The following is a 57,671-nucleotide window of genomic DNA, read 5'->3' as shown; positions in this document are numbered from 1 at the left end:
GCCGCTTTTGTACTGGCTGCTTGCGAGACCGAAAGTCACCAGGGTGCTCTTCGCTCGTCTCTTCACGACGCGTGGCATCAAAGGTGCTTCTTTGAGGCAGAGCGACCGGAGTGATGTCAACGATCCACTTCGAACAGTGGTCGTGCCCGGGCTCGTGGAGGCTGGAGTGTGGAGTCGGAGCTTCGTCGTTCAAGGCGTCGAGTCAGCCTTGAGAAGTGATCTGCCCGCCTACCAGCGCCGCTGGTTCGTTCAGCTCGGTGCAGACCTGGGTCTGCCGGCGGCGGGGACGACCGCACTCGCTCGCTCACCCGGTTCAGGGGTTGTTCTGTAACGTAACGTGGTGGAGTTCAGATTCAACGTTTAGTTCAAGTGGATCCAGGGCTTGAAGCGGTGATGGGCGCCCGTGCCGGTCACCGCGCTTTCTCTAGCGAATCGTTGCTTCATTTGGCCAAAGTGGCGCGGAAGCCTCGACGTACGTCATGATGCGAGCGCTAATTCCAAAAGTCCGCGATTCGGCGATTTCGCGATGTGACGAACTCGATCGTTAGTCTCCGATAATCCTGATAGGCAGCCATCGTCCTCGGAAATGCGGGCGGGCGGAAGTCATCGAACGGCATCAAGAACCTGACTGCAGTGGAGTCTTCATTTACAAGATCTTGCAGGAGGAAAAATTTCACGTAGCCTTCGAAGCTTTCGAACAGAGCGAAGAAATCGGGATACCGGGCAAGCGTCTCACCGAGGGGGCTGCCCATGCCGAGGTAGTGCCGTCGTACACATTCGAGGGTGAGATCGAGCCGATCGGCGATCTTCTGATTGAACCCGCGGGCACCGTTGATGGTCTGTTTACCGTCCACCTTATTGCCGGGGAAAAGCATCATCCCGCCGATCGTGTACCCGATATCGTGGAACGACTTCCGTTCCACTTCCGGTATCTCGTCGATAATGTGCGCCATCCTGAACCAGCTGTCGAACGTGGGTATGACGGAATCACTCGCAAGGTAGAACTCGCCCAAGGCAGACTTGTGGTGCAGATACGCGTCCGGCGTGTGGTCGTCCAAGTCGAACAGAACGCCGTTGGGCAAGGGTTTGCTCCAGAGCTGCATGTGATATTTGCGAAGTGTTCGACTGTGCGTGTCAGGATCTTTTCCGCGAGCGTCGGTCCGCACGTCAAACGTCGTATCGATAGCCAAGTTTCGCCCCATGAACCCGAATCTTACTAAGCCTCGATCCACCGGTCCGCCTTGAGTGAACGGGGTCGCTGACTGCTGGGCGGTGTTTTGGTGGTGGGCGCGGCGAAGTTGTCGGCCTTGCTGCCGATGGTGTTCCGTGAGCTTCGGTGCCGTGTGGCGGATGGTCAGGTGGTGACGGTTTGCAGCGGGCCGCAGGCCGCCGCGAACGCGGCTGTCCGAGTTGCGACTCGGCATCGATAGCTTCGGCGGTCTGGCATCACTGCCGTGATGGATGCCATGCTCCAAACATGAGCAATTGGCGGCGCAGGACTCTCGGCATTGGGGTCGTTCTTTCAGTGAGTGTCGGTCTCGTCGCGTGCTCGGCGACGTCGGCGACCTCGGTTCAGGAATCCCCGAACGGCCGGTTGATTGCCGTCTCCGGGCAGACGAGTGACGTTCAAGAGCAGGCGCTCGCGGAGGGAACAGTCGCGTGGGGGCGTGGCGATTGCATGGTGGTCGAAGCAGAGGAGACCTACCTCATCGTGTTCCCACGGGGCACGACTATTGGCGGCAGCGATGAGGTGATTCTTCCCGACGGCTATGTCATCAGCGCTGGCGACGAGGTAGGACTCGGGGGCGGCTTCCACCCGGTTTCCACAGCGAGTGAGCTCTCGGCGACGCTGGGGGCGTGCCTGACCGAAGAGGTGTTCTGGGCAAGCGGCGAGGTGGCTGAGTAATCTCGACCACCGGATAGCGCCCTCACCCACATGCGCGAGAGGGCCGCCCATCCCAGATCTAACCTCTCGACGTGACTGCGTGGAATTTAAATTCAGTGTCTCGTTCTGAGTGTGCACGCCCCTATCGGGCTCGAATGCCCCATGGGACTTCTTATGCCGATTCCAGAGTTCGAACCAATCCGTGGAGCCGGTCAGCTCGATTCCGTCGTCGAGATAGGACGACCATCGGCGCGTCTGATCGTTGGCGTCGATCAGCGGGAGGAACAATCGCAGCATGGGAAAACTGGCATATCGATCCGGGACGAGATCGCGCGCTGGCGTGATGTCGCTCATTCTCGTTCCGCCTCCCGAGGGCCCCAAGATGAATCGACGCAATTCACGGGCCGTGGCTGACGAATACCGTGCCGCTGAGGTCGTACTGCGCGCTGGTGAACCGACTCCTGTCGTAACGTTGCTTAGTGACGGAACGTGGTGGAGTTCCGCTTCAACGTTTGAGCTCGTACTGGGCCGGCGTATACAATTTGACTCCCTGCGAGGAGTGACATGCGCAGATAGCTGATCGTCGTCCCGTGCCTGCGTGACCGCGACGCGAACGCCGGTCGCGAGAGGAGAACAAGGCCATGGTTTCTGGATCGGGACAGTCCATCATGCGTGATGCGCAGAGGGAATGGATGCAGTCGCTGCGAGCCAGAATTGCCCATATAGAACTGGTCTTTAACAACGGTGACGACGGTCACCCGCTGGTCGCGCAACTGGCGCACCTGGAATCGACGAGAACTGTCGGTGTTAAGCCTGGGAACGGCTACGCGCGACAGCGCCTCACCGCGGTGAAGCGTAGGTTCGCCTACGACCGCGAAATCATTCAGGCGCTCGACGGTCTGGGAGGCATCTTCCCTGATGTTGCGAGCACGGAGCCCTGGACCGAGCTGGGTGATGTTGATGTGGTGTTCCTCGACAAGCACGGCGAGGTGCTCGGAGCGACAGTGACGCATGAAGGAATGGTCATCACACCGGACGATGACGAGCGCCTCGATCGCCAGGCGTGAAGTTGCTTTGTCACGGAATCCGGTGGAGTTCAGGTTTAACGTATAGCGTTATTGACGCGATGCGTTATAGACTGATCGTGTGATCAGGTCTTTCGGTATCAAGGACACTGGAAAGATCTGGCATGAGCAGTACGTCAAGGGTGTCGACCGCGCGGTGCAGCGAGCGACCCTGCGGAAACTCGAGTTGGTCAATGCGGCCAAGGATCTTGAGGACCTTCGGATCCCTCCGGGCAATCGTTTGGAACAGCTGGTCGGGGACCGTCGAGGTCAGTACAACATCCGGGTGAACGTCCAGTGGCGCATCTGCTTCGTCTGGAGAGAAGGAGGAGCAGACCATGTCGAACTCGTCGACTACCACTGAGAACGACTCGATCGAGCCGATCCATCCGGGAGAGATCCTGATGGAGGACTTCATCGATGGATTCGGGATCACGCAGAACAAGCTCGCGGTCAGCATTGGGGTGCCGCCGCGCCGGATCAATGAGATCGTGCACGGCAAGCGGGGCATTACGGCCGACACGGCGATCCGCCTGGCGCGGTACTTCGGAACATCGGAAGAGTTCTGGATGAACCTGCAGTCCAACTATGAGCTGCGTCGCGAGCGCCGGGCGCTGCGGGACAAGGTTGCATCGATCACACCGCTGAAGGTCGCGTGACAGATTCTTCGATCAAGGTAGTTGCGCACAATGCGTTGGGGGCGCGAGACTTCGCCCAACTGGGGCGGCTGTTCGAAAGACGGGCCCCGTACCCGTGCGACGTCGGACTAGTCATCGCGTCAATGCATCCCTGAATGCGCGTGCCGCAGTCTCCGGACTTCATGCAGGCAGCCGTTGGAACGTGCTGGATTTCAGGTTCAACGCTTAGGCTCAAGTTTCTTGCGATATTCGTCACGAGAGCATCAATCGAAGGAGACCATCGTGCCTGTCATCGCCATCATCGGAGCCGGACCGGGACTCGGCGCAGCGGTTGCGCGCCGGTTCGGGCGCGAGGGCTTCTCGCTTGCCCTGATATCCAGGAACCAGTCGAAGCTGGACGCTATGGCAGCCGAGCTGACCGATGCCGGCTTCACCGCGAGTGGTTACGCTGCGGATGTCCGCACGCCCGCGTCGCTCGAAGCTGCCCTTGCACGTGCCGCGGCAGAGCTCGGTCCCATTACTGCGCTGCAGTACAGTCCTCTCCCGTCGCGCGACTACCTGAAGTCGGTGCTGGAGATGACTCCTGAGCTGGCGCTGGAGGCATTGCAGTTCTCGGCCCTCGGACTCATCCACGCCGTGCGCACGGTGCTGCCGGGAATGCGTCTGGCAGGAAGCGGCAGCATCATCCTGATTAACGGCGGGACCTCGGTGCAGGCGCGCGCCGGCTTCGCCGGCACGTCGATCGCCTTCCCCGCCGAGAGCGCCTACGGCGAGATGCTGCACGATGCCCTAGAGGGTGACGGTATCCGGGTTAACCAACTGGTGATCCCCGGCGGCATCCCCCAGCTTCAGCTTGCCAACGGCATCGATGGCGTCGCTGATCGCATCTGGGACCTCCACGCCGTTGCCGGTCCGTTCCGCACCATGCTCATCCCGCTCGAGGACGGCCGGGAGTAGCGAACTCGTTGCCCCGTCGCACGATAGTCCGCCCGACTGCACGACGAAGTGAGGCTCGGCGCGGTCTGCGCGTGGACGCAGTGCCCCCAAAAGAAGTCCACCGCCACCCGAGCGGCCGCTCGTCCGATGGAATTGCGTCGGTTGACTGCGTCGAGTGTTAGCGTTCTGGCATGACTGAGACGGCCAAGCAGAGATCCCGTACCTCCCGCACCGGGTCGATCCCACGCACGGCGGCACGGATCGCGCTCGGACTGGTCCTGGCCGGTGCCGGAGCCACCCACCTCACGGTCGCGCGTGACGATTTCCAGGCACAGGTGCCGGAGTGGGTACCGCTGAACGACGACCTCGTCGTGCTCGGCTCCGGGGTGGTGGAGATCACCCTCGGCGTGGCCCTCCTCGTCGCCGCGAAGCAGCGTGTGCTGGTCGGATTCGTGGTAGCGGCCTTCTTCATCGCCATCTTCCCCGGAAACATCTCGCAGTACCTGACGAAGACCGACGCGTTCGGCCTCGACACCGACCAAAGCCGCTTCATCCGACTGTTGTTCCAGCCGCTTCTCGTGCTGTGGGCACTGTGGGCGACCGGGGCGAGCACAGTACTCCGTCGGGCGCTGCGTGGGCGCCGATAGCCCCGTCCGTCGTGAACCGGGCCGTACCGGGTCGGCTGCACAGGGTGGCGGTGGCAGACTGATTCCCATGACGACGCTGCACATCACCGGCGATGACACCGCCGACGCCCTCCTCAGTGAGAATCCGTTCGCGCTGCTCATCGGAATGCTGCTCGACCAGCAGGTTGCGATGGAAACGGCTTTTGCCGGTCCGGCCAAGATTCGCGAACGGATCGGCACCCTTGATCCGAAAGTGATCGCCGACTTCGACACGGATGCCTTCGCCGAGATGTTCCGCGCGTCACCGGCCGTGCACCGCTACCCGGGTTCGATGGCGGCGCGTACCCAATCGGTGGCCGGGGCCATCATGAGCAACTGGAACGGCTGCACCGCCTCGATCTGGACGGAGGGCGATCCCGACGGCAAGGAAATATTCCGTCGGCTGAAGTCACTGCCCGGGTTTGGCGAACAGAAAGCGAGGATTTTTCTCGCACTCCTCGGTAAACGACTCGGAGTCGACGCGGCCGGCTGGCGCGAAGCATCCGCTCCCTATGGGGAGGAAGGGTCATACCGATCGGTGGCCGACATTGTCGACCCCGAATCGCTCACTCGCGTGCGCGAGACCAAGCGCGCCGCTAAGGCAGCCGCGAAGGCGTAGTCTCGCGTGGTGGGCCCTCACTTCAACGAACGGACATTCGACTTTCTCGACGAACTCGAGCATCGCAACGAACGCGATTGGTTCCAGGAGCACAAAGCGATTTACGAGCACGAGTTGAAAGACCGGATGCTTGCGGTCATCGAGCGAATCAACCTTGCGTTGGGCGACTTCGCGGCCGAGTGTGTGCGCCCGCCGAACAAGGCCATGATGCGCATCTATCGTGACGTTCGATTCTCGAACGACAAGTCGCCGTATAAGACTCATCTCGCTGCCCACTGGCCACCCCGTGGACTGGAGAAGGCTGGGGGAGCGGGATACTTTCTGCAGGTGGGTGTGCGCAGCGTCATGGTGGCCGGCGGTGCCTACAGCCCGCCGCCACCGCAGCTACGGGCCATCCGCGACTACGTGCTCGACCACCACGGAGAGCTGCGCTCTCTGCTCGCCACGCCCGCGCTCACACAACTGGCGCAACCGTTCGGCGGCAACAAGCTCATCCGCCCGCCGCGCGGCTTCCCGGTCGGCCATCCGGCGGCTGACCTTTTGCTCAATCGCAGCTGGGCGCTGGTCGGCCACCTGCCCGGCGACGTCGCGCTCGACGAGAATTTCACCGACCTCGTCATTGAACGGTTTCGGGCGTTTCAACCGGTAGTCGACTTTCTCAACGTTCCACTGGCCGCGGCCACCCCGCTCGAGCAGGAAGCAGCCGTAGGCCGCCGTCGCTCTGCCTGACCACAGCCAGCCGGGACCCGCGCCGCATCAGGCCAGGGCCCCGCTAAGTGCCGGTCACACTTTGTCCCTGTGGTGGTGCACAATCTGGGCGCCGTTTCTCACAGCAAAATTCTGACCTGGGGTGTCTATCCGATCGCGTACCTGCTTCCGGCCATCGGTGTGAGCGGTGGAGACGCCTGGGTCGGTAAGCAACTCGGATACTCGATAGCCGACATTCTGGCGAAGGCGCTCTATGGGCTCATTATCTTCCAGATTGCGCGGATGAAATCCTTTGCCGACGACCCGGCATTCGCGCTGGAGGAACTGTCCGTCGAGGACGCCGGGGAATTGTCTCGGTCGATCAAGCCCGCGGACGTCGTGAAATAGGGCGAACGTCATCGGGGCCCGGCCGAGCGAACGTCTGCTCGGCCGGGCCCCCTGTACACCCTGGGCCTATGACATCGAGGTGACAACGGATGTCTGATGCCTCACCCGACAAAGGCGCCGCCTAGTCCAGCGCCGTAATACGGCTCAGCACCTGCTCGGGAACCGCCTGGCGCGGCACCTCGCCCACCAGAAAATCGCCGTCGGGCAGCAGCGTGCCGGAGTCGGACGACCAGAACTCCGCGCTGATCACCGCTCCGCTCAGCTGGCTGCCGTGCAGCTCGACGTGGTCGTCGTGTCGCTGGCCGAGCGCCCACCGGTAGTGGTCGGTCACGTTGGCGACTGGAGAATAGGTCGACAAAGGTACCCCGCCAACAGCCGGGCCGCGGTCGTCGAGCAGCACGGCGATCAGCGGCAGCGCGGCGAACCCGCGCAGCCAGTCGGCAACATACATTGACGCGTTTTCGGCGTTGTCGGGGTCGAGCCCGGACACATCGTTCGACCCCGAAAACGGATGCGTGAGTGCCAGCCACTGCATCGGCGACGGAATCTGCAGCACGACCGGTACCCGCTGGGTCTGGCTAAAGAGGGTGGCCAGTTCAATCACGTACGCCGTCGTCTCGGCATTACCGAGCAGGGTACGCAGGGCATAGCCGGTGCGGGTTTTGGCGCCCATCGCTGCCTGAAGCGCAGGGTCGGCGGCGACCCGCTGGGCGTAGAACCGGTCGAGGCTGAGCAGGGCCAGGTCGGACTTCAGCACGCCCTGCACCTGGCCGAAGAAGTTCGCGAAGGCCATCGGCTCCTGCCACGGCACCGGCTTGCCCTGCAGAAAAACGGATTGGGCATAGTCGTGGCTGTCCAGCACGACCGCGCGACGGCGGCCCGACGTTGGCTCGGCCAGCAGTTCATTCAATGAAACGGTCACGGTGTCTCCCATCGATCAATCAAGAAAATCGACCCGGGCTGCGGGACCGTAAGGAGACGGTCCCGCAGCCCGGGTCAGCTGGTGAAAATTAGGACTTGTGCACGGCCACTTCGCCGTACTTCTGCTCAAGTTCGCGCACGCGCGCCTCGAGCTTGCTGATTTTCAGAACTCGGCGGTCGGGCACCATGATGAGGGGTAAATCTCCGATCTTGCCCTTGACCCGCTCGGGCTCAATTTTGCCCCAGTGCGTCGCCAGCAATTCCTCGTTGTTGTCCTGGCCCCACGAGCCGTAGTAAAGCAGGTCCTTAGGCGGCTCTTCTTGAACGAACTCCGCAACAAACTCCTTGTACGGCTTGCCGCGACTGATGCGATCTTGGCGCATCTGGGCCCGCAATTCAATCGTTGCCTGCTCATACACCACGAAAGTGTCAGCTTCCCAGACGACGCCGTAAACGTTCGTGGCGACCTGGGCCGAGATTCTGTCCAGCTCAAGGTCGGTCACGACGAGTTCGGGGTCGCGCTCTAGCACGTCGCCGTAGCCACCGCCGGCGCCCTGGGCGATCATGTAGAGTTCGCCCTCCTTGGCCACGTCGAACTGCAGCCCCATGTGTCCGGTCTGGTAATCGCCGCCCTCGAAGGGCTGCTCGTTCATGACGCGTTCCATCGAAAGGTTGAACTGCGACGGGTCCTTCTTGATGATGTCGTAGATGTTGATGTCCTTGACCATGGCCAGGGGATAGACCGGGCAGCCGTACCCTCCGAACATTCCGGGAACCGAGGAGAACTTCGATCCGGAGGTGACGGTCATGAAACCCCAGCTGGGTGTACCGCGAGAGGCCACCATCATCTCGTAACCCATGCCGCCGCGATACTTGCCGAAGCCCTGATTGTCGCGCACCAGCCGCTTGCTGACCAGTTGCAAGAACGGTACCTCTTCTTCCATGACTTCCTGCTCGCCGAGGTCGGCCATGGCGCAGAACAACGGCGCCACGGCGTCTTCACCGTCGCGGAACGCCTTCGCCCCGCCGCCCATGCCGTTGAGGTCGGCACACAGATTACCGACCTGCTCACCGTTCTGTGTGGTGCCGCCCCAGAGAAAATCGTTGATCTGGTTGAACCAGGGCGCCACGACGTTCGAGTATTTCTGTGGCGATGAGAACTGCATCTTGGCGAAGGCCGACTGTAGGGCGGAGAAGCCGCGGAAGGATGCCTGCAGCGACTGGCCGACGGGCGCGTCGTAGCCGGCATCCGCCCAGGTATGTTCCTCCGTGATAATTTCGATGGGCGACAACGCTCCGGTGCTGCGAGGCAGGTCAGGCCACCAGTACGAGAGAACTGCCTGGGACATGAAAGATTTCGTTGACGCGAGCGGCGAGTTGAGGGCCCGATTGAGAATCTCGGGGCCGGTACCGGTGAGATCGATAATCATTCGTTCGCCCTTCACAGTGATCTTGCAGGCGAACTTGATCAGAATGTTCTCCTTAAGCGTGGAGTCCACGAACTGATTGAAGGTGACGGTGCCGTCTGGCAGCTCGCCAATACGGCGGCGTACCTCAGTCTCGACGTCCTCGACGGTGACGCGAAGTGACGCGACGAAGGTCTCCTGCCCAACCTCGTCGATGAGCCGGTCGACGGTGTCCATGATGCGCCGGGTGGCGCCCATCTTCACCTTGATGTCGGCGAGCATGAGCTTCGGGTCGCGCGTGGAGTGTTGCAAGAACGTCAGCAGGTCGCGCCGCAGGTGCCCCTTCTCCACAATCTTGATCGGCGAGGCACGCAGACCGTCATCGAATGGTGACTCCGAACCCGACGGCATACCACCTGGTTCGCACGCTCCGTTCTCGCCTTCGTGGATGGTCGCACCCACCCAGGCGATGATGATTCCGTCGCGCATGACCGGTACGAGCATCGACTGATCGGTGTTGTGCACCATGCCGAAGCGGGAGTCGTTGTGGAAGAAGCCGTCACCCGGGTTGATGCCGACGGTGGGCTCATCCTTCCAGTTCTTCATGATGTAGCGGATGGGATGGTGCAGCACCGCGGAGAAGGCGATCACGCCGCGGTTGGAGAGATACGTGACATCGCCCTCGGCGGTGTAGACCGCGCAGGAGAGGTCGGCCCACTTCGCTCCGGGCGCCGCGCCCATGCTCTCGCACATCTCGAAGGCCTCGTCAAGTGCACCGGCCAGGCGTTTGCGAATCCGGTCGACCTCGAGCGGGTCAATGCCCTTCGCGATGCACTCCTCCTCATAGGCGGTGCGCGGCATGATCTCGTGAGTACGCATGATGGCCGGGTCTGGCCCGAGGAAGAGGGTAGTCTCGTCCATGAATTTGTCGACCCACTGCTGTTCTTGGTCGGTCAGTAGCTGGGATGCGTCGTCGTCTCCGCTGGTGGGCACGAACTGGTCAGTTGTCAGTGTCATGGTGTTCAAGCTCCTTTGCTTGCGTTCGCTGAAGAAAAAGTGGGAAGGTCGGTCAGTCGCTCAGTAGCCATACCGCCCCCTGCACTGTCGGTTCCAGGCGCCAGCCTGGTTCCACCAGATAGGTGGTGTTTTCGGTCGTGACGATCGCCGGTCCGTGGATCACGTATTCGTGTTTGAGCGCGTCGGCGTCGTAGACAGGGGTGTCGACCGCGCCGGCGATGCTCGTGAAGTGCACCGAACGCCGCGAGACCGGTGCCGGCTTAATCTTCTCGCCGCCGGTTTTGATCGACTCGAATTGAATGACTTCGCCCTCGATATAGGACGCTACGCGAATGGTCTGCGCCCGGACGCCCGCCTCTGGCGCCTGGGTTCCCTCGCCGTATCGTTCGCCAAAGATCTCGGAGAACGTCTTGATCAGGTGCAGCACGTCGGCGACCCCGTTGACCCGGTTGATGTTGAAGGCGACGGCAGTGGTGACGAGCTGGTTGCCGTAGCGCATGTCCATTTCGAGTCGGTAGCGCACGTCGGCGCGGTCGTAGCCCTGGCGCACGAGGTCTTCGGCGCCCTTCGCTTCCAGCTCCTCGATGTACCCGTTGAGCGCTTCGTACTGAGCGTAGAGGCTGCGCTTGATCGGTTCGTAGAGCACGACGTAGGCGCTGCGTTCGTGAATGTGCAGCGGTCGCATATTGCCGGCGCCGAGCGCCGAGAACACCGACGCGAAGGGTGGAAACAGGATGCGGCTGATGCCGGCGCTCGCCGCGATGCCGCAGGCATGCAGCGGACCGTTACCGCCGTAGGCGAGCATCGTGTAGTCCTCGATCAGCCCGCCGCGCGAGCGCAGCTCCTTTTCGATGCCAATCGCCATCTGTTCGTCGACTGTCTTCTTGATAACCTTGGCAACCTCGACCGCGTCGAGGTCGAGCTCGTCGCTGAGCGTCTCATCGATGACATAGATCGAACGCTTCTTGTTGAGATTGATGTGCCCGTTGGCGTAATTGTCCGGGTCGAGGTAGCCGAGTACCAAGTCGGCGTCGGTGACCGTGGGGCGCAGGCCGCCACGGTCGTAGCAGGCCGGGCCCGGGTCGCTTCCGGCTGATTCCGGTCCGATTTGGATGGCGTGGTGAATGCGGTTGTAGGCGGCGATAGATCCGCCGCCGGCGCCGAGCGTGTTGAGGTGGATCATCGGCGCGGAGACCATCCAACGACCAATGGTGGGCTGGAAATCGTAGTGCCGCACACCGCCCTCTGGCACCAGACCGATATCGAACGAGGTGCCACCCATGTCCATTGACACGACGTCGCCGAGGCCGGTCGACTCCGACAGGTGCTGGGCCGCGCCGACGCCGGCGATCGGTCCGGAGTGAATCGTTTGCAGGGCATCCGTTGAATTGGGCTGCGCCATGCCGCCCGAATTGTGAATGACGAGCATCGGCTTCTCATAACCGGAGTCACGCAGGTTGTTGGAGAGCTGATTGAGGGCATGAAACATTGTCTGGTGCAGAAAAGCGTCGACGACGGTGGCCATTGCTCGCACGTATTCGCCCTTGCGGCCGGAGACCTGGCTGCTCAGCAGCACCGGAATCGACCCGAGCTCGTGCGTGGGGTACTCGTCGAGAATGATCTCGAGAATGCGATCCTCGTGCACCGAGTTCTCGGTCGCGTTGGTCAACGCGATAACGATGGCCTCTGCGCCGTTGTCGACGAGTTCGCGCACCTGGGTGCGCACGTCGTCGTACATCAGGGGCACCAGTACCTCGCCGACCGAGTCGATCCGTTCTTTAACCGAGCGGATGAGGCGGCGCGGCACAAGCGGGTCTGGTCGCTGGGCATCGGGCATATCGCCCTGCTTGACCCCGTCGAGTCCTTCGCCGTAGCCGCGGCCACGAGAGAGCGGGATGGTGTCCTCGAAGCCGTGGGTGACGATCGCCGCGACCCGCGGCCCCTTACCCTCGATCAGGGCGTTGGTGCCGAGGGTGGTGGCGTAGCGCACCGAGTCGACCTCCTTGAGCGCGGTTTCGCGGCTGATGCCGGCGCGCTCGCAGGCCCGGTCGAGGGCTTCGTTGAAACCGAGGGCGAGGTTGTGGTGGGTGGTGAGCGCCTTGGATTCGATGTACACGTCGTCCCAGACGAAGAAGCAGTCGCTGAATGTGCCGCCGATGTCTACGGATATGCGTTTCACGGTCAGTGCCCTTCGGAGTTGTCGGCGTGCGAGTGGGAGTGGGAATGTGCGGACACGGAATCAAACCGGGCGCTGAGGTCGGTCTCGGCGTTCTCGCCGGGGCCGTAGTTGACGACCTCCTCGGGGTTGCCGCCGTGGGCTTCCCACTTTTCGCGCAGGGAATCGATGTCCCAGAGCATGTCGACGGTCGGCGGATGCCCCGGCGGCAGGTATTCGGCCTCGATCTGGGTGCCGCAGGTGGGGCAGTAGAACTCCAGGATGCGGCAGAAGGTCGGGTCCGGGGAGAACGTGAACTCGTACTTTTCCGGGTCGATCACCGGGGGGTGAATCTCCTGCGGGTCCCGGTCGTAGACCAGAGTTCCTTCCTTGTAGTTGCCGCGGGCGTCGCCGAAGTCATGGGCGCAGACGCGGCAGATCCACCGCTCCGTATCGAGGTCGATGAGCAGGTATTCGGTCATGGGAACGCGCATTGTGTTTGTACCTTCCTGGGGAAACAAAAAAGTGGGCTAAAGCGTGTCGGCGAGCTGCAGGTCGCCGGCCGTGGAGACCGTCAGGGTCCAGCCGAGCGGCACGCGCGCGGTGAAGAACGGTCCCTCGACGATGGCCGGTCCGGCCGCCGCGGCGCCGGGCTTCTGGTCGTCGAGTTGGTAGACCGAGACGCTGTCGATCTGGGTGGGAGTGGAGCGCACCTGCCGGGTTCCGGCGGCCACGGCGGCGCTCGCCGCAGCGGGTACCCCGCTGGCGATGGTCGGGTGCGGCAGCCGGAAGGTGGCCTTGAGCGAGAGAATCTCTTCGCCGTCTTCGACAATGGTCGACCAGTCGAGTTCGCACTCGCTCAGGTCGTGCCCTTCCTGGAACATGTCCTTGCCGGCATCCGCTTGCATCGACGTGCGCACCGCGGTGATCTCGGCCTCCGAGAACCCGGTGACACTCGTTTCGTAGGACTGGGCGATGTCGGAGAAGCTGATTCCGTAGGCCGAGAACACCGCGGCGAGCCGCGGCACGAGTACGTTGTGCACGCCGGCAATGCGTGCGGCGGCGCAGGCGTTCATCGGTCCGCCGCCACCGAACGCGGCGACCGTCGTGTCGCCCGTCGCGCTCACGAGGTCGGCGAAGGCCCGCGCCAGGTGGCTGGAATAGCTGGCTTCCATGCGAATCAGGGCCTCGTCGAGGCTGATTCCGAGTGGGTCGGCGACGGTCTTGGTGATGACAGCGCGCGACCGTTCGGCGTCGAGGGCCATCTCGCCGTTCAGATAGGTGGCGGGGTCGAGCACGCCGAGCAGCAGGTTGACGTCGGTGATCGTGGCCTGCGTGCCACCGAAACCGAAGCAGGCCGGTCCGGGGGCTGCCCCGACGCTTTCCGGCCCGACGGTGATCTCGCCGTCGTGCACGGCAATGATCGAGCTGCCGCCGACTCCGGTCGAGCGCACATCGCTCATCTCGTAGGAGATGTCGACGCCCTGGATCGATCCGCGCCGGTCGACGGCGATCGTGGAATTGGCGACGGCGCCGACATCCGTTGTGGTGCCGCCGACATCGATCATGAGCACGTTGTCGAGCCCGTACGCCTCGGCGAGAGCACGGGTGCCCTCGAGGCCGCCGCGCGGTCCGGAGGAGTAGGTCTTGAGCGCGACCGACTTGGCCACGCGGGAGGAAGCGCCGTCGTTGCGGTAGATCAGCAGCGGGTTCTTCACCTTGTAGGCGCGCAGCCGGTGTTCGGCGCTGTACAGAAAACGCTCGACCGTGGGGTGCAGAAAGGAGTTGAGGATGCCGGACCAAACCTGACGCTGGCGGGAAGTATCAGAGGCGAACTCGCGGGAGAACAGAATCGGCACCGAACCGAGCAGGTGTCGGGGAAAGTTCTTGAGCATGGTGCGCTTGAACAGGTGTTCGCGTTCGGCGCTCAGGCCGGCGACGACGAGACGCTCCGCTCCGGCGGTGGTCAGTCGGTTGATCTCGGCGACGAGCTGGCGGGAGAGTTCCTCGGGACTGCCGTCGGCCGTGATGATGCCGATCCGGGCACCGATCAGGTCGGTGAACAACGCGGCGGTGTCGTCCGAGTGGCCGAGCGAGTCCGGCAGGGTGGGATCGTCGGTGATGAGCCCGATCTTGGGCCCCTTGCGCTGCACCAGCGCGTTGGTGCCCTGGGTCGATGAATAGCGGATGTGCTGGGTTGAATGCAGCAGGTCGGCTAGATTCGCTTCGCCGAACAGTAGAGCGGATGCCTTTGTCATCGCGTCGAAGAGACACTGGGACAGGTCGACCGGAGTGGTGAGGGTCTTGGTAAACGTGAAATCCGTGCCACTGGCGACAACAATGTCGGTGAGGGTTCCACCATTGTCGATGTTGATCAATCGTTCCATGAGCGCTCCTTTGCGGTTTGTGGTGAGTGATCGAGGCTCTCGGGGAGCCACGTCACCAAGAATGACCCCGCGTCCGAGGTACAGCGTGTCCCAGATTGGGACACCGCACGACTAGCGCTCGCGGGGTCGCAGCGGGCATGCTTGCAGAGTCCACAAGGGAGTCGATATGCATAGAGTCGCCGATCGGCGAATCAAGATAGCGGCGGCGCGCGCCGATTTTCTGCGATTCGGACACGCTGAAACCCAATCGGTTCCTGGCGTGGTGGCCGCCTCCTGGCAGCGTTCCTTCTCAGCGGGAGTGGATGCATCCACTTCTCAGGCAGTGTTTCACAACGACCTCGATCTGACCGGCCGCCTGATGCGCTGCTCGGAACCGGTCATCGCCCGGCTGAGCGGTGAGATGGCTGAAATGCCGCTGTCGATCGTACTCACCGACTACAAGGCACGAATTCTGAGTCGTTCCGAAACCGACAAGACCATCGGAACCCTGCTCGATGACGTGTCACTGGCGCCCGGCTTCAACTACGCCGAGGCGAGCGTCGGAACCAACGGAATCGGCACCGTGCTCGAGTCGGGTCAACCGTTGTACATCGTGGGGCCCGAGCATTTTCTCGAGCACCTGCAGCCGTTCGCCTGCGCCGGGAGTCCCATTCGGGACCCGATCACCGGGCGGGTGGAGGGGGTGCTGGATATCAGCTGCCTCATCGAAGATGCCAGCCCGCTCATGCATTCCCTGGTGCGGTCGGCCGCCCATGAGATTGAGCGCAACCTGCTCGTCGATCGCAGTCAGCGACAGCAGGCACTGTTTGAGGAGTATGTGCGGGTGGATTCCCGCAACCGGGGCGCCGTCATGGCCATCGGCGGCACCGTGGTGATGGGCAACGCGGTCGCGCAAAGTTCGTTTTCTCCCGATGAACAGTGGACCATTCAAGAGCACGCTCGCTATCTGATGATTTCTCCTGGTCAGCCGGTCGACCAGATCGAGCTGTCCTCGGGCAAGGTCGTGCATGTTCGGGGCAAACGTGTCGTGGTGGGCCCGGACGTCGCCGGCATCGTTGTGGTGGTCGAAATCGTCTCCGAGCCCGCACCGGTACCGGTGCCCGCATCGAGACTGACCCTGCCGCCGCTGCGGAGGCACCGGTTGAAGAAACCCATTCCTGCTGACTCTTCGGCGATTCTGCACGATGCGGAATCCTTGCTCGGCAAACGCGCCTCGAGCGGAGTGGTCACCGCGCTCACCGCCGGCGCGCCCCTGCTCGTGCTGGGGGAGGCCGGCGGCGGCAAGGTGTCGCTGCTCGCCGAACTATATCGCCAGATTGTTCCGCTGGGTCGAAGCGTCGTGTTCGGTGCCGAGCAGCTCAATCAGCACGGCGTGCACTCGGCCATTAATAACGACCTGATCAGCGCCCTGGCCCGGCCAACGCTGTACATCTTTCGCAATATCGATCGGTTCACCGAGGCAGCGACCGCCGAACTCGAGGCGTTTCTGGTGACCCGCGAAGCCGGTGCTGGCGGCCTGGCCGTCACCGTGTCGCAACCCGATCTTCAGGCTGACCTGGCCGCTGCCCGCCCGTACACGGCCCTACTGCAGCACTTCACAACCTCGGTCACGGTTGCGCCGCTGCGGCACCGCCAGGGAGACCTGCCCGACATCGTCACCCGGGTGCTCGCGCGACGGGCCGGTTTACGTCCGGCCACTGTGAGCGCCGGAGCGATGCGGGTGATCTCCCGCTATCCGTGGCCGGGCAATATTCGTCAGCTCGAAGAAGCGCTCGACACCGCCCTGCTCACGCGACCGGTCGGCGCCATCCAGGCCGAAGACCTGCCCGCCTACTGCCACGGCGGTGCACCGCGCCTGTTGTCGGCGATCGAAGCGGGGGAGCGTGACCTCATCGTCGGTGCCCTGCACAAAGCCGACGGCAATCGGATGCGCGCGGCCGAGTCCCTGGGAATAGCTCGGTCCTCCCTCTACCGCAAGCTAAAAACCTTCGGTATCACCGTCACCGACTCGTAGCCGGGCTGCGGCATCCGCTTACTGGCGGTGTGTGGCACGCAGGCGAATCACAGACCAGACGACCACGACGGCGACGAGTGCCATGGCGGACAGTCCGAGTCCGGAGTAGCCGGCCAGCGCCAGAATCGGCCCGGCGATCGCGCCGCCGAGAGCGCCAGCCGCGTTCATCGAGAGGTCGGAGAACCCCTGCAGCGAGGATCGATCCTCGATCTCGACGGCCTCGGCGACGAGCGCAGAGCCGGCGACAACGGATGCCGACCAGCCCAGGCCCAACAGCACCAGACTTACCGTCATCGTGCCCTGCGACCCGTCACTGAGCCAGGCCGCTCCCAGCGCCCCGAGCAGCAGGGCCTGCCCGCCGAGGATCACCCGAAGCCGGCCGAACCGGTCGGCGAGCGCCCCGAACGCCGGGGAGAGGGCGTACATGCCGGCCACGTGCAGGCTTATCGTCAGCCCGACGATGGTCAGGGTCGCGCCGTGGTCCCGCAGGTGCACCGGCGCCATCGACATCAGGGCCACCATGGTCGCGTGGCTGAGCGCGATCACGACAACGGCGTACCGGGCCGCCGTGTTGCCGCGCAGAATAGCCAGACCACCACTGGCCCGACGGATGCCCACGCTCGTCGTGCGCGCCGCCAGCGCGGTCAGCAGGGGGTCGGGTCGCAGCCCGAGCGCGTAGACGAAGGCGGCGGCGACCGTGGCGCCGAGCGAAAAGGCGAACGCCCCGGTCATCGCCGGAAGCCCGAGGGTGGCACCGAGCGCCTCGCCCGGTCCGAACAGGTTCGGGCCGAGCACGGCGCCAATGGTGGTGGACCAGACCACGATGGACAGGTCCCGTGCTCGAAAGCGCTGGCTGGCCAGGTCGGTCGCTGCAAAGCGGGCCTGGAGGTTCGTTGCTGAGCCGGCGCCGAGCAGCATCAGGGCCAGCAGTAGCAGGGGGAAGTTGTCGACGGACACCGACATGATCGCGAGCACCGCACCCGCGCCGGCCATAAGCGAACCGGTCGCGAGCGACACGCGACGCCCGCGCGCCTGCGCCAGGCGGGCGAGCGGAACGGCCACGATCGCGGCCCCGAGGGTGCTCATGGTGGCGGCCATGCCCGACCAGGCGCTGGACCCCGACAGCTCGGCGGCGAGTAGCGCGCCCAGCGACAGGGTTGCTCCCATGCCGATACCGCCCAGAATCTGCCCGGCGATGAGCACTCGCACGACGCGCTGCTGTAGGTTCGGTGCGGGTGACGAGGTCGTCGCGCGTGTGCTGGCGTGCTTCACAGTCTGTTCCCCCAGTTGGTCGCACCGTCGGGCGTGCGACTCGAGTGCTCGCGAGGCTCACTCTACCGAGCGGCCGACCGGTCTGATCGACGCCGGCCGCGAAAGTTGCGCCGTGCCGCCCCACCGGGCATCGTGGGATCATGACGAATCCCGGCGAGCACACCGCCGCACTGCACGACGAGCCTTCACAGGATCCCGCAACCTTCTGGGAAAACCGCTATCGCGAGAGCGATCGTGCCTGGAGCGGGCGCGCGAACGCGGCGCTCGAACGCGAGGCCGCCGGCCTCGCGCCGGGCACGGCGCTCGACCTCGGCAGCGGGGAGGGTGGCGACGCCCTCTGGCTTGCCCAAAACGGATGGTCCGTCACCGCCGTCGACATCTCCCCGACCGCGCTCGCCCGCGGCCAGGCCGCCGCCGAAGGGGCTGGCCTCGCTGAACGCATCCGCTGGATCGCCGCCGACCTGGCCACCTGGCAGCCGGACGGCCCGTTCGACCTCGTCACGGCACACTTTTTGCAATCACCGGTCGAGCTGCCCCGCGAGGTCATCCTGCGCCGCGCCGCCGCAACGGTCGCCCCCGGCGGCGTGCTGCTCGTCGTGGGCCACGCCCAGTTTCCGCCGTGGTCGAAGCACAAGCCAGACGGCGTTCCGTTGCCGACCGCCGACGACGTGCTCGCCTCGCTCGAGCTGCTCGCCGAGCACTGGGAGATCGTCACCAAAGCTGCTGTTGAGCGGGAAGCCATCGGCCCGGACGGCCACGTCGCCACCCTCGTGGACAGCGTGCTGACCCTCCGTCGCACCCACTCGATCTGAGCCGGTCGCCCTACGCCTGCGGCAATGAGAACATTGGGTAATGACCGGAACACTCGTGGCCAAGGGCCTGGCCGGCGGCTACGCGCACCGCACCCTCTTTGAATCGCTCGACCTGACCGTCGCCCCCGGTGATGTGATCGGCGTGGTCGGCGCCAACGGCGCGGGCAAATCCACCCTGTTGAACCTGCTGGCGGGGCTTACCGAGCCGCAAGCCGGCACCATCGCGCTCAGCCCAGCGGATGCCTTCGTCGGCGCGCTCCCGCAGGAACACGAACGGGTGCCCGGGGAAACCATCGCCGGCTACATCGGCCGGCGCACAGGCTGCGCCGAGGCGACCCGCGAAATGGATGCCGCGGCATCCGCTCTCGGAGCCGCTCAGTCGCGCGCCGGAGGGATCGACCCGGCCGACGCCTATTCGAGCGCGCTCGAGCGTTGGCTGGCCAGCGGTGCGGCCGACCTCGACGAGCGGCTGCCGATCGTGCTCGCCGACCTCGGCCTCACCCTCGGCAGCACACTCACCGCCGATAGCCTGATGACCGCGCTTTCCGGCGGCCAGGCTGCCCGGGTTGGCCTGGCCGCCCTGCTGCTCTCTCGCTTTGACATCGTGCTGCTCGATGAGCCGACGAATGATCTCGACCTCGACGGGCTCGAACGCCTCGAAACCTTCGTCACCGGGCTGCGCGGCGGCGTCGTGCTGGTCAGCCACGACCGCGAATTCCTCGCCCGCTGCGTCACCCGGGTGCTCGAACTCGACCTCGCGCAGGGCGCAAACCGGGTGTTCGGCGGCGGCTACGACGCCTACCTCGAGGAACGCGAAACCGCGCGCCGGCACAACCGTGAGAACTACGACGAGTTCGCCGCCAAGAAAGCCGACCTTGTCGGGCGGGCCAGAACTCAGCGCGAATGGTCGAGCCAGGGCGTGCGCAATGCCATGAAGAAGGCACCGGACAACGACAAGATCCGCCGCAAGGCTTCGGTCGAATCGAGCGAGAAGCAGGGCCAGAAGGTGCGGCAGATGGAGAGCCGTATTGCGCGCCTGGAAGAAGTCGAGGAACCCCGCAAGGAATGGCAGCTCGAGTTCACCATCGGCGCCGCCCCGCGCTCGAGCGCCGTCGTGGCCACCCTCAATAACGCCGAATTCCGGCAGGGCGACTTCGTGCTCGGCCCGGTCTCCCTGCAGATCAACGGCGGAGAACGCATCGGCATCACCGGCCCGAACGGCGCCGGCAAGTCCACCCTGCTGCGCGCTCTGCTGGGACGTCAGAAAGCGGATGCCGGCAGCGCTCACCTCGGCGCCAGCGTTGCGATCGGCGAAATCGACCAGGCCCGGGCGCTCCTGGCCGGCGCCCGGCCCCTGGCCGCGAGTTTCGAGCTACTCGTACCCGATCTATCCCCGGCCGAAGTGCGCACCCTGCTGGCTAAGTTCGGCCTGAAAGCCGACCATGTGAACCGCCCGGTCGACGATCTGTCGCCAGGGGAGCGCACCCGGGCCGGGCTAGCGCTGCTGCAGGCGCGCGGTGTGAACCTGCTCGTGCTCGACGAGCCGACCAACCACCTTGACCTCGCGGCGATTGAGCAACTGGAACAGGCGCTCGACAGTTATGAAGGCACGCTGCTTCTGGTCACCCACGACCGGCGCATGCTGGCCAACGTGCGCACCGACCGGCACTGGAAAGTCGAAGCGGGCCAGGTTCTCGAGGGCTGACGGTCACGTCCGAACAGCTCACCCGGGCAGGGCCATCAACTTCTTTTGGTGCCGCTTTTCGTGGGTGACCACGATCATGTGCGGCACGGTGAGGCCGGCCAGGCCGATGAACAGCACTTGCAGTATCTGCTCCGGCATATCGCCGCTGGGGCCGATGACGAACAGCAAAGCACCGGCCGCGAGGATCGGCACCACGGTATACACGACCACGATCAGGGGCGGTAGTCGCCCTCCGCCACGTTCTTCGGCAAACCCCGCCCTCAAATGCCGAAAGCTGTGCAGCGCACAGAAATACACCAAAAAGAAGACCAGCGGCTCGCAGGCCAATGCGAGCACCGACGTGAGCACGATTTCCACGCTCTCATGCGGCCGATGCCGCATGGCGGCGACGGCCGCCACCAGCAGCCCGGCCAGAGCGAGCGGTGCCAGTCCTGCCTGCACGTCCGACACCATCGCGCCGTCGGCACCGGCAAGCACCACGTAGGCAGCGCCCACCTGATCCGGATGTGAGAAGGCCGGTACGCTCAGCAGCCCGAATCCGGCGAGAAAGCGCAGCCACAACCCACGATCAGCGTTCCAATCAGACCCGAAATGCAGCGCCGACACGATCAGGAACGCAACCAAGCTCAGCACCGGGGCGACTAGCCAGAGCAGCACGACACCGACCACAATCACGAGGTATACCGTGTTGAACGCAGCAAAACCCAGCGGGGTTCGCCAGACGCCGGCGCGACGCGCGATCAATGGATCGAGGGCACCGTGAGGCAGACCCAGCACGGCGACGAGCACGCCGAGAAGTACGACCTGAAACGTAGGTGAGAGCATCGGCAGGCCGAACTCGAGCATGGCCAGCGTGGTCAGTGCCAGACCGGAGAACACCACCGTTTCGATGGGGACGTGGCGGATTCGGGCGGTTGCGCGGGCGGTACCGATTCGGGGCGCGGCGACCTGCTCCATCATTGTGTCTCGCCCGAGCACACGGTCCCAGTGGGCGTGACGACGAGTAAGGCCTGTGCAGCCGATGCAGAGGTGAAGGCTGTGGGTGCGGCTACCTGGGCGATAAACGGGCTCCATGGCAGGCTGAATATGATTTTGGCATAGTCTGCGGCCCGGGCGCCGTCACTGAGGAAACGCACCAGGGTGGCCGGCGGCACACCGCGGGCCAGAGCGAGAAAATACTCTGCAGTACGTTCCGGATGCGCGCGAACGGCCTGGAGAAATATGCGGTCGAAGGTGCGACGCAGCCACGGTTCTTCGGGATGCCCCACCGCTTCCCGCCCCGCCAGGAGGCGATCCGTGCACACTTGCGCCCACCGTTGAATGCGCAAGAATCCATAGCCTGAGGCGGCTCGCAAAGCGCCGCCCGCATTTCCGGCAAGCACCACCCCGGGTATCTCCGGCGCGGTCTGACGGCCCCGTCCCATGGCCAGCACCCCACCCTCGGTGCGCACCCGACGAACGTCATCCAGACCCAGGCCCGTTAAAACGTGGTCCAACTCACCGGCCAGAAGTTCCCGTTTGATCGGCGTTGTGCCGAAGCGGGTCCACTCCACGATGGCCCGGTTCGGACCCAATGGCAGCGCGTAAACGAAGCTCAGGCCTTCCTCATTGGCGGCAAGCGACCCCATCAATGTCACCTCGGTCGGGTCGAACGGATGCGGCCCGTCACACTCGAATTCAACGCCCACAAAACTTTGATAGAGCATCGCGGCAGCGGGCCGTGGTCGCGTATCGATCACCTGACGGGCCAGCAGTGTGCCGCCGCTGGTTTCGACCCGCACACCGTGCGGCACCGCGCTCACCATTTCGGCGCGTACGCCGAGACGCAGGTCTACACGCGGCGACTGAGCGATGTCGGTCTGCGCGCTGGAATAGAAGTCGATGCCACGAATGTACTGGTATGACAAAGCCGGAACCTCGTGCCGAACCGCGCTACCTGCGGCATCAGTAAAGGTCCACGTCGGCCAGCGTTGGGAAACCAAGTGCGAGAGTTCGTGATGTTCTTGCTGCCAAAAGCACCAGCTGCGGTCGTCCTGGTACGCGGTGCGCGGTTCGACGACGACAACGCGCGGCCCGGCTGGCGCGCGCGCCAGCCGGGCCGCCAGGCTAAGCCCGGCCAGTCCCGCACCAAGCACCACAACGTCAGCGTCTTCGACAGAGTTCATTTGTGCTCTATTTCTCTTAACCACATGCTGAGGTGTGGTGATTCTGTGGACCGATCGAGTCGGCTACAACAGCTGAAGAAATCTACGGATGAATCACTACTACCTCTGAACGTCGATTTGGAGTAGGTTTCCTAATATACCTAGCCAGGTTACCTAGGTACGTGCTTTATCTCCCGTACCGTCAGCGATTCTCGAGCATCAGAGGCTATTTTGATACCTGATTCACTAACCCAAGTGCAGTACGACACCATCTACAATATTTTCTCCCTCGTCATTGCCTCGCAGCTTTTCACCTCTATCTTTCTGGTCATCAGCCTTCCGCGCGTATTGCCGCGATATCGTCAGGCATTGACTGTCGCGGCGATCGTTTGTGGCATCGCGGCGTACCATTATTTCCGCATCTTTAACTCGTTCACGGAAGCTTTCGTGACCGAGGCGGTCGGCGGCCGCGGTGATTATGTTCAGGTCGCGGGAGCGTCGTTCAATGAGGGATACCGCTACGTTGACTGGCTGCTGACGGTTCCGCTGCTTCTCCTTGAACTCGTGGCAGTTCTGGCGCTGGCCCGGAAGGTGCAGAGCAGCCTGCTCACCCGGCTCATTCCTGCTGCTGCCCTGATGATTGCCTTGGGCTACCCCGGCGAAATGGCGTCGGACAATCTCACCCGTGGCATCTTCGGTCTGCTCTCTTCTCTTCCCTTCGCTTATATCCTCTACGTGCTCTTCGTTGAACTGACCAAGTCGCTCGACCGCCAACCCGCGACGGTGCGTAAGACCATCAGCCTGCTGCGACTGCTCCTGCTGGCAACGTGGGGCGTCTACCCGATTGCCTACCTGCTGCCCGGACTGGGTATCGACGGGTCCGACGCATGGGTCGGACTCCAGATCGGCTACTCCGTAGCAGATATCCTGGCCAAATGTCTGTACGGCCTGATCATCTTCCGGATCGCGCGGATGAAGTCCTTCTCAGATGACCAGGCCTTTGCCGAGGTCGAACTGACTCTGGAGGAGGCGACGAGCCTCAAGCAGCCTCTCGTTCAGAATCGGCGGAAGTAGTCGACGAAGCCGTCGATATGAACGGGACCTGCCAGACCGGTAATCGGTCCTGCGGGTCCCGTTTTGGCCGCCACGTGCATTGCCAAAAAAGCGTCGCGAATCAGCGCGACTGGCGCTTCTTCCCTAGCTTCGGCTGGCCCTTCACCGCGGGGGCACGGCCCTTGCCCTTGTTGGCTTTGGCCTTACCGCCGCCGCCTGAACCGCCTGACCGGCGCGAACCGCCGGAACCGCCGCCGGCCTGCGCGCCGCGCGCGGCGGCCTCAGTCAACTCGAGGCGGGCGTCGTCCAGGAAGGCAGCCCCGATCTCAGTGAGCGTAGTGCTCTCGGCGGCACGATCGAACAATGCATAGCCGAGTTCGGCTTCGACTCGCTTTACCGAGGCGCTGAGGGTGTCGCGGGAGACGCCGAGTGTCTGCGCGGCGCGGGCGAAATCGGGTGCCTCAGCGGCGGCCACGAAATGTGCCAGCAGGGTGATGTCCACGTAAAGCCTCTCGTTCGCTGCGCGGGAGGCGAGCAGCCCTTCTAGGCTACGCGCCGAAACCGACCGAACCCACCGCTGCACGCACGGATGTTCCACCGCTGCACCCAACGAGTGTTCACCGCGAACACGTGCCTGGGGCTAGGCGCGGCGGCGTCAACGTGGTTCGCTGGGTGTATGACGACCTTGCCGATGTTCCCTCTGGGATCCGTGCTGTTCCCCTACATGCCGCTGCAACTGCGCGTGTTCGAGGAACGCTACCTCGTGATGCTGGCCCGGGTGCTCGATGCCGAGCCGGCCGAATTCGGCATCGTGCTGATCGAACGCGGCCAGGAAGTGGGCGGCGGCGAACGTCGGTTCAGCGTCGGCACCGTCGCCCGGGTTACTCAGCTCGAAGCCCCGGAGGGTTATCTCGGGCTGGTGGTGCAGGGTGAGCGCAGAATCGAGGTGACCGAGTGGATGCCGGAGGACCCGCATCCGCTCGCGACGGTTCGTGCACTACCCGACCTGGAATGGGACGATGCGCTGCTGCCGCGCCGCGAACAGGCCGAGCAACTTGTGCGCCGCACCCTGTCACTCGCGAGCGAGTTCAGCGACCAGGAGTGGTCGCCCGATGTCGCGCTCTCGCACGACCCGACCGCCGCCGCCTGGCAGCTCGCCGCGATCGCCCCGGTCGGACCGCTCGATCAGATCGTGCTGCTGCGCTCGCCCACCATGGAAGCACTGCTCGACAACATCATCGAGCTGACCCAGGCCGCGGCCGCGACCTGGGCTTAGTGACTCACACGCCGATGTCGCGTTGGCGCAGGGCGATGGCTGCCGTCGCCGCCAGTAGGAGCGAGACGGCGTAGAACACGACGATCGTCGTCACGTTCGCCCCGGTGCTCAGCGGGCTGTCACCGAACGCCCAGAAGTACGGACTCAGGGTGTGCAGCCACTCCAGGCTCGCACTCTGATTACCGAGCGCATTGAAGACGTCTCCTGGGCTCTGGCTGCGACTTTAGTCCTCTTGCTCACCTCGGCCGCCGCCTGTGGCGAGCGGTGTTCTAATGGACTGGATGACAGAAATCCCACCAGCCTCCGGCGCCATCGTCGGTCCCGACGGCCTCGCCCGACCCCGGTGGGCTGCGGTCGACCCGATGCTCCGCGACTACTACGACACCGAGTGGGGTATTCCGGTGCGCTTTGAACACGCCCTGTTCGAGCGCATCAGCCTCGAGGCGTTCCAATCCGGGCTGTCCTGGGCGATCATTCTGCGCAAGCGCCCCGGTTTTCGTGCGGCATTCGCCGACTTCGACCCCGACCGGGTCGCTGCCTTCGACGAGGACGACGTCGAACGCCTGCTGAGCGACGCGGCGATCGTACGCAACCGCCTCAAGATTCGCGCGACGATCACCAACGCCCAGGCCACCGTCGCGCTGCGCGAGCAGGGCGGACTGGTCGACTTCGTCTGGGGGTTCCAGCCGAACGAAACCCCGCAGCCGCGAACGCAGGCCGACGTGCCGACCAGCTCCGAGGCATCCGTTTCGCTCGCGAAAGCCCTCAAGAAGGTCGGCTTCGTCTTCGTCGGACCGACCACGATGTTCGCCCTGATGGAGGCGATCGGCATGATCGATACCCACCTGCTGGACAGCCATCGACGCGGAAGCAGCGGAGTGTGGGGCTAGGCTGAGCGCTACCACAACTGAATATCGGGCTATATGGACGGTGCGGGAGAGTTCGGCGCGACAGCGTGCGAACACCGAAGGAGCAATCCTCCCCGACAATCTCTCAGGTACTCGTACCGCATCGAACTGGCCACTCTGAAAAGTAGATTGTGCGTGCCTGACAATCTCGCCCACGGTGAAAGTCAGCGCCCGCGCGCTGGTGAAGCTCTCAGGCACGAGCGACAGAGGGGGAGTTCCCACGCGGCTCAAACGAGCCGTGCACACCATCCTGTGACCCGGAGAACTCATGACCACGGCCGATTCCAGCACCCCCGACTCCACCGATTCACGAAATACCGAACGCTTCTCCCCTCTGCACCAGGCGCACGTCGATGCCGATGCCAGCTTCACCGACTTCGCTGGCTGGCAGATGCCGGTGCGCTACTCCAGCGATCTCGCCGAGCACCACGCCGTGCGCAACGCGGCCGGCCTGTTTGACCTGTCCCACATGGCCGAAATTCTGGTCGAAGGCACGGATGCCGCCGCCTACCTCGACTACGCGCTGGCCGGCGAGCTCTCGGGTATCGAACTCTGGCAGGCCAAGTACAGCCTGCTGCTGGCCGAGAACGGCGGCATCATCGACGATCTCGTCGTCTACCGCCTCGATGAAACCAAGTTTCTGGTTGTGGCCAACGCCGGCAACAGATTCGCCGCGTTCGACGCGTTGCTCGCCCGTGCCGAAGGCTTCGACGTGAGCGTCGTTGACCAGAGCGACGACTACGCGCTGATCGCCGTGCAGGGTCCGAACGCCCTCGCCATTCTGCGCGCCACCGGCGGCGTCACCGACGTCGGCACCGACCTGCTGTTCATGAAGTATTACCGAATCACGGATGCCTTCTTCCGTGGCCAGCCGCTGCTGGTCGCCCGCACCGGGTACACCGGTGAAGACGGTTTCGAGCTCTACCTCGCGGCCGACCAGGCCCGTGAGCTCTGGGACGCACTCGTGGTCGCCGGCGCCGACCGCGGCCTGGTGCCGGCTGGGCTGGCCAGCCGCGATACCCTCCGCCTCGAGGCTGGCATGCCACTCTACGGTCACGAATTGACCCTCAACACCTTCCCGGTCCAGGCCGGACTCGGCCGCGTCGTCAACCTGAAGAAGGAGAACGACTTCGTCGGCCGAGCGGCCAGCGTTGCGGGGCCGGAGGCTGGCGCATCCGTTTTGGTCGGTCTGATTGCCGCTGGCAAGCGTGCCGGACGCGCGGACTACGAGATCTTCCGCAGCGTCGATGCGGAAAACGCCGACGGCGTCATCACCAGCGGCGCCCTGTCGCCGACCCTCGGTTACCCGATCGCCATGGCCTACGTCAGCCCCGACCTCGCCCGTCTCGGCACCGAGGTCTACGTCGACGTACGGGGTACCCGCATTCCGGCGACCGTCACCTCGCTCCCCTTCTATAAGCGCGTCAAGTAGACCCTCACCCTGCGAAAGGCAATCCCATGACAAACACATCTTCGCTTCAGCCGTCCGAACTTCAATACACCGCCGAGCACGAATGGGTTTTAGTCGACGGCAGCGTCGCGACCGTCGGCATCACCGCGTATGCCGCCGAAAAGCTCGGTGACGTCGTTTTCGTCGAACTGCCGGGCGTCGGCAGCACCGTCGCCAGCGGCACGGTCGTCGGCGAAATTGAATCGACCAAGTCGGTCGGTGAACTGTTCGCTCCGGTCAACGGCACCGTCACAGAAACCAACGACGCCGTCGTGGACAGCCCCGAACTGGTCAACAGCGACCCCTTCGGCGCGGGCTGGCTGATCAAGGTCGAATTCGAGACTCTCCCCACGCTGCTCAGCTTTGCCGAGTATTCCGCCCTGATCGGGGAGTAGACGCACTATGAGCCAGGCTTTCACTCAGCGTCACATCGGAACGGATGTCGACGCCCAGTCCCACATGCTCGCCACGCTCGGCTACGACTCGGTGGAACACCTCGTCTCCGCCGCCATGCCGGCATCGATCCACGCCGACCTGTTTCGGCAGGACGGCGACAGTGCCCTGCCGCCCGCCGCAACCGAGAGCGAAGCCGTCGCGGAGTTGCGCGCCCTCGCCGGCCGCAACACGGTCAAACGCTCGATGATCGGCCAGGGCTACTACGATACGTTCACGCCCGCCGTGATCAAGCGCAACGTGTTCGAAAACCCCAGCTGGTACACCGCCTACACGCCGTACCAGCCGGAAATCTCGCAGGGCCGGCTCGAGGCCCTGATCAATTTTCAGACCATGATCGCCGACCTCACCGGGCTGACCACGGCCAACGCGTCGATGCTCGACGAGTCAACGGCCGTCGTCGAGGGCATGCTGCTCGCCCTGCGCGCGTCCAAGTCGGGCTCGCGCCGCTTCATCGTTGACACGGATGCCTTCCCCCAGACGCACGCGCTGCTCGCCAATCGCGCCGCCGTACTCGGCATCGAACTCGCCCAGGTTGACCTGAGCGAGCAGACCACGGCCGAGGATCTCGGCGACTATTTCGGTGTCTTCGTGCAGTACCCGTCCGGCTCCGGTCGCATCTGGAACCCGCAGACCGTCATCGACCTGGCGCACGAACACAAGGCGCTCGCCGTTGTGGCCGCTGACCTGCTCGCCCTCACCCTGCTGAAGTCGCCCGGCGACCTCGGCGCCGACGTCGCCGTCGGCACCAGCCAGCGCTTCGGTGTGCCGATGGGCTTCGGCGGACCGCACGCCGGCTACATGGCCGTGCGCAAGGGACTCGAACGCCAGTTGCCCGGCCGCCTGGTGGGAGTGAGCGTGGACGCCACCGGCCACCCCGCCTACCGCCTCGCCCTGCAGGTACGCGAACAGCACATTCGCCGCGACAAAGCCACCTCGAACATCTGCACCGCCCAGGTGCTGCTCGCCGTCATGGCCGGCATGTATGCCGTCTATCACGGGCCCGAGGGCCTGAAAACGATCGCCACCCGGGTGCACGAGCGGGCCGGTGCCCTCGTCGCCGCCCTGCGCGCGATCGACGTCGACGTGCTCACCGACGCGTTCTTTGACACGTTCCAGATCAACGTGCCGGCGGGCGCCGCCGAGGTCGTCGCGAAGGCAGCCGCGAGCGGCTACAACCTGCACCAGGTCGATGAGAACATCATCAGCGTGTCGGTGGATGAGACCACCACGCTTGCCGACCTCTCTTATATCGTCGGAGCGTTCGGCGGCCGCTCGGCATTCGGCCACGTCGACTTCGACGCCGTGCAGCACGGGCTGCCGACCGATCTCGATCGCACCAGCGATTTTCTCACCCACCCGGTGTTCAACACGCACCGCTCCGAGACCAGCATGATGCGTTACCTCAAGCGCCTCGCCGACTACGATTATGCGCTCGACCGCGGCATGATCCCGCTCGGCTCCTGCACCATGAAGCTCAACGCGGCGAGCGAGATGGAGGCCGTCAGCTGGCCCGAATTCGCCGGAATCCACCCATTCGCACCGCGCGCCGACGTCGAGGGCTACCTGCACCTGGTGCGCCAGCTCGAAACCTGGCTCACGGATGTCACCGGTTACGATTCTGTGTCGCTCCAGCCGAACGCCGGCAGCCAGGGCGAACTGGCCGGGCTGCTCGCCATTCGTGGCTACCACCAGTCCAATGGGGAGAGTGCCCGCACGGTCTGCCTGATCCCGTCGAGTGCGCACGGCACCAATGCGGCATCCGCTGCCCTGGCCGGCATGCGTGTCGTGGTCGTGGCCTGCGACGAGCTCGGCAACGTTGACCTCGCCGATCTGCACGCCAAGATCGCCGAGCACGCGGCCGATCTGGCCGCGCTCATGATCACCTACCCGTCCACCCACGGCGTGTATGAGCACGAGGTCGCCACCATTTGTGCGGCCGTGCACGCGGCCGGTGGCCAGGTTTACGTCGACGGCGCCAACCTCAACGCGCTGCTCGGATTCGCCCGGTACGGCGATTTCGGCGGCGACGTCTCGCACCTGAACCTGCACAAGACCTTCTGCATCCCGCACGGCGGCGGCGGTCCGGGTGTCGGTCCGGTTGCGGCCAAGGCGCACCTCGCGGCGTTCCTGCCGGGGCATCCGCTTGCCCAGAGTGACGAGCATTACCTGCTCGGCAGCGGGGGAGCCTCGGCCACCGTCGTGCACGCCGGCGGACCGGTCTCGGCTGCGCCCTACGGCAGCCCGAGCATCCTGCCCATCTCCTGGGCGTATGTGCGCATGATGGGCATCGATGGCCTCAAGCAGGCCACCGGTGCCGCAGTGCTCGCCGCCAATTACGTCGCCAAGCGCCTGGAGAACAGCTACCCGCTTCTCTATTCCGGCGAAAACGGCCTGGTCGCGCACGAGTGCATCCTCGACCTGCGTCCGCTCACCGCGGCCACGGGGATCAGCGTGGACGACGTGGCCAAACGCCTCGTCGACTACGGCTTCCACTCGCCGACGATGAGTTTTCCGGTCGCCGGCACGCTCATGGTCGAGCCCACCGAGAGTGAAGACCTCGGCGAAATCGACCGCTTCTGCGACGCCATGATCGCGATCAAGGCTGAAGCGGATGCCGTCGCCGCCGGCCGCTGGCCCGCCGACGACAACCCCCTGCACAACGCTCCGCACACCGCGCAGTCCGTGATCGAGGGGGAGTGGGAGCATCCCTACGACCGGGCAACGGCGGTGTATCCGCTGGCGTCGCTCGTGCGCAACAAATACTGGCCGCCGGTGCGCCGCATCGACAACGCCTACGGCGACCGCAACCTGGTCTGCGCCTGCCCGCCGCCCGAAGCCTTCGAGTAGGGGACGGGGCTAGCTGGCCGGGGCGAGCAGTCCCGGCCACCAGGCCAGCGCGAGCGGGTACCCGACGAACGAGAGAATGTCGAGCAGCCAGTGCGTCACCACGAGCGGCATGGTGCGCCCCCAGCGGGTGTAGCACCAGCCGAACACGACTCCCATGGCCACGTTGCCGAAGAACGGTCCGACGCCCTGGTACAGGTGGTAGCTGCCACGCAGCACGGCTGAGCTCAGAATGATCGTCCAGGTCGACCAGCCGAGCTCACGCAGCCGGGTGAACAGGTAGCCGACCACGATGATCTCCTCGACCAGCGCCGCCTTCAGTGCGGCGAACACGAGAATGGGGATGGTCCACCAGAACGTGTCGAGCGGTGAGGGCACGACGGCCACGGTAAAGCCGAAGGCGCGCCCGGCCAGGTAGAGCGCGAGCCCCGGAATACCGATCACGAGCAGCAGCCCGAACCCGCCGAGTACGTCCTTACCTGGCCGGGTCAGGTCGAAGCCGAGCCGGGTGAACGGGTTCTGCCCGGGCTTCCAGAGCAGAAACAGCACCAGCGCTACCGCTGCGAGACCGAACGCGATGCCGAGAAACTGGTAGGTGAAGTCGAGCCACTCCCGCGGCGACTGCGAGCCGTTGATCGTCGCTGACTGGTCGGCGAGCGGTGTTACATCGGTGAGCCGGGCCACGATCGACACGATCGAGTAAACGGCCGACGCCCCGAGCGACAGCGCGAGCACTATGCCGATCTCCCAATACAACGGTGAATTTCCGAGCCGGGAACGGTGCGGGGCGGATGCTGGCGGCATGGCCCTATCCTGCCACCCCGGCATCCGCAGACGCTCGCGTCGCGATCGCGGGGGAAGCATCCGTTCGAAACCCGCCCCGCAACATATGTGCAAAATGACAGTGTGTGACGCTCAATAGTTGTCAGATAGATTGCGCGTCTGTAAAATTTTTCATCGTATTGCCCAATCTGGATTAGTAACAAACTAGGGTCGTAACAACCCCCCAATATTGAGCCGGTTCTTTCGCGGTCAAAATTGGGTTGACTCTATTGGCGCGTGCCACGGTCAAGAGCTGTGTCAGGCGCCCTTTTGTGCATAGGAGCAAAAATTGAAAATCAGGAGAATGGGCATTGTTGCCATCGCTCTCGCCTCGACCGGAGCCCTCGTGCTCTCGGGTTGCGCTGGAGAATCAACGACATCGGCTGACGGCACCGCGATCATCACGACGAACGGCAGCGAACCGCAGATGTCGCTGATCCCGACCAACACCACCGAGGTGGGCGGCGGAAAGATCATCACGTCCATCTTCGCCGGTCTGGTCTCGTACTCGGCGGACGGCGAGATTCAGAACGAGGTCGCCGAGTCGATCGAGTCCGACGACGCCACGACCTGGACCGTCACGCTGAACGACGGCTGGACTTTCACCAACGACGAGCCCGTCACGGCATCGTCCTTCGTTGATGCCTGGAACTATGGCGCGCTGTCCACCAACGCCCAGGGTTCCTCCTACTTCTTCGACAACATCGTCGGCTACTCCGACGTCTCCAACATGATCGACGACCCGACCGGCGCGACCGACGAGGACGGCAACGTTCTTCGCGTTGCCTCGCCGCTCGCCGAGACCATGTCTGGCCTGACGGTCGTCGACGACACCACGTTCACCGTGGAGCTCGCCGGAACCGAGGCCGACTGGCCGCTCCGCCTCGGCTACACGGCCTACTCGCCGCTGCCCGAGGTTGCTTTCGAAGACATGGATGCCTTTGGTCAGAACCCGATCGGCAACGGCCCGTACGAGCTCGCGAGCGAGAACGCCTGGGAGCACGAGGTGCAGATCGAACTCGTCACCAACCCCGACTACGCGGGTGTGCGCACCCCCGCCAATGATGGATTAACCATCATCTTCTATGCCTCCTTCGATGCCGCTTACGCGGCCGTGCAGGGCGGCGACCTCGACGTGCTCGATGCCATCCCCGAATCCGCCCTCGCGAGCTACGAGTCGGACTTCCCGGATACCTTCATCAACGAGCCCGCCGCGGTATTCCAGGCCTTCAACATGCCGTACTACCTCGAGCACTGGTCCGGCGATGAGGGCAAGCTGCGTCGCGCCGCCGTCTCCATGGCCATTGACCGCGCCGAGATCACCGACGTCGTCTTCCAGAACACCCGCACCCCCGCCACCGACTTCACCTCCCCGGTTATCGATGGCTACTCCGATTCCCTCGCGGGTTCCGAAGTGCTCGAATTCAACCCCGAAGAGGCCGTCGCACTCTGGGCCGAAGCCGATGCCATCTCGCCGTACACCGGCACCTTTGACATCGCGTACAACGCCGACGGACCCCACCAGGTCTGGGTCGACGCCGTCGTCAACAGCGTCAAGAACACCCTCGGCATCGACGCAGTCGGCAAGCCGTACCCGACCTTCGGCGCTGCACTTGAAGACCGTGACGCTCAGGCACTGACCGGTGCTACTCGCGCCGGATGGCAGGCCGACTACCCGTCGCTGTACAACTTCCTTGCGCCGCTGTACCAGACCGGTGCCGGTTCGAACTACGAGGGCTACAGCAGCGAGGCATTCGACACGCTCCTGAAGGAAGGCGCCGCGGCATCCAGCGTTGAAGAAGCCACCGCCAAGTACGTCGAGGCTCAGGAAGTCCTGCTGCAGGACCTCCCGACCATCCCTCTGTGGTACCAGAACACCTCCGGTGTCTGGTCCGACACGGTGAGCAACGTTGAGTTCGGCTGGGATTCCGTGCCGCTCTACCACGCAATCACCAAGAACTAATAGTTCGTTCCTAGTTCCTCGTTCGTCGTTACGAGAGGCCCGGGGGTCATTCCCCGGGCCTCTCGAGTTCCCCTTAATGATTGCGAATCTTTCATGCACTCGACTTCACCCGTGCCAATCAGCACCGTGTCAACTGCGCCGACGGGTAGCTGATGCTCTGGTATACCGGCAAACGTCTGCTCCAGATGATCCCCGTGTTCTTCGGCGCCACGTTTCTCATCTACTTCATGGTGTTCTCCTTGCCCGGAGATCCCATCGCTGCCCTCTACGGCGAACGTCCCCCGTCGGACGCCGTTATTGCCCAAATTCGCGCCGAGTACAACCTCGACAAGCCGTTTTTTGTGCAATACCTGCTCTACATTGGAAACTTCTTCCAAGGTGACCTCGGAACGACCTATTCCGGTCGCTCCGTCTCCGATGTAATGGCCTCCGCGTTCCCGATCACGGCCCGACTGGCCATGCTCGCTCTCGCCTTCGAAGCCTTCTTCGGCATCCTCGTCGGCCTCATTGCCGGGCTCCGCAAGGGCAAGCTTTTCGATGCCAGCGCCCTCGTCGTGAGCCTGCTGCTGATCAGCGTGCCGACCTTCGTGATCGGCTTCGTGCTGCAGTTCGTCTTCGGCGTGCAACTGGGCTGGGCCCGCACCACGGTCAGTGGAGCAGCACCGCTTGACGAACTGATTTTGCCAGCGCTGGTGCTGGCATCCGTTTCGTTTGCCTATATTGTGCGCCTCACCCGGGCCAGCGTGTCCGACAACCTCAACGCCGACTTTGTGCGCACCGCCACAGCGAAGGGGCTGTCCCGCCCCCGCGTTGTGACCGTGCACGTGCTGCGCAACTCGCTCGTACCAGTGATCACCTTTCTCGGTGTCGACATCGGCTCGCTCATGGTCGGTGCCATCGTCACCGAGGGAATCTTCAATATCAACGGGGTCGGTGGAACCGTCTTCAAGGCCATTCGCCTCGGCGAAGGACCGACCGTGGTGTCGTTCATCGCCGTCATGGTGGTGATCTTCGTGCTCGCCAACCTGCTCGTCGATCTGCTGTACGCAGCTCTGGACCCAAGGATCCGTTATGCCAAGTAAGAACCAGGGCGCGCAGCCGCACTTTGTTGCAGCGCTCGAAGACACCCCGCTCGTGGCCATCGACCACCTCGACGAGACCGCGAAAGCGCGCAGCACCTGGGCGGATGCCTGGGACGCGATGCGTCGTCGGCCCGCCTTCTGGATTTCCTCCGGACTCATCCTGCTCATCGTCTTGGTGGCGCTGGTTCCCGGATGGTTCTCGTCGGTGTCGCCGACCCAGTGCCAGCTGTCGGACAGCAACGGGGGGCCGCAGTCGGGGCATCCGCTCGGCTTCACCTTCCAGGGCTGCGACGTCTATGCCCGAATCATCTTCGGCACCAGCGCCTCGGTAACCGTCGGCATGTTGGCTGCGGCGATCGTGACTCTGTTCGGCCTCATCGTCGGTGCCCTCGCCGGCTACTACGGCGGTTTCCTCGACGCCATCGTCTCTCGCATCGGCGACATCTTCTTCGCCGTTCCGACCGTGCTCGGCGCCATCGTGCTGCTCTCGGTGCTGCCCGACCGTACCCCGGTGGTCATCGCGCTCGTCATCTCGATCTTCGCCTGGCCGCAGGTCGCCCGCATCATGCGCGGCGCCGTGCTGACCGCGCGAAACTCGGACTACGTGGTGGCGTCGGTCGCACTCGGCGTGTCCAAGTTCAAGATTCTGGTGCGCCACGTGGTTCCCAACGCCATCGCCCCCGTGATCGTCATCGCGACGGTCTCACTCGGCACGTTCATCGTTGCCGAAGCCACGCTCTCGTTCCTCGGTATCGGCCTCGGGCCGGGCACAATGTCGTGGGGACGCGATATCGGCGAAGCGCAGACATCCATTCGTACGAGCCCGCAGGTGCTGCTGTATCCCTCGATCGCGCTCTCCCTGACCGTGCTGGCGTTCCTCATGCTCGGTGACGTGCTCCGCGACGCGCTCGACCCCCAGGCGAGGGCACGCCGATGACCCAGTTAGTGACCGAAACCGTGAACCAGACTCCTTCCGCCGACTCCGAACCGCTCTTGGAGATCCGCGATCTCGAGGTCGGCTTCCGCACCCAGCGCGGCATCGTGCCCGCCGTGCGCGGCGTCAGCTTCACGCTCTACCCCGGCCAGACCCTCGCAATCGTGGGGGAGTCCGGTTCGGGCAAGACCACGACGGCCCAAGCGATCATTAAACTGTTGGCCGGCACCGGCCAGGTGACCGGCGGGCAGATCCTGTTCGAGGGTCGCGACCTGACCATTCTGAACGCCACCGACATGCAGGCCGTGCGCGGCCGCGAGATCGGCTACGTTCCGCAGGACCCGATGAGCAACCTCAACCCGGTGTGGAACATCGGTTTTCAGGTGTCCGAAGCCATCAAGGCCAACAGCGGACTTCGCGGCAAGCCCCTGAGGGCGCGCACCATTGAAGTGCTGCAAGAGGCGGGTCTGGCGGATGCCGCTGACCGGCTCAAGCAATACCCGCACCAATTCTCCGGCGGCATGCGTCAGCGTGTGCTCATCGGTATCGGACTGTCGGCCCGGCCGAAACTGCTCATCGCCGACGAGCCGACCAGTGCGCTCGACGTCACCGTGCAGCGCCAGATTCTCGACCACCTGGCCACCCTCACCCGGGATTACGGCACCAGCGTCCTGTTTATTACTCACGACCTCGGTCTCGCCGCGGAGCGGGCCGAGCAGCTCGTCGTGATGTACAAGGGCAAGATCGTCGAATCGGGCCCGTCGCAGGAGATCCTCGCCAACCCGCAGCACCCGTACACCCAGCGTCTGGTGGCGGCCGCGCCGAGCCTCGCCTCGCGTCGCATTCAGGCCAAGAAGAACGAGGATGGCCCGGCGACCGAAATCTTCTCGGCTGGAGGCACGGACACCGCGCTGATTCAGCGTGCTACAGACCGTGAACTTGCAGCCTCGGGCAAGGACCTCATCTCGGTCGAGGGCATCACCAAGATGTATCGCATTCGTAAGTCCGGATTGCGTTTCGACGAGCTTCTCGCTGTGAACGACGTATCGTTCGGGGTGAAGAAGGGCACCACCACGGCGATCGTGGGGGAGTCCGGTTCCGGCAAGTCCACCGTGGCCAAGCTCATTCTGCAGCTAGAGGGCCTCACCAGCGGGCGGATTGAATTCGAGGGGCGCGACGTCGCTGGCTTGAAGGGGCGCGAGCTGCTGAACTTCCGCCGCCGCGTGCAGCCCGTGTTCCAAGACCCGTACGGTTCGCTCGACCCGCAGTACAACGTGGGAAACACCATCGCCGAGCCGCTGCTCGCGCACAAGGTTGGCACCAAGCGGGAGCGGCAGAAGCGTGTGCTGCAGCTGCTCGATCAGGTGTCCCTGCCCGCATCGACCCAGTTTAGATACCCGAGCGAACTCTCCGGTGGCCAGCGTCAGCGCATCGCGATCGCGCGAGCTTTGGCATTGAAGCCCGACGTGCTCGTGCTCGACGAAGCCGTCTCCGCACTCGATGTGCTTGTGCAGGGTCAGATCCTGAACCTGCTTACCGAGTTGCAGACGGACCTGGGTCTGACGTATCTGTTCATCACGCACGACCTCGCTGTCGTGCGCCTGGTCGCCGACAATGTCTGCGTCATGCAGAAGGGACGAATCGTCGAAGCCTCGTCGACCGACGACGTGTTTGACAACCCGCGGGAGATCTACACGCAGGAACTGCTGGCGGCAATCCCCGGAGCGAACTTTGAGTTCGGGCGATAGCCGAACGCTTACTGCAATCCAGGCCCGACCGGTAATTATTCCGGCCGGGCATTTCGCCGACCGACTGCCGCGTATGGCATCTTGTGGTTGGGTGTCCCCAAACGAACGAAACGCTTCGTTCTCACGGAGCAGACGCGGGATTTGTGCAGAATGCGCGACTGGAACGATAAAAAATGGTGCAATTTCATAACGGTTCGGGTATTTCTTTGGCAAAAATGATAGATCTTCTTTCTGGCCCTAGCTAATCGCGCTTGACCTGCGGCCGCAGCACGGCGAACCTTTCACAGTGGATGACATGATTTCTGCCTGGGCGAGCGGATCCGGATACTATGACAGCGCGACGACAGGCCCGGACACCGTGCGTGTGACCACCGGCACCCAATACTTTGAGATCGGCGACAGCACCTCAGGCCTCGACACGACCCCGTTGTTCCCAGAGGCTAGGCAAGAAATATCGCCAGAACGGATGCCGCAGCGCCCGCCACCAGCACGCCGCAGCGCCCCCATGCCCAGACGACCGCAACGGGGGTCTGGGCTGCGAGGCCGTTGTCTACCTGGCCGCTACGCTGCAACGCGTCCCAGCGCGAGCGCACCAGTTGCGCCGCCTGGCCGGACTCACTTCCAAGCAGGTCGCCGAGCCGCGGCGGGCCGCTGACGTAGGGTACCGGGTCAATGGTCTGATGACGTCCGGCGCTGGTCTGGCTCCGGCCGGGCGCCGGGGCGCAGTAGACCGCGAACTTGTGCCCCGGCGTGTAAAGGGTGAGTGCGAACTTGGTGTCGACGTGCACGAGCGCCTCCCACGGCACCACGATGGTGCGCAGCGGATTGCGAATAATCACGACATCGTCGCTCACTTGCAAGTCGGGGCGCCAAAGCACCTCCCAGACGAACAGCATGACGAACAGGGCCGGAACGGCGAGCCAGCGGTTCGATGTGGTGGGCAGCAGGAACAGACTGAGCGCGCTGAGCGCGGCAACCGTGGCAAAGATGGTGGCGATGATGCGGTTGAACCGCGAGTAGAAAACATTCGGGTCGGAAGCGACAGGCATGCAGCCATGCTGCCAGATTTTGATTGCACCCACCGCACGAGCAGCTTCGATGAAGGCAGGATTTCATGGCCGACGAGGCGACGACCACGTTGTCTCGCCGTGTGCTGCAGGTCACCGACCTCACCGTGCACTTCGGCGTCGATAACGTTTGGGTGCCGGCCGCGCTCAGCCTGAACTATTCGATCGAGCGGGGCAACGTGTTCGCCATCGTTGGCAGGTCAGACTCGGGAAAGAGCGCCAGCTAGACGAGTATTCTCGACCTGCTCCCCGAAAACAACCGCATCTTTGGCAGCGTCAAGCTCAACAGCCGTGAGCTCATGGAACTGAAGCCCGTTCAGATACACACGGTGCACGGCGGCCAGATAGCGATGATCTTTCAGGAACCGATGACGGCGCTCAACTCGGTCGACACGATCGGGTTTCAGATCATCGAGACCCTGCGTGCCCACTTCGGCATATCCCCCTCGCAGTCCAAGACGCGCGCATGAGCTGCTCGACATGGTCGAACAGCTTAATCTGCTGATGGCGTTCAACTCCTACCCCCACCGATTGAGCGGTGGACAACGTCAGCGTGCCATGATCGCTTAATCCGTCTCCTATGGACCCGCAGTTGCTCATCGCCGACGAACCCACGACCGCCCTCGACGTGTCAGTGCATGCTCACGTGTTCCAACTCATACAGTCGCTGCAGAAGCCGGTGGACTTCGCCTGCCTGTTCATTACCCACGACCTCGCGGTCATCGACGTGCTCGCCGATCGAATTGCCGTAATGCACCACGGCCGCATCGTGAAAACCGGCACTCGAGACGAGAATCTGCGCTACCCGAAACACCCGTACACCCAGCGGCTGCTCGCGACCGCTCCCCGATCCGACCGAACAGCGCGCCCGCCGGGAGCTGCGTCGCGAGTTGCTGGCTGCGGGGATCGACGAGTAGTCAAGCCTGGAGCGTGTTCTAGCTTCTGCGACGAAATCGGTTTTCGTCGCAGAGTGTGCAGAAAGTGCGAACTGTTCGTAAGCCTCGCCGACTGCAACGCTAAACCGGCCTGTATTATATCTCAGCGCGCCCGCAAAACGGGAGCGCTTGTGAGCAATATACAGATATTTTGTCTTCTTTATGAGAATAATTCATAGAAAGCGTGTTTTTGAGTTACCAGTGTGTAACGTTTCGTACCTTGCTCGTTTGGCGTACTACAGCCGCCCTAGGGTCGAAGCACCACCAGGGCGGCGGCGCGACAAAAAAAATGCGCGGCCGTCATTTGCACACACACTGCACAGGAGGAAAATTTGTTCATTTCAACACCACACGTAAAGCGCCTGGCCATGGCCGGCGCAATAGCGGGTGTCGCTTCGCTTTTCTTGGCGGGTTGCACCACTACTGATGACCTCGAAACGCCCGCGGAGTCCGGCGGAACCGTGCGCATTGCCGAGGTCAACGAGCTCAGCTCGTTCAACACCGGGACGGCAGACGGAAACGTCGACATCAACAACCAGCTTGACTACTTCACCCAGGGGGACTTCTTTCACCTCGACGACACCGCTTCGTTGGTGTATGACGAGGGGTTCGGCACGGTCGAGCTCCTTTCTGAAGACCCGCTGTCGGTCAAGTACACAGTCAATGACGACGTTGTCTGGTCCGACGGGGAATCCATCGACGCCGATGACATGCTCCTTGGCTGGGCCGCGCAGTCCGGCTACTTCGATGACGCCGATGCTGAAGCCACCGTCGGCACGACCTACTTCAGCCCGGCCGGCAGCACGACCGGCCTCGACCAGATGGCTTTCCCCGAGGTTGGAGATGACGGCAAGTCGATCACCGTCACCTACTCCGGTCCCTATGCCGATTGGACGTTGTTCTCACCGATGAGCGTTCCGGCGCACGTGCTGGCCGAGCAGGCCGGCTTCGAGCCGGATGGCATGATCGCTATTCTGGAAGCCGCAACCGAGGGCAACGTCGACGCTCCGGTCGAGACCAACGCAGACCTGCGGGCCGTCGCTGATTTCTGGAACAATGGTTACGCGACTTCGTCGCTCCCAAGTGATTCTTCGTTGTACCTGTCGTCCGGCCCGTTCGTGGTCTCATCGTGGGACCCGGCACAGTCGGTCACTCTTTCCGTCAACGACACCTACACCGGCGACCTGTCGCCTGTTGGCATCGACCAGATCGTCGTGCGGTTCATCGGCGACGCGAACGCTCAGGTACAGGCGCTGCAGAACGGTGAGGTTGACATCATCAACCCACAGGCATCGGCGGATACGCTGTCGTCGCTTGAGGCTCTCACCGGCGTCAAGGTGCTGACCGGCGATACCGGCAGCTACGACCACGTCGACCTGAACTTTGCGGCCGGTGGAGTTTTCGCTGACGCCAACGTGCGTGAGGCTTTCCTGAAGACCATCCCGCGCGAACAGATTCTCGACGCGATCATTCGCCCGCTCGACCCAGAAGCCGAACTGCTCAACTCTCAGATCTTCTTCCCGGGCGTGAATGGCTACGACGAGGCCACCTCGACCAACGGCTCAGACGCCTACGACACGGTTGACATTTCCGGTGCTACCGCGTTGCTCGCCGGTGCCACACCGACAGTTCGGCTGGCCTACAGCAACGCCAACACCAACAGGGTCGACGCGTTCCTGGCCATTCAGGCTTCGGCTGCTGAAGCCGGTTTCATCGTCGTTGATGGTGGCCTTCCGGCCGACCAGTGGGGCGACGCCCTTGCACTTCCCGAGACCTGGGATGCCTTTATCTTCGGCTGGAGCACCGTCGGTGCTGGAGTGCTCGGCGTTCCTCAGTTGTTCGACTCCGCATCAGACAGCAACTTCGGTGGCTTCAGTGACCCGGCAGCGGATGCCCTGATGGACCAGCTCCTGGCGACGACCGACGCCGACACTCAGGTCGAACTGCAGGTTGGGGTGGAGAAAGCGCTCTGGGCGGGTGGTTTCGGACTTCCGATGTACATCCTGCCCGGCGTGATTGCCTTTGGCCCGAACGTCGACGGTATTGAGTACAGCCCTTGGCAGACTGGCCCGATCTGGAACTTCTGGGATTGGACGATGGCTGCGTAACCAGATTCCGGCATCCGTTCGTAGGCAACTCATGCCACTGAGCTAGCGCCACTGAGCTAGCTCAGCGCAGATAACATAGGTGCGTCGGGGATCACGATCCCCGACGCACCTGCCTTCCGCTCGTGTTCGACCCCGATCTGACCCGCGCCCTATGCGGGGTTGCACGTTTCCATGCGTAGACCGACGGACGACAAAGATGTCGCTCCGTCTACCCGGCCAAGCGAGGTTCATTAGAGCAATGTTGAGCTTTATTGTCAGGCGAGTTTTCGTCTCCGCCCTGCTCCTACTCGGAGCATCTTTTATCATGTACATTCTGACGGCGCTCTCGGGCGATCCGCTCGAGGAACTTCGCGGCAGCCGCGACCCCAACCGGGCCCAGCTCATTCAGCTGCGTTCCGACCAACTCAACCTCGATGTGCCGGCGCCCTTGCGCTATTTTGGCTGGCTTGCCGGAGCTGCAAAGTGCCTCATCCCGATGGCTGATTCCTGCGATCTCGGCGTGAACATCCTCAATCAGCCGGTCACCGGCCTGATCCCGATGGCCCTGGACTCCACGATTCAGCTGATCACGGGCGCCACGCTCCTAGCGATCGTCGTTGGGATCACGATCGGCATCGTCTCGGCCCTGCGACACAACACCGGATTCGACTACTCGGTCACGTTCATCATCTTTCTGCTGTTTTCGATGCCGGCCTTTTGGATCGCTGTCCTGCTCAAGGAATTCCTCGCGATCGGCTTCAACGACTTTCTGGCCCAACCGGTGATCTCCCTCCCAGCCATTCTGGGAATCGCCGTGGTTGCCGGAATCATCTGGCAGGCCATGGTCGCCGGTCCGCGGCGGCGTCGCGTAATCGTCTTTGTCATTTCCGGGCTGGCTACCACGGCACTGCTGGTGTTCTTCAACTTGAGTGACTGGTTCCGCAACCCGGGGCTTGGAGCGGTGATGATCGCCGTATCAGCGTTCGGCGTCGCGGTTTTGGTTACCGGGCTCATTGCCGGGTTCAAGGACCGCCGCGCCATGACCACCGCCCTCATTAACGCCGGCCTGGCCGTCATCGCCTACTTCACCCTGCAGAACCTGTTCGACATGTCGAGTTGGGCCACGATCAGCATTCTCGCCGTCGCCACCCTCGTGGTGGGACTGGCCAGCGGATGGCTCGTCGGCGGCGACGATCGCGCCGTCAGCATGCGCATCGGCGCGATTACCGCGGTATTATCCGGTGGGCTGTTGCTCATTGATCGCTTCATGCAGTCCTGGGCCCTGTACAGCGCTGACCGCGCCATCGGTGGTCGTCCCATCGCCACGGTTGGATCGAGCACACCGACGCTGGACGGTGACATCTGGATCATGGGGATCGACACCTTCACGCATTTTCTGCTGCCCACGATTTCGCTCACGCTGATCTCACTGGCCGGTTACACCCGATACGTTCGCTCCGGCATGCTCGACGTGCTCGACCAGGACTACATCAGAACGGCCCGAGCGAAGGGGCTCGACGAACGAACCGTCATCGTTCGACACGCCTTCCGCAACGCCCTCATCCCGCTCGCGACGCTCGTCGCGGCGGACATCGGCGCCATCATCGGCGGCGCGATCATCACAGAACAAGTGTTTGCCATTAGCGGAATGGGGCAACTTTTCATCCGCTCACTGAGCAACGTCGACCCCAACCCCGTTATGGCCTACTTCGTGGTGGTCTCCATCGTCGCATTGATCGCCAACCTGATCGCGGATCTATCGTATGCGGCGCTTGACCCGAGAGTGAGGACCCACTGATGACGCAGGTGCTCGAGACGGAAAAGAAATCCGAACAGGTCGGTCACAGTCAGGCCCGCCTGATCTTTGGTCGGTTCGTTGAGCACAAAATCGCGCTCGTCTCGATCCTGATCGTCGCGTTCATCACCGTGCTGTCGTGGTCAGTGGTTGGTGTCGGGTCGATACCGGGTTGGTGGCACCTCACCTATAACCAGCTTAATCCGCTCATCGATGGCGGCCGGCCGACTATGTCTGTGGTGCCACAATGGCTCGGGGGTGAGGGCGTCTTTCTCGGCGAACATCCGTTCGGCCAGGACCGTATTGGCAAGGATTATTTCGCCATGACCATGCGCGGCATACAAAATTCGTTGACGGTCATGTTCATTGTGGGCATCCTGGCCACTGTGATTGGCACCGTCATTGGGGCCGTTGCCGGCTACTATCGCGGCGTCATCGACGCCATCTTGATGAGGTTCACCGACCTCATCATCATCATCCCGGTGATCGTGATCGGCGCCCTCGTCGGCTCGATCGCGAGCACGCTCGGAGGTGCCATCGATGGTCCGGTCATCCTCGGAATTCTCCTCGGTCTGTTCACCTGGACGACTCTGGCTCGACTGGTTCGCGGTGAATTCTTCACCCTGCGGGAGCGCGAGTTCGTCGAGGCCGCTCGCGTTGCGGGGGCATCCGACGCACGCATCATCTTTAAACACATCCTCCCCAACGCCATCGGCGTGGTCATCGTTGCGGCGACGCTATTGATGGCTGGCGCCATTCTGCTCGAGGTTGCCCTCGGGTTTCTCGGGTTGGGCGTGCGCCCGCCCGATGTGTCGCTCGGACGACTCATCAGCGACAATCAATCGTCGTTCGCGCATCGGCCTTGGCTGTTCTGGTGGCCGGGCCTGTTCATCATCACGCTCGCCCTCTGCATCAACTTCATTGGCGACGGACTGCGCGACGCGTTCGACCCGCGTCAGCGCCGGTTCCGCCCACGTCGCCAGAAGAAGGTCCTCAAATGAACGCTCACATTTCAGTAACCGCTCCTGAGCCCGGTACCGCTCCGGTGCTCGAAATGATCAAAGTCGGCGTTGAGTTCGGTGTGGGACGCGACTGGGTGCCGGCGGCGAAGAACCTCTCGTACTCGATCCGGCGCGGTCAGATTCTCGCGGTGGTCGGCGAATCGGGGTCGGGCAAGAGCGCGAGCTCAATGGCCATCCTCGACCTGCTTCCCCGGAACTCCCGGGTGACCGGCAGTATCAAACTCGACGGCGAGGAACTGCGTGGCCTGACCTCCGGCCACATGCGGCAGGTGCGTGGAGCCAAGGTCGCCGCAATCTTCCAGGAGCCCATGACGGCGCTCAACCCGGTGTTCACGATCGGGTTCCAGATCGTTGAGACACTTCGGGTGCACACCGGAATGCGCCCCATTGACGCGCGTGTTCGAGCTATCGAACTGCTTACCATGGTCGAATTGCCCGACCCTGAGAAGGCCTACAACTCCTATCCGCACCAGCTCTCCGGTGGTCAGCGGCAGCGGGCCATGATCGCGCAGGCGTTGTCCTGCGACCCGATGCTGCTCATCGCCGACGAGCCGACCACGGCACTCGACGTCACAGTGCAGGCCGAGATCCTTGAGCTGCTGCGCGACCTGCGCGACAATCTCAATAGTGCCGTCCTGCTGATCACCCACGACATGGGTGTCGTCGCCGACCTCGCCGACGACATCGTGGTCATGAAAGACGGAGAGATCGTAGAGGCGGGGGAGGTGCATCAGATCTTCTCTGCCCCCAAGCACCCTTACACGCGAGCGTTGCTGGCGGCCGTGCCCCGTCTCGGGTTCGGTTTCGGCCCGGACGACGCGACCGGTGCCATCGACGTGTCGGCCGCGCTCATGAAGGCCCTGGAACAGGGCCCCGTCACGACCACCGACCGGACCACACGCACCGACCGGCCAGTGTCACCCGACGGAGCCCTGCGCATGGACGATATTTCTGTGGAGTTCGGTCAACGCCGCAAGATCAAGGCGTTCAAGGCCGTTGACCGCGTCTCCCTGAGCATCAGCCCCGGTGAGGTTCTCGGCCTCGTCGGCGAGTCCGGATCGGGCAAAACAACCGTCGGGCGAGCTGCCGTCGGACTGCAGCCCATTTCAGAGGGCTCGCTCATTGTGACCGGACGCGACATTAGCCATGCCTCGAGCAAGGACTTGCGCGGGCTTCGTCGCCGCGTCGGAATCGTGTTCCAGGATCCGTCCTCCTCACTCAATCCGCGCCTCTCCATCGGCGACAGCATTGGTGAGCCGCTCAAGCTCGCGGGTGAAGCGCGCGGAAAGGCTCTCGGCCTGCGGGTCGAGGAGCTCCTGGACAGCGTGCAACTGCCGCGGTCGTACCGCAACCGGTACCCGCACGAATTGTCTGGCGGACAGAAGCAGCGGGTCGGTATCGCCAGGGCTCTGAGCCTGAGCCCGCTCCTGCTGGTCGCTGACGAGCCGACATCCGCTCTGGATGTTTCAGTGCAGGCGACAGTCCTGACACTGCTCAAAGAACTGCAGGAGAGGATGAAATTCGCCTGCCTGTTCATCAGCCACGACCTCGCCGTGATCGACATCATGGCCGACCGCATTGCCGTCATGCACAAGGGGAGGATCGTGGAGACCGGTTCACGTGACGACGTTCTGCGAGCACCGGCGAACCCGTATACCCAGCGACTCATTGCGGCAATTCCCGTGCCGGACCCCGACGCGCAGCGTGATCGACGGCAGTTGCGACTTGCCCTGATGCGCACTGCGGTCGACTGACGGGAGAGCCTCGGCCGGCGGATCCCGTCGGGTTACAAGTCAGGTTCTCTGTGGTGGGTTTTGCAGTTATCGGCGATTCAAGAATATTTTGGACTTTGTCTCTGCAACGATGACGTCATCGTCAGGGTTCCCTCGCATGGCGAGTTACTTCGCACGGTCGCCGACCTAATGAAAAAAACGTTGGTAACCAGGCTGAGTTCAACGCGACGGTTGATCGATTGGAGAAACGGGTCGATCGTCTCGAGCAAGACAATGCAACGTTGGGTTCCCGACTGGATAAGAACTCGATAAACTGCTCGAAACCGCCCAAGACGGACAGCTTCTGCAAGACCGCCAGCAAGGCTCGATCGCTTCGTGAATCTTCCGGTAAACCGCAGAGAAAACAGGGCGGCTGCAGTGGCGCTTCGGGTCGATGACGACAATACCGACTCGGTTCTCCGCTATAAACCCACCAGCTGCCGCGGCTGTGGGAGTTCATCGCGTGGCGTGACCGGGACCATCACTGCGAAGCGGCAAGTCGTTGACGTCCCGCCGATCAGGGCGGAAACTGTCGAGCATCGACGGATCGAGAAGCTGTGCCGGTGTGACATCGGTACCACGGGCGTGTTCCCGGCTGACGTAAAATATGCGGTGTCCTACGGGCCGAGGCTGCACGCGGTCTGCGCTTACCTGATCAACGTGCACTATCTGCACGCTGCCCGCACCGCGGCAGTGTTCAACGATCTGTTCCTGAACCCCGTGTTCCATATCGCCCCGAAACGGGGACTGGCGGGCATGTTGAACGGTGGGTGCTGCAGTCATTCACCGGGGTAATGGTCCACGACGGGTAGGAGCCCAACAAGACCTTCACCGCCGCAAGCCATGGTTTATGCAACGCCCACCACCTCCGCGAGTTACAGAGAATCACTGAAGACACCCAGAGGCGGGGTGGGCGAAACGGATGAGCGAATTCCTCTTCGCCACGCATCGGCAGGTTGAAGAGGTTAAAGCCCGCAGAGACACCGGCCTCTTGAACGGAGCACTCAAAGCAGTCCGGCAGAGATATGCGGAAATCGTCACGACCGGTGATGAACAGTTCCGGCCCTCGTTCACCCAAAAACCGGGGAGCATATCATGCAAGCGGAGCCGCGACGACTGCTCATCAGGTTGGGGCTGCACCAAGCCGACGTGCTGTGCTTCACCACCGACTTCACGGTTTCGTTCGGAAACAATCAGGCCGAACGCGACATCAGAATGGTCAAGTTCCGCCAAAAAATCTCGGGATGTCTACGCTCAATCGCGGGCACAGAACACATCGTGGTCATCCGTTCCGTGATGTCCACGGTCAGGAAACAGGCAGTGATCGAGTTCGAAGTCCTACTCGACGCCCCTACAGGCAACAGCTGGCTCCCCGGTCAGCCCTGACCACGACCGCCTGGCACCAGTCAGAACCCGGCGAGTCAGGGAAACGCAGGGCCTTCTCCAAGAGCGTGACTAGTTACCCCGCCGGAGCGTCGAAACCATACGGTAGGATTGTACTTTGGGTCACATTATGACCCCTGGTATCCATTCTTCGTCGCGCGCGAGACTCTGCGGCACTCATTCTTCGTAAGGATCTATTTTTATGGCGATTGCTACACGCAATAACCTCCGAAATGTTGCAATCGTTGCTCACGTTGACCACGGTAAGACGACGCTGGTTGACGCGATGCTCAAGCAGACCGACTCCTTCGCAGACCACTCACACGTTGAAGAGCGCGCGATGGACTCGAATGAACTCGAGCGCGAAAAGGGCATCACGATTCTCGCCAAGAACACGGCGGTCTCGTACAAGGGCATCCACGCCACCGAGGGGCCCATCACCATCAACGTGATCGACACCCCGGGCCACGCTGACTTCGGTGGTGAGGTCGAACGTGGCCTGTCCATGGTCGACGGTGTTGTTCTGCTGGTTGACGCTTCCGAGGGCCCGCTGCCGCAGACCCGCTTCGTGCTCCGCAAGGCGCTGGAGGCCAAGCTTCCCGTCATCCTCCTGGTCAACAAGACCGACCGTCCCGACGCGCGCATCGATGAGGTCGTGGCCGAAAGCCAGGACCTGCTCATCGGCCTCGCGAGCGACATGGCCGACGACTTTCCCGACCTCGACCTCGATGCCGTCCTCGACGTGCCCGTCGTCTACGCCTCCGGTCGTAACGGTGCTGCCAGCTGGAACAAGCCCGAAGACGGTACGCTGCCCGACAACGATGACCTCGAGCCGCTGTTCGATGCGATCCTCAAGCACATTCCGGCACCGACCTACGATGACACGCACCCGCTTCAGGCCCACGTCACCAACCTCGACGCCTCGCCGTTCCTCGGCCGCCTCGCGCTGCTGCGCATCTTCCAGGGCACCATTAAGAAGGGCCAGACCGTGGCCTGGGTGCAGCAGGACGGCACCGTCAGCAACGTGAAGATCACCGAGCTGCTCATCACCAAGGCGCTGGACCGCTACCCGACCGAGAGCGCCGGCCCCGGCGACATCGTGGCCGTGGCCGGTATCGAGAACATCACCATTGGTGAGACCCTCGCCGACCCCGACGACGTGCGCCCGTTGCCGACCATCACGGTTGACGACCCGGCCATCTCGATGACCATCGGAACCAACACCTCGCCGCTCATGGGCAAGGTCAAGGGCCACAAGCTCACCGCCCGCATGGTCAAGGACCGCCTCGACCGCGAACTCGTCGGTAACGTCTCGCTCAAGGTCGTCGACATCGGACGCCCGGACGCCTGGGAGGTTCAGGGTCGTGGAGAACTGGCCCTCGCCATCCTGGTCGAGCAGATGCGTCGTGAGGGCTTCGAGCTCACCGTCGGCAAGCCGCAGGTAGTTGTGAAGCGCGTCGACGGCAAGGTACACGAGCCCTTCGAGCACCTCACCATTGACGCTCCGGAAGAGTACCTCGGTGCCATCACGCAGCTGCTCGCCGCCCGCAAGGGTCGCATGGAGAACATGGCGAACCACGGCACCGGCTGGGTTCGCATGGAATTCATCGTTCCATCGCGCGGCCTGATCGGCTTCCGCACGCAGTTCCTCACCGACACGCGCGGTACCGGTATCGCCAACGCGATCCTGCACGGCTACGAGCCCTGGGCTGGCACCATCAACACCCGCACGAACGGTTCCATCGTGGCCGACCGTTCGGGAGCGGTCACCCCGTTCGCGATCATCAACCTGCAGGAGCGCATGTCGTTCTTCGTGCAGCCGACCTCCGAGGTCTACGAAGGCATGGTCATCGGCGAGAACTCGCGCGCCGACGACATGGACGTGAACATCACCAAGGAAAAGAAACTGACCAACATGCGTCAGTCCAGCTCCGACACGTTCGAGTCGATGACACCGCCCAAGCAGCTCTCGCTTGAGCAGTGCCTCGAATTCGCCCGTGAAGACGAGTGCGTCGAGGTCACCCCCGCCGCCGTGCGTATTCGCAAGGTCGAGCTCACCGCATCCGCTCGCTCGCGCCAGGTTTCGCGCGTGAAGAAGATGGACGCGAACTAACTCGCACCTGCTTTCTCGCAGAAGCCCTCGCAGCCTCGGCTGCGGGGGCTTCCCGCATTAATCCTCGCCGACCCGTGAATCTTGGCCCCATAAATCGCTCAAATGGCCCCGAAACTCGGCTTGGTTGCGCACCCACTCTTTGTGTCTTTGAGTCTCTTGTCTTTGAGTCCTTTTAGGCGAACAGAGCCGCGCCTACGTAGCTCCCTGGGCTTGCCCCGGCTGGCACCGCGAACAGCGCGCTCCCGACGTGCCGAATGTACTCGTTGAGCGCATCGTGCTTGGCCAGGTTGAGCTGCACCGCGGTGAACTGTGCCGGAGACCGCTGAAAGCTGATGAAGAAAAGACCGGCCTCGAGCCGCCCCAGGTCATCGTTGCCGTCGACGAAGTTGTAGCCACGACGCAGCAGCTTCATGCCGTGGTTCTGGGTCGGATGCGCGAGCCGCACGTGTGCTGCAGCACCGATGAGCGGCTCATTCTCGCGGCCGGCCAGAGTGAAATCTGGCTCGCTGAACTCGGTTCCGCCTGACAGCGGAGCACCGGCACCCTTGGTGCGGCCGAACACCGCCTCCTGCTCGCGAAGAATCGTGCGATCCCAGGTTTCAATGGTCATCCGGATTCGCCGCGCCACCAGGTAGGAGCCGCCGGTCAGCCAGGCGGGCCCGACGTCCGCGGACACCCAGACCTGGTCGGTGACGACCGCGGGCTCCTCGGCCTTTATGTTGGCGGTGCCGTCCTTGAATCCGAACAGGTTGCGCGGGGTGGCCTGGGCCGTTGATGTCGATGAGGTTCGTCCGAATCCGAGCTGGGACCAGCGCAGGGCCGCCCGGCCGAAGGCGATGCGGGACAGATTGCGAATGGCGTGCACGGCCACCTGCGGATCATTGGAACAGGCCTGGATGCACAGGTCTCCGTCGCTTCGGCCGGCATCGAGGTCGTCCCCGGGAAAGTGCGGAAGCGGCGTCAGATTGGCCGGGCGGCGGGCGATGATGCCGAAGCGATCGACGCCATCCGCTGTTTCAAACAGGGTCGGACCGAAGCCGAACGTGATCGTAAGGCCGGCCGTGGGCAGCCCCTGCGCCTCACCGGTGTCCTCGGGTGGGGCATCGTAGGGGCCGCTGACGGCGCCGTACTCGCCGATATCCGCTCCGGCGCACATCGCGGCCGCCGCGACCGTCCAGTCCTGGAGCAGCTCGATCAGCTCGGCTCGCGTCACGCCCGCCGAGACGTCGAACGCGGCAAAGTGCAGGCGATCCTGGGCGGGCGTGACAATGCCGGCCTGGTGGCTGCCATAGAACGGGTAGACCGCCGAAGCGGATGCCTCACCCGGCGACGCCGACGCCGCCAGCGCCACCCGGTCCCCGGCTGCGCCCAGCCCGATGCCGGCGACGCTGGCCCCGGCGAGGCCGAGTAGCCCGCGCCGGGAGAGGCCTCGTGCTGTGCCGGCCGGTTTGGTGGACCCGGCCTCGCTGGATTCTGCCCGCTTAGAACCGGTCCAGCCCGTCACAACACGAGCGCGACCGTGAGCTGGTTGAGCGGCTCGCCGAGCGCGTTGACCTGGTCGGCGAGGGCGCGAATCTCGGCCGGAGTGAGGTCGGTGTAGAGCCTGAAGCCCTCATCAACGCGTTGGGCGTCGAGCAGTGTCTGCAGCGAACCGAACTCGGTGTCGAGCGCAGCGGCCAGGTCGGCATCCGTTTTGAGCAGTATCGGTCGCACCCCGTCGTAAAGCACTTTGGCGCCGTCGACGTTGGCCTGGAAATCCCAGAGGTCGGTGTGCGACCAGGCTTCTTCCTCGCCGGTGACCTTGCCGGTGGCGACCTCGTCGAGCAGGCCGATGGCCCCGTTGGTCTGCTGCGACAGGGTGAACGTGAGGCCCTGCACCTTCTCGTGCAGGGTGGCGGTGTCGGCGACGAGCTGCTCGGTGAGCGCCGCACGCTTCTCGGCGGTGTAGGCCACGAAACCCGCCTCAGCGTCTTGCGGCCAGAGATCCTTCTCGATGGCGTGCCAGCCGGTCCAGTTTTGGCCCTCTTCGAGGTCGGCTTCGCGCAGGTCGAGCTTGGGGTCGAGGTCGCCGAACGATTCGGCGATGGTTTCGACGCGCTCCCAGTGCACCCGGGTGGAGGCGTACAGGCTGCGGGCGGTGTCGTCGTCCCCGGCTGAATAGGCGGCGGCGAACGCGTCGGTGCCGGTGACGAGTTGGTCGATCTGGTCGCTTACGTAGGAGGCGTAGTTTGTGTTCGAGGTATCGATCTGGGTGACGAGGTCGACGTCGACGGTGGCGGCGGCATCCGTTTTGGTGGCGGTGAACTCGGCCTTGCCGACGCCGTCGCCGGTCATGCCCGGTTTGCAGGCGGTGAAGTAGCTGCCCTCGGCGAGCTCCACGACCAGGTCGCGGGTGAGTCCTGGACCGATATTCTCCGCCTCACCCACGATGCGCAGGCCGTCTGCGGCCAGCAGGTAGAACTCGGTCACCTGGTCACCGGAATTGGTGACCGAGAAACGGATGCTGCCGGTCGGCGCCTCGTTCGCGCTCACCGCGCAGTCGGTCGCGCTGCTGTCCACCGTGAGCGCGGTGTGGGTGGCCGCCGGGCTGTTGGCGACGCAGCCGCTCAGCAGGCCGATACCGAGAACGCCGAGGCCGAGCAGGCTGGCGGAACGTAAGACACGGGGCATGGAGATCCTTTGAGCTGGGCGAGAAGAGTTAGTGCGCGGCGACGGGCGTGGGCGCCGGTGCGGTTGGTAGAGCCAGGGCCGGGCGGGCGCTCGGGCGGCCGTGACGGCTCTTTCTGATGAACACCGTCAGGGTGGGCACGGCATAGGCCAGCCAGGCGAACATCTCCAGCCAGGTGGTGGCGGGGGAGAAGTTCAGGGTGCCCTTGAGCAGCGTGCCGTACCAGCTGTCCGGAGGCACGGCGGCGCTCACATTGAAGGCGAGGGCGTGCAGCCCGGGCAGTAGGCCGGCCTCCTGCAGGTCGTGCACGCCGTAGGAAAGCACACCAGCCGCCACGACGATGAGGATGGCGCCGGTATAGGTGAAGAACTTCGCCAGGTTGATCTTGAGCATGCCGGCGTAGATCAGAGCGCCGAGGCCGATTGCCGTCAGGATACCGAGCGCAGCACCGAACAGCGGCAGGGTCGTGGCGCCGGTGGCCTGCACGGCCGCCCAGATGAACAGGGCCGTTTCGATGCCCTCCCGGCCGACGGCAAGGAATGCCACGAGCACGAGTCCGAGGCCTGCACCGACGAGGTGTTTGTCGATGTTGCCCTGCAGGTGGCCCTTGAGGTCGCGTGCGGTGCGCAGCATCCAGAACACCATCCAGGTCACCAGCCCGGTCGCGACGATCGAGAGCACGCCGCCGATGGTCTCCTGTGCGGTGAACGACAGCCCGTAGGTGCCGAAGGTCAGCAGCGCGCCGATGCCGAGGGCGAGCAGCACGGCCAGGGCCACACCGAGCCAGATGCGCGGCAGCACGTCACGGCGACCGATTTTCACGACGTAGGCGATGAGAATTGTCACGATCAGCGCGGCCTCAAGGCCTTCGCGCAGGCCGATCAGGTAGTTTGCGAGCACAGGGGTTCCTCGTCGGGTTCGGGCGTCGATTTTGGTAAGGCTAACCTTACCGAATCTGACTCTAGCCCGTGGATCGTGACCGTGTCTAGTTACGATTGGATTCTGAGCCCGTAATCAATAGCCAGCAGAGCAGAAACGGTGCGTGCGCCCATGGTCATGTCCGGCAGCGGTGAGCGGATCCTGTTCGTGCATGACCGACCGGGCGACGAATCCGCGCTGACCGGCGGCACGATTGCCCGATTGCGCGCCGACGGGGCGAGGGTCGTCGTGCTCTACGCCACAACGCTGACCGAAACGGATGCCGCAGCGGTGCAGGCCGCGCTGGCCGCGCTTAGCGCGCGCAGCTGGCATGAGCTGCCGCGCGGGCTGGAGCCCAGCAGCGCTCTGCACAACGAAATCGATGAACTCGGTGCGACCGCCCTGGTCGTCGGCGCCGTTGACGATGTTCTGCGCGACGCCGCGACCGTGGCCGCACACGCGGCCGGCCTGCCCGTGTTTCTGGCCCGAACGGTGCGACAGTCGCCCGGACAGCGCCTCGTGGCGATCGACGTGGGCGCTCAGCTCGAGCAGAAGCTGCGGGCGCTGACGCATTTTCCCGCGCGCTGGAACGTCACCGACCACAGGCGCGACCTGGTCGACGGCACGACCGACGTGATCACCGACACCGAAACGTTTCTGCAAACGAATGCCCCTTACCCCGCCCCGCCGCAGCTCGCCTCCCGGCCCGCTCGCCTCACTCTCGCGAACCGATCGCTGGCCGGCCTCGGCGGCCTGCTCGTGGGCATCCTCTTTGGTGTGTTGGGAACCATCGCGCACCAGGCCACGCTCACGCTGTTCGGCATCGCGCTGCCGATCGGACTGACGATCGCGTTCGTGGCGATCGCTGCGCTGTTGCTCGGCCTGCGCCTCGTGATCGGCGACCGGTTCGTCGTCGGGCTGGCCGCTACCGGGCTGCTGGTGACCATTTTCGTGCTGTCGCTGCGCGGTTCCGGGGGGTCGGTGCTCGTGCCTGCGGGTTTGCCGGGAACCTTGTGGACCGTGGTTCCGGCATTGATCGCGGCCTTTGTGCTGGCCTGGCCGAAGCTGCCGCCGCGCCTCCGGGCGCCGCACCAGGGCGGTGGGGCGTAGAATCAGGAGTCCGCTCTCGAAGGGAATCCCAAGCCTGTGACGTATGTGATCGCTCTTCCGTGCGTCGATGTGAAAGATCGTGCCTGCATCGACGAATGCCCGGTGGACTGCATTTATGAGGGCGAACGCTCCCTCTATATTCACCCCGATGAGTGCGTCGACTGCGGCGCCTGCGAACCGGTCTGCCCGGTCGAGGCCATCTACTACGAAGACGACCTGCCCGAACAGTGGGCCGATTATTACAAGGCCAACGTCGAATTCTTCGACGACCTCGGCTCCCCGGGCGGCGCGGCCAAGGTCGGCGTGCTCGCCAAGGACCACCCCATCATCTCCGCGGTGCCGCCGCAGGTTCAGCACTAAGCGGTCTTCGTGCTGAAGCCGCTCCCGGATTACCCCTGGGACCAGATGGTGCCGTTTGCCGCTCAGGCCCGGCAGCACCCCGATGGAATCGTCGACCTGTCGATCGGTTCGCCGGTCGATGCAACGCCCCACGTGGTGCAGCAGTCGCTGCGCGCGGCGACGGATGCCCACGCCTACCCGCAGACCGTCGGCACGCCCGCCCTGCAGCAGGCGATCATCGCTTGGTATGCCCGGCGCCGCGGGGTGACCGGCCTGGAGTCGAACAACGTGCTGCCCACGATCGGTTCCAAGGAACTCGTCGCGCTCATGCCGTTCATGCTCGGCGTCGGCGAGGGTGACACGATCGTGCATCCGCTTGCCGCCTACCCGACCTACGCGATCGGCGCCGCGATCGCGGGCGCCACGCCCCTGGCCGCCGACGACCCTGCCGAATGGCCGGACTCGACCAAGTTGATCTGGCTGAACAGCCCGGGCAACCCCGACGGGCGGGTACTCTCGGTCGACGAGCTGCGCGCCGCCGTCGACCGCGCGCGCGAACTCGACGCCGTGATCGTGAACGACGAGTGCTACGCCGAACTCGGCTGGGACGCCCCGTATGACACCGAACCGATCCCGAGCATTCTTGACCCCCGCGTCATCGAGGGGGATCAGCGCAAGATCGTCGCGATCTATTCCCTGAGCAAACAGTCCAACATGGCCGGGTACCGTGCGGCCTTCGCGGCCGGTGACAGCGACGTGCTGGGCCGGGTGCTCACCGTGCGCAAGCACGCCGGACTCATGCTGCCGGCACCGCTGCAGGCTGCCATGATCGCTGCCCTCGGCGACGACGAGCACGTCGCCGCGCAAAAGGAACGCTATCGAGCGCGCCGCGTTGTGCTCCGGCCGGCGCTCGAACAGGCCGGTTTTCGAATCGACCGCAGCGAGGCCGGCCTGTATCTGTGGGCGACCGAGGGTCGACCAGCCTGGCAATCCATCGAACGGATGGCCTCCCTCGGGATCCTCGCCGGCCCCGGCCCGTTCTATGGTGACGCCTACCCCGAGCACATACGGTTCTCGCTGACCGCGACCGACGAACGTATCGCCGCAGCTGCTGCTCGCTTGCGCGCCTGACCTGTGGATGATCACCAACGAACCGCCCGAACTCTTAGCTGATGCAACAGTAGGCGGCCGGGCAGATTAGGCTGTAGTCGCGACGGAGTCGACCACGGCAGTAAGTTAAAGTGCCGACTCAGTGACGCGTCGCCACATTTCATCCGTCAGTGAGACCCGAGGAGGTTCCGTGACCGACGTTGCGCAGCACATTACAACCGGCGAACCGATGAGCGCTGACCCCAACAAGGTCACGCTTACCTTTCCCGGCGGCAGCGCAGAGTTCCCGATCCTGACCAGCGTGGACGGCGTGTCGAGCATCGACATCTCAACCCTGACCAAGAAGACCGGCCTCACCACGCTGGACTACGGCTTCGTGAACACGGCGGCCACCCGCTCCGCGATCACCTACATCGACGGCGATGCCGGCATCCTGCGCTATCGCGGGTATCCGATCGAACAGATCGCCAAGAACTCGAACTTTCTCGAGACGGCCTGGCTGCTCATCTACGGTGAGCTGCCTAGCGCGAGTGAACTCGCCAACTTTGACGATCGCATCCGTCACCACACTCTTCTGCACGAAGACATGCGCCGCTTCTTCGACTCCCTGCCGCACAAGGCCCACCCGATGAGCGTTCTCGCGTCCGGCGTCTCGGCACTGTCGACGTTCTATCAGGATTCGCTCGACCCGAAGGATCCGGAGCAGGTCGAGATCTCGACCATCCGTCTGCTGGCCAAGCTGCCGGTCATGGCCGCCTACGCGCACAAGAAGAGCATTGGGCAGGCGTTTCTCTACCCCGATAACTCGCTGAGCTTCGTCGACAACTTTCTCAAGCTCAACTTCGGCAACATGGCCGAACCGTACGAGGTCAACCCGGTCGTCAGCAAGGCGCTTGAACGCCTGCTCATGCTGCACGAAGACCACGAGCAGAACGCGAGCACCTCGACGGTGCGCCTGGTCGGTTCGACCGAGGCCAACCTGTTCGCGTCCGTTTCGGCCGGCATTAACGCCCTGTTCGGTCCGCTGCACGGTGGCGCCAACGAAGCAGTGCTCGCGATGCTCGGCGAGATCCAGGCATCCGGTCAGGGCGTCGAGAAGTACGTCGAACGCGTCAAGAACAAAGAGCACGGCGTGAAGCTGATGGGCTTCGGCCACCGGGTCTACAAGAACTACGACCCGCGCGCCACCCTGGTCAAGGAGAGCGCCCACGAGGTACTCGCGGCTCTCGGCGTCAAGGACGACCTGCTCGACATCGCGCAGGAACTCGAGCACATTGCGCTGAGCGACGACTACTTCAAGGAACGCCGTCTGTACCCCAACGTCGACTTCTACACCGGCGTCATCTACAAGGCGATGGGCTTTCCGACCCGCATGTTCACCGTGCTCTTCGCGATCGGTCGGTTGCCTGGCTGGGTCGCGCACTGGCGTGAAATGAACGAGGATCCGGCCACCAAGATCGGTCGCCCGCAGCAGCTCTACGTGGGCTCCCCGGCCCGGGACTACCTGCGCCGTTAGCGGGTCGGCTGTTCGCCGCCTCGCTGTCCGATCTCAAGTCGTCACCAATTGGGTTGCGGTGGCGTCTCGCCGTCGCTGTGCGCCTGCCTACCCGCCCGACGTGCGTGAGGTTCCACTTTTCCCTTGACCGGGTGGGTTCGAAGGTGACGTGCCACCTTTGGCCCCTTCGCGAGCCCCTGGGGACCTCGCCATGGGGCAAAAGATGGCATGTCGCAAGAACGATGGGGCCAGAGTTGGCGTCTCGTGCGTCTCGTGCGTCTCGTGCGTCTCGTGCGTCTCGTGCGGCCAGAGTTGGCCGGGACAGTTTCGGCGAGCATCCGCTGCACGGTCAGGCGGAGGGAGTCGCGCCGCTGTGGTCAGCAGCCGGGGCCGTGGGGGTTGGTGAGGCAGTCTTCGGCGACGAGTACGGTGGATTCGTTTGCGGCCATGACGGTGAATGGGGCTGAGGGCATGGTTATGGTGCCGTCGACTGGGCGCCAGCCTTGGTCGCCGAAGCTGTAGTCGGCTTGGTATTTGATGGTGAGGACGATGGAGTAGGTGCCCTGGGCCGTGTACTTGTGGCTGG

At 63.7% G+C, this 57,671-nt stretch carries 52 protein-coding genes, 2 pseudogenes and 2 riboswitches (1 of these 56 running past the window's edge); of the genes and pseudogenes, 38 read left to right on the top strand and 16 right to left on the bottom strand.

Translation table 11 applies throughout. From position 1 onward, the window contains the following. Nucleotides 1-331, top strand: the 3' end of a protein-coding gene (locus tag E3O11_RS15510; protein WP_092450349.1) for a hypothetical protein. It extends 551 nt beyond the left edge of the window; 331 of the gene's 882 nt are visible here — the last part of the coding sequence; its start codon lies off the left edge, out of view; its stop codon occupies nt 329-331. A gap of 160 nt (nt 332-491) precedes the next feature. On the opposite strand, the gene E3O11_RS15505 is transcribed toward E3O11_RS15510, so the two are convergent. Next, nucleotides 492-1,190 carry a DUF6994 family protein gene (locus E3O11_RS15505; RefSeq protein ID WP_241994753.1) on the bottom strand — a complete coding sequence of 233 codons (699 nt, stop codon included), beginning with the start codon at nt 1,188-1,190 and terminating at the stop codon, nt 492-494. 287 nt (nt 1,191-1,477) lie between these two features. Between E3O11_RS15505 and E3O11_RS15500 the strand changes: the two genes are divergently transcribed. From E3O11_RS15500 to E3O11_RS15460, 9 genes are all read left to right on the top strand, one after another. Further along, the gene (locus tag E3O11_RS15500) at nt 1,478-1,906 is read left to right on the top strand and encodes a hypothetical protein (RefSeq protein WP_092450345.1); all 429 of its coding nucleotides are present in this window, start codon (nt 1,478-1,480) and stop codon (nt 1,904-1,906) included. Between the two features lie 620 nt (nt 1,907-2,526). Then, nucleotides 2,527-2,952, top strand: coding sequence for a hypothetical protein (locus E3O11_RS15495; RefSeq protein ID WP_092450343.1), 426 nt, complete (start codon nt 2,527-2,529; stop codon nt 2,950-2,952). Nucleotides 2,953-3,031: 79 nt separating this feature from the next. Further along, complete coding sequence (locus tag E3O11_RS15490) at nt 3,032-3,313, top strand: type II toxin-antitoxin system RelE/ParE family toxin (RefSeq protein WP_092450341.1); 282 nt, start codon at nt 3,032-3,034, stop codon at nt 3,311-3,313. Further along, nucleotides 3,288-3,608 carry a HigA family addiction module antitoxin gene (locus tag E3O11_RS15485; protein ID WP_092450339.1) on the top strand — a complete coding sequence of 107 codons (321 nt, stop codon included), beginning with the start codon at nt 3,288-3,290 and terminating at the stop codon, nt 3,606-3,608. Before E3O11_RS15490 ends, E3O11_RS15485 begins: the two co-directional genes overlap by 26 nt. A gap of 261 nt (nt 3,609-3,869) precedes the next feature. Beyond that, nucleotides 3,870-4,544: an SDR family NAD(P)-dependent oxidoreductase gene (locus tag E3O11_RS15480; RefSeq protein ID WP_092450337.1), complete on the top strand. Its 675-nt coding sequence runs from the start codon at nt 3,870-3,872 to the stop codon at nt 4,542-4,544. A gap of 170 nt (nt 4,545-4,714) precedes the next feature. Further along, complete coding sequence (locus E3O11_RS15475; protein WP_092450335.1) at nt 4,715-5,170, top strand: DoxX family protein; 456 nt, start codon at nt 4,715-4,717, stop codon at nt 5,168-5,170. Between the two features lie 67 nt (nt 5,171-5,237). Continuing rightward, nucleotides 5,238-5,807, top strand: a complete 570-nt coding sequence (locus E3O11_RS15470; RefSeq protein ID WP_092450332.1) for an HhH-GPD-type base excision DNA repair protein — start codon at nt 5,238-5,240, stop codon at nt 5,805-5,807. Nucleotides 5,808-5,816: 9 nt separating this feature from the next. Further along, nucleotides 5,817-6,536, top strand: coding sequence for a DUF2461 domain-containing protein (locus E3O11_RS15465; protein WP_166787604.1), 720 nt, complete (start codon nt 5,817-5,819; stop codon nt 6,534-6,536). Between the two features lie 69 nt (nt 6,537-6,605). After that, complete coding sequence (locus E3O11_RS15460; protein ID WP_092450328.1) at nt 6,606-6,902, top strand: bacteriorhodopsin; 297 nt, start codon at nt 6,606-6,608, stop codon at nt 6,900-6,902. A 121-nt stretch (nt 6,903-7,023) separates the two neighbouring features. Here the strand turns inward: E3O11_RS15460 and E3O11_RS15455 are convergent, their stop codons facing one another. The 5 genes from E3O11_RS15455 to E3O11_RS15435 form a co-directional block, all read right to left on the bottom strand. Continuing rightward, on the bottom strand, nt 7,024-7,824 hold the full coding sequence (locus tag E3O11_RS15455) for a hypothetical protein (protein ID WP_092450456.1): 801 nt from the start codon (nt 7,822-7,824) through the stop codon (nt 7,024-7,026). Between the two features lie 88 nt (nt 7,825-7,912). Further along, a complete protein-coding gene (locus tag E3O11_RS15450) occupies nt 7,913-10,246 on the bottom strand; it encodes a hydantoinase B/oxoprolinase family protein (protein WP_092450326.1) in 2,334 nt (777 codons plus the stop codon). Nucleotides 10,247-10,298: 52 nt separating this feature from the next. Further along, nucleotides 10,299-12,425: a hydantoinase/oxoprolinase family protein gene (locus E3O11_RS15445; protein WP_092450324.1), complete on the bottom strand. Its 2,127-nt coding sequence runs from the start codon at nt 12,423-12,425 to the stop codon at nt 10,299-10,301. Nucleotides 12,426-12,427: 2 nt separating this feature from the next. Next, nucleotides 12,428-12,883 (bottom strand): acetone carboxylase subunit gamma, encoded by a 456-nt coding sequence (locus tag E3O11_RS15440; RefSeq protein ID WP_233195111.1) that lies wholly within the window; start codon nt 12,881-12,883, stop codon nt 12,428-12,430. A gap of 48 nt (nt 12,884-12,931) precedes the next feature. Next, the gene (locus E3O11_RS15435) at nt 12,932-14,788 is read right to left on the bottom strand and encodes a hydantoinase/oxoprolinase family protein (protein ID WP_092450320.1); all 1,857 of its coding nucleotides are present in this window, start codon (nt 14,786-14,788) and stop codon (nt 12,932-12,934) included. A gap of 166 nt (nt 14,789-14,954) precedes the next feature. Between E3O11_RS15435 and E3O11_RS15430 the strand changes: the two genes are divergently transcribed. Further along, complete coding sequence (locus E3O11_RS15430) at nt 14,955-16,802, top strand: sigma-54-dependent Fis family transcriptional regulator (RefSeq protein WP_092450318.1); 1,848 nt, start codon at nt 14,955-14,957, stop codon at nt 16,800-16,802. 18 nt (nt 16,803-16,820) lie between these two features. Here the strand turns inward: E3O11_RS15430 and E3O11_RS15425 are convergent, their stop codons facing one another. Continuing rightward, nucleotides 16,821-18,074 carry an MFS transporter gene (locus tag E3O11_RS15425; protein WP_233195114.1) on the bottom strand — a complete coding sequence of 418 codons (1,254 nt, stop codon included), beginning with the start codon at nt 18,072-18,074 and terminating at the stop codon, nt 16,821-16,823. 140 nt (nt 18,075-18,214) lie between these two features. Between E3O11_RS15425 and E3O11_RS15420 the strand changes: the two genes are divergently transcribed. Both E3O11_RS15420 and E3O11_RS15415 read left to right on the top strand, forming a co-directional pair. Then, nucleotides 18,215-18,886 carry a class I SAM-dependent methyltransferase gene (locus E3O11_RS15420; protein WP_092450316.1) on the top strand — a complete coding sequence of 224 codons (672 nt, stop codon included), beginning with the start codon at nt 18,215-18,217 and terminating at the stop codon, nt 18,884-18,886. A gap of 40 nt (nt 18,887-18,926) precedes the next feature. Beyond that, nucleotides 18,927-20,591 carry an ABC-F family ATP-binding cassette domain-containing protein gene (locus tag E3O11_RS15415; RefSeq protein ID WP_092450314.1) on the top strand — a complete coding sequence of 555 codons (1,665 nt, stop codon included), beginning with the start codon at nt 18,927-18,929 and terminating at the stop codon, nt 20,589-20,591. 18 nt (nt 20,592-20,609) lie between these two features. On the opposite strand, the gene E3O11_RS15410 is transcribed toward E3O11_RS15415, so the two are convergent. Both E3O11_RS15410 and E3O11_RS15405 read right to left on the bottom strand, forming a co-directional pair. Beyond that, on the bottom strand, nt 20,610-21,551 hold the full coding sequence (locus tag E3O11_RS15410) for a Brp/Blh family beta-carotene 15,15'-dioxygenase (RefSeq protein WP_158251598.1): 942 nt from the start codon (nt 21,549-21,551) through the stop codon (nt 20,610-20,612). After that, complete coding sequence (locus E3O11_RS15405; protein WP_092450452.1) at nt 21,548-22,756, bottom strand: lycopene cyclase family protein; 1,209 nt, start codon at nt 22,754-22,756, stop codon at nt 21,548-21,550. Before E3O11_RS15405 ends, E3O11_RS15410 begins: the two co-directional genes overlap by 4 nt. Nucleotides 22,757-22,990: 234 nt before the next feature. Here E3O11_RS15405 and E3O11_RS15400 point away from each other — a divergent pair, with 234 nt between their 5' ends. Further along, nucleotides 22,991-23,809 carry a bacteriorhodopsin-like gene (locus E3O11_RS15400; RefSeq protein WP_233195115.1) on the top strand — a complete coding sequence of 273 codons (819 nt, stop codon included), beginning with the start codon at nt 22,991-22,993 and terminating at the stop codon, nt 23,807-23,809. A 100-nt stretch (nt 23,810-23,909) separates the two neighbouring features. On the opposite strand, the gene E3O11_RS15395 is transcribed toward E3O11_RS15400, so the two are convergent. Further along, the gene (locus E3O11_RS15395) at nt 23,910-24,290 is read right to left on the bottom strand and encodes a LysR family transcriptional regulator (RefSeq protein WP_092450309.1); all 381 of its coding nucleotides are present in this window, start codon (nt 24,288-24,290) and stop codon (nt 23,910-23,912) included. A 174-nt stretch (nt 24,291-24,464) separates the two neighbouring features. Between E3O11_RS15395 and E3O11_RS15390 the strand changes: the two genes are divergently transcribed. The 5 genes from E3O11_RS15390 (at nt 24,465) to gcvP (ending at nt 30,725) form a co-directional block, all read left to right on the top strand. Continuing rightward, the gene (locus tag E3O11_RS15390; protein WP_092450307.1) at nt 24,465-25,064 is read left to right on the top strand and encodes an LON peptidase substrate-binding domain-containing protein; all 600 of its coding nucleotides are present in this window, start codon (nt 24,465-24,467) and stop codon (nt 25,062-25,064) included. Between the two features lie 281 nt (nt 25,065-25,345). Further along, complete coding sequence (locus E3O11_RS15385; RefSeq protein ID WP_092450450.1) at nt 25,346-25,954, top strand: DNA-3-methyladenine glycosylase I; 609 nt, start codon at nt 25,346-25,348, stop codon at nt 25,952-25,954. Nucleotides 25,955-25,987: 33 nt separating this feature from the next. After that, nucleotides 25,988-26,083, top strand: a riboswitch (glycine riboswitch). A gap of 1 nt (nt 26,084) precedes the next feature. Continuing rightward, nucleotides 26,085-26,186, top strand: a riboswitch (glycine riboswitch). 54 nt (nt 26,187-26,240) lie between these two features. Continuing rightward, nucleotides 26,241-27,404: a glycine cleavage system aminomethyltransferase GcvT gene (gene gcvT / locus E3O11_RS15380; RefSeq protein ID WP_092450305.1), complete on the top strand. Its 1,164-nt coding sequence runs from the start codon at nt 26,241-26,243 to the stop codon at nt 27,402-27,404. Between the two features lie 26 nt (nt 27,405-27,430). Next, on the top strand, nt 27,431-27,817 hold the full coding sequence (gcvH, locus tag E3O11_RS15375; protein WP_092450303.1) for a glycine cleavage system protein GcvH: 387 nt from the start codon (nt 27,431-27,433) through the stop codon (nt 27,815-27,817). Nucleotides 27,818-27,824: 7 nt separating this feature from the next. Continuing rightward, on the top strand, nt 27,825-30,725 hold the full coding sequence (gene gcvP / locus E3O11_RS15370) for an aminomethyl-transferring glycine dehydrogenase (RefSeq protein ID WP_092450301.1): 2,901 nt from the start codon (nt 27,825-27,827) through the stop codon (nt 30,723-30,725). 9 nt (nt 30,726-30,734) lie between these two features. Here the strand turns inward: gcvP and E3O11_RS15365 are convergent, their stop codons facing one another. After that, nucleotides 30,735-31,526 carry a CPBP family intramembrane glutamic endopeptidase gene (locus E3O11_RS15365; RefSeq protein ID WP_092450299.1) on the bottom strand — a complete coding sequence of 264 codons (792 nt, stop codon included), beginning with the start codon at nt 31,524-31,526 and terminating at the stop codon, nt 30,735-30,737. A 322-nt stretch (nt 31,527-31,848) separates the two neighbouring features. Here E3O11_RS15365 and E3O11_RS15360 point away from each other — a divergent pair, with 322 nt between their 5' ends. The 4 genes from E3O11_RS15360 to E3O11_RS15345 all read left to right on the top strand — a co-directional run bounded on the left by E3O11_RS15360 (nt 31,849) and on the right by E3O11_RS15345 (nt 37,271). Next, a complete protein-coding gene (locus E3O11_RS15360) occupies nt 31,849-33,507 on the top strand; it encodes a peptide ABC transporter substrate-binding protein (protein WP_233195116.1) in 1,659 nt (552 codons plus the stop codon). Nucleotides 33,508-33,659: 152 nt separating this feature from the next. Continuing rightward, complete coding sequence (locus E3O11_RS15355; RefSeq protein WP_092450296.1) at nt 33,660-34,589, top strand: ABC transporter permease; 930 nt, start codon at nt 33,660-33,662, stop codon at nt 34,587-34,589. After that, a complete protein-coding gene (locus E3O11_RS15350) occupies nt 34,579-35,526 on the top strand; it encodes an ABC transporter permease (RefSeq protein ID WP_092450294.1) in 948 nt (315 codons plus the stop codon). Before E3O11_RS15355 ends, E3O11_RS15350 begins: the two co-directional genes overlap by 11 nt. Further along, entirely contained in the window at nt 35,523-37,271 is a 1,749-nt protein-coding gene (locus E3O11_RS15345) for a dipeptide ABC transporter ATP-binding protein (protein WP_092450293.1), read from the top strand. The genes E3O11_RS15350 and E3O11_RS15345 overlap by 4 nt, the downstream gene beginning before the upstream one ends. A gap of 440 nt (nt 37,272-37,711) precedes the next feature. Here E3O11_RS15345 and E3O11_RS15340 read toward each other — a convergent pair whose 3' ends face one another. Next, nucleotides 37,712-38,320 carry a PH domain-containing protein gene (locus tag E3O11_RS15340; protein ID WP_134495624.1) on the bottom strand — a complete coding sequence of 203 codons (609 nt, stop codon included), beginning with the start codon at nt 38,318-38,320 and terminating at the stop codon, nt 37,712-37,714. 65 nt (nt 38,321-38,385) lie between these two features. Here E3O11_RS15340 and E3O11_RS15335 point away from each other — a divergent pair, with 65 nt between their 5' ends. From E3O11_RS15335 to typA, 11 genes and pseudogenes are all read left to right on the top strand, one after another. After that, nucleotides 38,386-38,565 carry a hypothetical protein gene (locus E3O11_RS15335; RefSeq protein ID WP_092450289.1) on the top strand — a complete coding sequence of 60 codons (180 nt, stop codon included), beginning with the start codon at nt 38,386-38,388 and terminating at the stop codon, nt 38,563-38,565. 72 nt (nt 38,566-38,637) lie between these two features. Continuing rightward, nucleotides 38,638-38,808 (top strand): hypothetical protein, encoded by a 171-nt coding sequence (locus E3O11_RS17750; RefSeq protein WP_166787603.1) that lies wholly within the window; start codon nt 38,638-38,640, stop codon nt 38,806-38,808. Between the two features lie 110 nt (nt 38,809-38,918). After that, nucleotides 38,919-39,452: an ABC transporter ATP-binding protein gene (locus E3O11_RS15330; protein ID WP_134495622.1), complete on the top strand. Its 534-nt coding sequence runs from the start codon at nt 38,919-38,921 to the stop codon at nt 39,450-39,452. Nucleotides 39,453-39,605: 153 nt separating this feature from the next. Continuing rightward, entirely contained in the window at nt 39,606-41,381 is a 1,776-nt protein-coding gene (locus E3O11_RS15325) for an ABC transporter family substrate-binding protein (RefSeq protein WP_241991177.1), read from the top strand. A gap of 238 nt (nt 41,382-41,619) precedes the next feature. Next, nucleotides 41,620-43,158 carry an ABC transporter permease gene (locus E3O11_RS15320; protein WP_092450286.1) on the top strand — a complete coding sequence of 513 codons (1,539 nt, stop codon included), beginning with the start codon at nt 41,620-41,622 and terminating at the stop codon, nt 43,156-43,158. Then, nucleotides 43,158-44,156 (top strand): ABC transporter permease, encoded by a 999-nt coding sequence (locus tag E3O11_RS15315; RefSeq protein WP_092450284.1) that lies wholly within the window; start codon nt 43,158-43,160, stop codon nt 44,154-44,156. The genes E3O11_RS15320 and E3O11_RS15315 overlap by 1 nt, the downstream gene beginning before the upstream one ends. Further along, a complete protein-coding gene (locus E3O11_RS15310) occupies nt 44,153-45,931 on the top strand; it encodes an ABC transporter ATP-binding protein (protein ID WP_092450282.1) in 1,779 nt (592 codons plus the stop codon). Before E3O11_RS15315 ends, E3O11_RS15310 begins: the two co-directional genes overlap by 4 nt. 173 nt (nt 45,932-46,104) lie before the next feature. Then, a pseudogene (locus E3O11_RS18835) lies at nt 46,105-46,347 on the top strand (DUF6444 domain-containing protein); the annotation flags it as partial. A 70-nt stretch (nt 46,348-46,417) separates the two neighbouring features. Further along, nucleotides 46,418-46,744, top strand: coding sequence for a hypothetical protein (locus E3O11_RS15305; protein WP_134479032.1), 327 nt, complete (start codon nt 46,418-46,420; stop codon nt 46,742-46,744). Between the two features lie 300 nt (nt 46,745-47,044). After that, complete coding sequence (locus tag E3O11_RS15300; protein WP_092450278.1) at nt 47,045-47,335, top strand: IS66 family transposase; 291 nt, start codon at nt 47,045-47,047, stop codon at nt 47,333-47,335. Between the two features lie 199 nt (nt 47,336-47,534). After that, complete coding sequence (typA, locus tag E3O11_RS15295; RefSeq protein ID WP_092450276.1) at nt 47,535-49,445, top strand: translational GTPase TypA; 1,911 nt, start codon at nt 47,535-47,537, stop codon at nt 49,443-49,445. Between the two features lie 172 nt (nt 49,446-49,617). Here the strand turns inward: typA and efeB are convergent, their stop codons facing one another. From efeB to efeU, 3 genes are read right to left on the bottom strand one after another with little or no spacing between them, the layout of a single operon-like run. Next, on the bottom strand, nt 49,618-50,949 hold the full coding sequence (gene efeB / locus E3O11_RS15290) for an iron uptake transporter deferrochelatase/peroxidase subunit (RefSeq protein ID WP_092450274.1): 1,332 nt from the start codon (nt 50,947-50,949) through the stop codon (nt 49,618-49,620). After that, complete coding sequence (gene efeO / locus E3O11_RS15285) at nt 50,946-52,115, bottom strand: iron uptake system protein EfeO (RefSeq protein ID WP_092450272.1); 1,170 nt, start codon at nt 52,113-52,115, stop codon at nt 50,946-50,948. The genes efeB and efeO overlap by 4 nt, the downstream gene beginning before the upstream one ends. A gap of 28 nt (nt 52,116-52,143) precedes the next feature. Then, nucleotides 52,144-53,013 carry an iron uptake transporter permease EfeU gene (efeU, locus tag E3O11_RS15280; RefSeq protein WP_092450271.1) on the bottom strand — a complete coding sequence of 290 codons (870 nt, stop codon included), beginning with the start codon at nt 53,011-53,013 and terminating at the stop codon, nt 52,144-52,146. Between the two features lie 150 nt (nt 53,014-53,163). Here efeU and E3O11_RS15275 point away from each other — a divergent pair, with 150 nt between their 5' ends. The 4 genes from E3O11_RS15275 (at nt 53,164) to E3O11_RS15260 (ending at nt 57,106) form a co-directional block, all read left to right on the top strand. After that, nucleotides 53,164-54,141, top strand: coding sequence for a hypothetical protein (locus E3O11_RS15275; protein ID WP_092450268.1), 978 nt, complete (start codon nt 53,164-53,166; stop codon nt 54,139-54,141). Nucleotides 54,142-54,177: 36 nt separating this feature from the next. Beyond that, on the top strand, nt 54,178-54,501 hold the full coding sequence (fdxA, locus tag E3O11_RS15270; RefSeq protein WP_092450266.1) for a ferredoxin: 324 nt from the start codon (nt 54,178-54,180) through the stop codon (nt 54,499-54,501). Between the two features lie 9 nt (nt 54,502-54,510). Beyond that, a complete protein-coding gene (gene dapC / locus E3O11_RS15265) occupies nt 54,511-55,611 on the top strand; it encodes a succinyldiaminopimelate transaminase (RefSeq protein ID WP_277871290.1) in 1,101 nt (366 codons plus the stop codon). A 208-nt stretch (nt 55,612-55,819) separates the two neighbouring features. Next, nucleotides 55,820-57,106, top strand: coding sequence for a citrate synthase (locus tag E3O11_RS15260; RefSeq protein ID WP_092450446.1), 1,287 nt, complete (start codon nt 55,820-55,822; stop codon nt 57,104-57,106). 356 nt (nt 57,107-57,462) lie between these two features. Here the strand turns inward: E3O11_RS15260 and E3O11_RS17745 are convergent. After that, nucleotides 57,463-57,671 (bottom strand): annotated as a pseudogene (locus E3O11_RS17745) (PKD domain-containing protein); the annotation flags it as partial.

Source organism: Cryobacterium levicorallinum, assembly GCF_004402405.1.
Classification (GTDB): domain Bacteria; phylum Actinomycetota; class Actinomycetes; order Actinomycetales; family Microbacteriaceae; genus Cryobacterium; species Cryobacterium levicorallinum.
This window is presented reverse-complemented; position numbering and strand designations above follow the sequence as displayed.

Coding starts and splice junctions, on each gene's coding strand:
- E3O11_RS15500 (WP_092450345.1), top strand. CDS start 1,478: ATGAGCAATTGGCGGCGCAGGACTCTCGGCATTGGGGTCGTTCTTTCA.
- E3O11_RS15495 (WP_092450343.1), top strand. CDS start 2,527: ATGGTTTCTGGATCGGGACAGTCCATCATGCGTGATGCGCAGAGGGAA.
- E3O11_RS15485 (WP_092450339.1), top strand. CDS start 3,288: ATGTCGAACTCGTCGACTACCACTGAGAACGACTCGATCGAGCCGATC.
- E3O11_RS15475 (WP_092450335.1), top strand. CDS start 4,715: ATGACTGAGACGGCCAAGCAGAGATCCCGTACCTCCCGCACCGGGTCG.
- E3O11_RS15470 (WP_092450332.1), top strand. CDS start 5,238: ATGACGACGCTGCACATCACCGGCGATGACACCGCCGACGCCCTCCTC.
- E3O11_RS15450 (WP_092450326.1), bottom strand. CDS start 10,246: ATGACACTGACAACTGACCAGTTCGTGCCCACCAGCGGAGACGACGAC.
- E3O11_RS15440 (WP_233195111.1), bottom strand. CDS start 12,883: ATGACCGAATACCTGCTCATCGACCTCGATACGGAGCGGTGGATCTGC.
- E3O11_RS15435 (WP_092450320.1), bottom strand. CDS start 14,788: ATGGAACGATTGATCAACATCGACAATGGTGGAACCCTCACCGACATT.
- E3O11_RS15430 (WP_092450318.1), top strand. CDS start 14,955: ATGCATAGAGTCGCCGATCGGCGAATCAAGATAGCGGCGGCGCGCGCC.
- E3O11_RS15420 (WP_092450316.1), top strand. CDS start 18,215: ATGACGAATCCCGGCGAGCACACCGCCGCACTGCACGACGAGCCTTCA.
- E3O11_RS15415 (WP_092450314.1), top strand. CDS start 18,927: ATGACCGGAACACTCGTGGCCAAGGGCCTGGCCGGCGGCTACGCGCAC.
- E3O11_RS15410 (WP_158251598.1), bottom strand. CDS start 21,551: ATGATGGAGCAGGTCGCCGCGCCCCGAATCGGTACCGCCCGCGCAACC.
- E3O11_RS15405 (WP_092450452.1), bottom strand. CDS start 22,756: ATGAACTCTGTCGAAGACGCTGACGTTGTGGTGCTTGGTGCGGGACTG.
- E3O11_RS15390 (WP_092450307.1), top strand. CDS start 24,465: ATGACGACCTTGCCGATGTTCCCTCTGGGATCCGTGCTGTTCCCCTAC.
- E3O11_RS15385 (WP_092450450.1), top strand. CDS start 25,346: ATGACAGAAATCCCACCAGCCTCCGGCGCCATCGTCGGTCCCGACGGC.
- gcvT (WP_092450305.1), top strand. CDS start 26,241: ATGACCACGGCCGATTCCAGCACCCCCGACTCCACCGATTCACGAAAT.
- gcvH (WP_092450303.1), top strand. CDS start 27,431: ATGACAAACACATCTTCGCTTCAGCCGTCCGAACTTCAATACACCGCC.
- gcvP (WP_092450301.1), top strand. CDS start 27,825: ATGAGCCAGGCTTTCACTCAGCGTCACATCGGAACGGATGTCGACGCC.
- E3O11_RS15365 (WP_092450299.1), bottom strand. CDS start 31,526: ATGCCGCCAGCATCCGCCCCGCACCGTTCCCGGCTCGGAAATTCACCG.
- E3O11_RS15360 (WP_233195116.1), top strand. CDS start 31,849: ATGGGCATTGTTGCCATCGCTCTCGCCTCGACCGGAGCCCTCGTGCTC.
- E3O11_RS15355 (WP_092450296.1), top strand. CDS start 33,660: ATGCTCTGGTATACCGGCAAACGTCTGCTCCAGATGATCCCCGTGTTC.
- E3O11_RS15350 (WP_092450294.1), top strand. CDS start 34,579: ATGCCAAGTAAGAACCAGGGCGCGCAGCCGCACTTTGTTGCAGCGCTC.
- E3O11_RS15345 (WP_092450293.1), top strand. CDS start 35,523: ATGACCCAGTTAGTGACCGAAACCGTGAACCAGACTCCTTCCGCCGAC.
- E3O11_RS15340 (WP_134495624.1), bottom strand. CDS start 38,320: ATGCCTGTCGCTTCCGACCCGAATGTTTTCTACTCGCGGTTCAACCGC.
- E3O11_RS15335 (WP_092450289.1), top strand. CDS start 38,386: ATGGCCGACGAGGCGACGACCACGTTGTCTCGCCGTGTGCTGCAGGTC.
- E3O11_RS17750 (WP_166787603.1), top strand. CDS start 38,638: ATGGAACTGAAGCCCGTTCAGATACACACGGTGCACGGCGGCCAGATA.
- E3O11_RS15330 (WP_134495622.1), top strand. CDS start 38,919: ATGGACCCGCAGTTGCTCATCGCCGACGAACCCACGACCGCCCTCGAC.
- E3O11_RS15320 (WP_092450286.1), top strand. CDS start 41,620: ATGTTGAGCTTTATTGTCAGGCGAGTTTTCGTCTCCGCCCTGCTCCTA.
- E3O11_RS15315 (WP_092450284.1), top strand. CDS start 43,158: ATGACGCAGGTGCTCGAGACGGAAAAGAAATCCGAACAGGTCGGTCAC.
- E3O11_RS15310 (WP_092450282.1), top strand. CDS start 44,153: ATGAACGCTCACATTTCAGTAACCGCTCCTGAGCCCGGTACCGCTCCG.
- E3O11_RS15300 (WP_092450278.1), top strand. CDS start 47,045: ATGCAAGCGGAGCCGCGACGACTGCTCATCAGGTTGGGGCTGCACCAA.
- typA (WP_092450276.1), top strand. CDS start 47,535: ATGGCGATTGCTACACGCAATAACCTCCGAAATGTTGCAATCGTTGCT.
- efeO (WP_092450272.1), bottom strand. CDS start 52,115: ATGCCCCGTGTCTTACGTTCCGCCAGCCTGCTCGGCCTCGGCGTTCTC.
- E3O11_RS15275 (WP_092450268.1), top strand. CDS start 53,164: ATGGTCATGTCCGGCAGCGGTGAGCGGATCCTGTTCGTGCATGACCGA.
- E3O11_RS15260 (WP_092450446.1), top strand. CDS start 55,820: ATGAGCGCTGACCCCAACAAGGTCACGCTTACCTTTCCCGGCGGCAGC.